We start from the raw sequence: 56,849 nt of genomic DNA on the forward strand, positions 1-56,849 counted from the left end.
AACCAAGTGCTGCACCAATAAATTCAGCTAAATCTGTTGCAATAATGACAAGCTCACCTTGGACCCATAAGCCAATGGATACGGGCTTTGGAAATTCCTCACGTGCAACCTCTGGTAAATTCTTGCCTGTCGCAATCCCAAGCTTTGCGGATAACGATTGAATGAGCAATGCCATTAAATTCGAGATGAGAATTACCCATAAAAGCAGGTAGCCATACTTAGAACCTGCGGCAATATTCGTTGCAAAATTCCCTGGATCAATATATGCAATCGCTGCAATAAAGGCTGGGCCTAAAAATGGTAGAAGCCTTCTAAACCCTTTCACCTTTCCTTCAAGTGCACGCTGAGCTGCGACTGACATCTGTGCTTGTTCATCAATATATTTATTTGTCATCATTCATCACCTGAATTCTAGAAAAAATTTACTTCGGCATAAAAAGTTTCCTTCGTGCAATTTTTTATTCATCATATGCCCATCTTTCTGAATTGTCAACTATCTGAACTAATAGGTTTGTTTAGCATATGTCAGTGAAAACAAACAATGTCATGTCAGTCGAAACAAAGAAAAAGCACCGCCTTTTATCAGACGGTGCAACCTGTATGATTCATCCTTCATGATACTCTTGAACCTACACTGCGGAAGATCAAGCTCAAGATGATCACAAAAATCGCGGCTCCTAAAATGGCTGGAATGATAGCGAATCCGGCAAGACTAGGACCCCACGTACCGAGTAAACCGTGCCCAATCCATGCGCCAACAAGTCCTGCAATCATTGATCCAATCATCCCACCAGGAACTCTACCTCCAGCGATAGCACTGCCAATCAATCCAATGACAATTGCCACTACTAATGAAATAAGAAATCCTAACATGATTTATCACTCCTTTGTTACTGATTTAATAACCGTTTTTGTGTAGGGTTAAACATCTTGAAACCCATTCAAGTATGCACACGTATATTGTGCATAGTATGTGTATAATAAAAAGAACTAATACATCAAAGAAGGAGGACAAGGCATGGAGGAGCAGAAATGGCTACAAGCACAATTGAAGGAAATAGAAAAATGGGAGAAAGAGCAGCAAAAGGCATGGTTTTGGGAAAAGCTCAGTAGACTTCCATTTCAAGTATTGGACAAGCTGACCCCTGCCTTTATTCAGAAGAAAATCGGTGTATTACTCGATGAGATGGGATACTTTATTCAGTCTGGTGGAGAATATTTAACCTCTGAAAAAGCGATTATAAAGAAATTTCAATCACGGTTAACGGACAAACAAGTGACAAGCATTCAAGATATCCAACAAGCGCCCATTTCTGTCATGGACGAAATTAGTGAAGGAATGGGAAAAAACAGAGCCAATTTAGCAACCGTTCAAGGTGCGACAACAGGTGTTGGTGGTATGTTTACATTGGCAGCTGATATCCCAGCCGTACTCGGGCTTTCATTAAAAACATTACAGGATATCGCTGTCACATATGGCTATGATCCAAAGAATAAAGAAGAGCGGGTCTTTATCATTAAATGCTTACAACTAAATTCAGCTGATGTGGTCGGGAAAAAATCAATTTTAAAAGAGCTAAAAAGCTATGAAACAAAGAGTAAAAAGCATGAAAATATGATGTCTCAACTTCAAGGGTGGAAAGAAGTTGCATACAACTATCGAGATTCATTCGGATGGAAAAAACTGTTTCAGCTTGTGCCGATTGCAGGTATCTTGTTTGGAGCGGTGTCAAATCGCACTCAATTAAAAGGTATTGCGGAGACAGGGATGATGCAATATCGCAAGCGGAGAATTTTGACAAGACTAGCTGAGTTAGAGGAAAAGGACATCAAAGCGCAAAATGCAAATTAAACCCTTTGAGCAAAGGGTTTTTTTATTTTGAAGTATAATGCGAGAAGAAATGACAGTTGAAGGGGAAATGAAAATGCTGATAAAAATGGTTCGTTGTGAAATAGAACAGGCATGTTTTTATAAAGCACAAATGAAATGGGCACCTTTAAAAACAGTAGTAGGTTTTTCTGAACAATTTGGAGGCTTTAGTACATCAACGGATGGTACGGAGATTGCGTATATTTTTGCTATTTGGGAGGGCACCTCTTCGTATGAGCTCTTTATGAAAGATGTGTACGATCAGATATTTGAACAAACAGGACAAGCAGGTACGTTTAAAGCAATCTCAATTCAATTTTCACAAAACATCGAGGACATTTGGCACATGATTGATGTCAATGAAGTGATGCTTGAGGATGAGTGGTACATCAGTTCAGCTACCACTTCTGCCGACGGTTGTCACATGCTTAGTTACGTTCTAATCCATCTGCAGGTGTTTCCTCGTAGCGCTTCCGCAAATCTCGAATCTGTTTCAGCAGTGATGTACCGATAATACGTTCAGCATCATCATAAATTGGATCAAGAGCCTTCATCCATTCTTTGCGCTCCACTTGTGTCAATTCGTGAATGGCGATTGGTGATTCGTGCTTGATTTCTTTGAGCTGATCCTTGTTCATTTGCTCTGCGTGCTGCTCGTTCCAAGCTGTCGTTTCTTGCATGGCTTCAAGTAAAATTCTCTGTGTTTCAGGTGTCTGTCGTTCAAAAAAAGATTGATCTGTTAAAACTACATATCCTAAGTAACCATGATTACTGATCGTCATATAGTCTTGTATATGATAGAATTTTTTTGAATAAATATTTGAAATTGTATTTTCTTCACCATCTACTTTTTTCGTTTCTAATAATTGAAACGTAGAATTGAATGACTCTTGGTACGGTTTAGCACCCAACAGCTTGAACTGCTTTTCGATCATATCACTTTGCATAATACGAAGTGACTGATTTTTGAGATCTCTCGGTTTGCGAATAGGGCCATTATTTGAAGTAATTTGTTTAAAGCCGTTTGTCCAATAGGCCATGCCTTTCAATCCGTCTTTTTGCAAAGTACCGAATAGTCTTTTGCCAATCTCACCGTTTAATCCCTCTTGGACCGCTGCATAGTTTGGAAAAGCGAAAGGAAGGTCAAGTGCAGACCATTCAGGAGAGAGCATACCGAGCTTTGAGGTAGAGGGTGCGATAAACTGTACTTGGTTTTCCTTTAATGCATTGATTTCCTCAATATCGGAATAAAGACTTCCGTTGGAAAAAATTTGAATCTTGATCTTGCCATCAGATTTCTCATGAACAAGTTTGGCAAATTTCTTCGCTGCCAGTCCCTTTGGCGTGTTGTCAGCAACAACATGACTGAATTTAAAGACAAGTTGATCCTTTAGGCCGCTCTGTTCATCATCAAATACTGTGTCAGATTTCGGCATCATATGATAAAAGCCAATGTATAAAGCGGTTACAAAACCGATGATTAGTAATAAAGCATAAGCAAGCAAGTTCTTCATGTGAGCGACCCTCCTTTTATTAAGCATACTTGAGAGAATAAGAATTCGTAAAGATATAGGTGAAAAAATGATGAGAAATAAACTGAAATTAAATCAATTATCCATCAGGTGGAAGCTGACCATTTTGACCTATTTTGTTGTCATTTTTGCGCTTTTGATAGGAGGTATTGTGCTTGTTGGTGGTATTCAACAAACGGAGGAGAGGGAGCTACGTAAACGATTAATGAATACCGCACGGACAGTTGCTGAGCTGAGTGAGGTGAAGCATGCATTGGCTGGACAGACAAAGGAACGCTTAGATTTGAACAATTCGATCGAAGAGATTCGTATTATACAAGATGCAGATTACATCGTTGTGATGGATATGAATCATGTGAGGCTTACCCATCCAGTGAAGGAAAGGATTGGTCAGCGATCGAAGGGAAGTGATGAAGAGCCTGCTTTTGCTGAGCACATTTATTTTTCAGAGGCTCAAGGAGAACTCGGTACAGCCATTCGAGCTTTTTATCCAGTGAAAGATGAAAAATTCAATCAAACGGGTGTCGTTCTTGTAGGTAGGACCTTGCCGAGCATCACAGATATTTTAGCGGAAATGAAACGTGATATTGTCATGGTTTTACTCTTAACGCTAAGCTTCGGCTTAGTTGGTTCTTTCTTACTCGCCCGTCATATTAAGCAGCAGATGTTTAAGCTAGAACCGCATGAGATTGTGAGAATGCTAGAGGAACGTACAGCCACTTTCCATTCCATTAATGAAGGTGTCATTGCGATTGACAATCAGCATATAATTACGATCTTTAATGAAAAGGCAAAGCAAATCTTTCACGTTACAGGGGATGTGGTTGGACAAAACATTTGGAGCGTACTATCAGATACGAGACTGCCAGAAATTATTGATCGGGCTGAACCTGTTTACAATGAAGAAATTCAGATGAGCGGTAAACGAATCATGAGCAGCCGAATTCCCATTGTGATGAAGAAGCAAATTATTGGCGCTGTTGCTATCTTTCAAGACCGAACAGAGGCAACGAAACTTGCAGAAGAATTAACCGGTGTGAAAAACTTCGTCGACGGGCTTAGGGTGCAAAATCATGAGCATATGAACAAGCTTCATACGATTGCAGGTCTCATTCAGCTTGGGAAATCAGAGCAAGCGCTAGATATTGCTTTTCAAACAACAGAGGAAGAGGAGACCGTCACAGACTTTTTGCATCGTGTGATTCAGCACGACGCAGTTGCAGGGCTTCTCATGAGCAAAATCAGAAGAGGCAAGGAACTCGGCATGACAGTTGAGGTGGATGAGCGAAGTAGTCTTCAATCCTTTCCGCAAACCTTGGATCAGCACGATATGACGAAGTTACTAGGCAATTTAATCGAAAATGCCTTTGCTGCTTTTGATTCAGTAGAGCGTGAAGAGAAGCTGATTTCGATTAGTATTGAACAGACAGAGGAACTCCTTGCAATACTCATTGAAGACAATGGTTCTGGAATGGAAGAGGAAATCATTCCTCATATCTTTGAAAAGGGCTTCACACATGATAAAGATGGTGGAACAGGCTATGGGCTTTATATTGTAAAAACGATTATAGACAAAGGGATGGGAAATGTAGAGGTCACATCAAGCAGAGGCTTTGGTACCTCCTTCTCAATTGAATTCCCGATGACAATAGAGGAGAGAGACAGATGACTCACATAAAGGTACTTTTAATCGAAGATGACCCAATGGTTCAAGAGGTAAATAAAGAGTTCATTATGAGTGTCCCTGGCTTTCATGTGGTAGCAGTTGCAGGGAATGGCGAACAAGGAATTCAACTCATTAAAGAAGTCTGCCCAGATCTCGTAGTCTTGGATGTTTATATGCCCAAAAAGGACGGGATTAAAACACTCCAAGAAATTAGAAAACAGAAAATCAAAGTCGATATTATTGTCATTTCAGCAGCAAAAGATAAAGAAACAATAGGGATCATGCTACAAAATGGCGCGCGAGACTATATCATTAAACCTTTTAAGTTTGGGCGAATGAAGCAATCACTTGAAAGCTATAAATTATTTAGAGCGAAGATAGGAAATACGGAGGAATTTTCTCAAGAAATGCTTGATGACATCATACGAAAACCGGCCATTAAGCAGGAGGAACCATTTTTGCCAAAAGGTTTAAATGTATACACGATGAATGAAATTAAAGCCTATATGAAAGCACAGAATGGTGCGCAATCAGCGGAGGAAGTTGCGAATTCACTTGGGATTGCGCGGGTGACAGCACGTCGTTACCTCGATTTTCTTGTGAAAGAAGGAGAGCTGAAATTAGATATGCAGTACGGTGGTGTTGGCAGACCTGTCAATACATATATCGTGCCTTTTGACTAAGAGACCAAAAAGACCAAAATGTACGATATGTCCATAAACTTCACAGTCATTGATGAAACCGCTATCATTTTAGCTACAGAAACGAGTTAAGCGTTGACATCAAAGGGTAAGGGAGAGGAAGTTTATGAAGCTGTCTAGGCTTTTTAAAAACTTAACGTTTCAGGTCATAACAGCCGTTATCATCGGGATTATTGTTGGGATGGTTTGGCCAAGTGTTGGGAAGGAAATGAAGCCGCTTGGTGATACATTTATTAATGCAGTAAAAATGGTCATCGCACCGATCATTTTCTTAACCATCGTGCTTGGTATCGCCAAAATGGGTGATATGAAAAAGGTAGGAAAAGTTGGTGGGAAGGCATTTATTTACTTTGAGGTCGTGACAACCCTCGCACTTGTCATTGGTCTTTTCGTTGTCAATATCATGAAGCCAGGGGATGGGCTTGATTACAGTAAGCTTGAAAAAGGGGACGTTTCTCAATACACCCAAGATGGGGGACAGGGCATCGACTGGATGGAATTTGTGACACACATTGTTCCATCTAATATGGTAGATGCGTTTGCTAAGGGAGATATTTTACAGGTATTATTCTTCTCGATTTTATTCGGAGTCGCTCTTGCTGCACTCGGGGAAAAAGGAAAAGGGATCATCGAATGGCTTGATAAACTATCACTTGTCTTTTTCAAAATCATTGGATATGTTATGCGTGCTGCACCATTAGGGGCCTTTGGTGCGATGGCATATACGATTGGTCACTTTGGTCTCGCTTCCATTAAACCACTTGCGAGCTTGATGCTATCGGTCTATATGACAATGTTCATATTCATTTTCGTCGTACTCAATATCATATGTAAAATGTATGGCTTTAGCTTATTTAGCTACCTTCGCTTTATCAAAGATGAAATCTTGATTGTACTTGGCACAAGCTCTTCAGAATCTGTGCTACCAAGAATGATGGATAAGATGGAGCGCTACGGTTGTTCAAAATCTGTTGTAGGTCTTGTCATCCCGACTGGTTATTCATTTAACCTCGATGGCACATCCATTTACTTATCCATGGCGGTTGTGTTCCTTGCACAAGTATTTGGTGTCGACCTGTCCATTGGACAACAGATTACCATCATCCTTGTTTTAATGCTGACATCTAAAGGGGCAGCAGGCGTCACAGGAAGCGGCTTTATTGTTCTTGCATCCACACTCGCTGCACTTCAGGTGATTCCGCTTGAGGGACTTGCACTTCTACTCGGTGTTGACCGCTTTATGAGTGAAGGCAGAGCCATCACGAACCTTATTGGGAATGGAATTGCAACAATCGTTGTAGCGAAAAGCGAAGGCGAATTTGATGAAAATAAAAGTAAGTCTGCTCTTCAGGAAATGCGTAGCATGAAGCAGGCAGTTTAGTATAAAATAGTCAAAAAACCGAAACCTTATGTGAAAGAGAGGTTTCGGTTTTTTGTTGTATTTAAAAAGAAAATTCTTGAAACAAAAATAAAAATAGGTCGAAACGTAAGACCTCTGCTTCCTTTTGTTATATAATTTACAGAAAGACCCGATATAATGAATATCGGATGCATGTGAAAATAGACTTTAGTCCTGGTAGGTGTGTAACATAATGGCGGCATTTTTCAAATTGTTCGAAAGACCGAGTGTCAAACGCTTCTCTGTATTTGTTGTTTTAGCCACTGTATTGTATTTATTAAGAGGGATGATGAATCTTATCTTACTGACATTCATCTTTACTTTTTTAATGAATCGTTTAGAAGGATTATTAAGGCGCTTTTTGAATCATTTCCTTAAGATTGGACAAAAAGCAGTCATAACCATTCTGTATATTCTCTTAGCAGGTGGTTTGACCATTGGTGGCTTCGTCTTTGTACCTGTTATTGCCAAGCAGGTTGAACAGCTATTCAAGTTAGGAAAGAAGATTGCAGATCATCCACAAGATTTACCTTTCTTCAATGTGATCACCAATGTGTTCGGAGATTTCAAAATTTCCACCTACTTCGAAAAAGGTTTTAATTTCCTATATACATACATAACTGATTTTAGTACGTTCAGCATCCAGGTGATTATGTCCTTAATATTAAGTATGTTCTTCTTATTCGAGAAGGATCGCCTCATCCAGTTTATGAACAAGTTTAGAACGAGCAAAATCTCCGTATTTTATCATGAAATTGCCTTTTTCGGTCGTAAATTTTCAAGAACGTTTGGAAAAGTTCTAGAAGCACAATTCATTATCGCAACAGTCAACTGTGTGTTAACAACTATTGCTCTTTGGTTTATGGGATTCCCGCAATTATTCGGACTGGCTGTGATGGTCTTCCTGTTAGGGTTAATACCTGTGGCGGGTGTCGTCATATCTCTCATCCCTCTTAGCATTATTGCCTATACACTTGGTGGCGGTATGTACGTTCTCTACATTCTCCTTGTCATTGTCATCATTCATGCGATTGAGGCGTATTTCTTAAATCCAAAGTTAATGTCTGCAAAGACAGAGCTACCGATATTCTTCACGTTCGTCGTGTTAATATTCTCAGAGCATTACATTGGAATCTGGGGCTTAATTATCGGAATTCCAATCTTTGTGTTTATTTTAGATATATTAGAGGTAACAAATAAGGAAGAAAGTAATTAAAAGTTCACATGAACTGTTTACAAATTATGTGAAATAAGGTATAAATGTAATGAAAATAGTATATGACCACACGCTTAATCCTTCTAAAGGAATGGGGGACCCATTACTTTGGGGTGAATTTTTCTGTCATACAGAAAAAGGGACATCTCTTCGTCCTAACCCGTCAGCTAACCTCATCAGCGTGAAGAGAGCCCCAATTGTGGTAAATGCTTATATTACATGAAGCAAAGCCCACGAGAGAACTCTCTCGTGGGCTTTTTTATGAGGGAAAGGGGAGATTTTATTGAAGCTAGCCACTAAAATCATCATCGCACTTATTTTAGGTGCAATTACGGGACTCCTGCTCAACATTTATGCTCCAAACGTATTCAAAATTCTAGACCCTTACTTGTTTACACCTCTAGGTCAAATCTTCTTAAACTTAATTAAAATGCTCGTTGTACCGATTGTCTTTTTCTCCATCACACTTGGAGTTGCTGGGCTTGGTGATCCAAAGAAGCTAGGCAGAATCGGTGCGAAAAGTATCACTTATTTTTTATCAACCACGACTTTAGCAATCATCATCGCAATGACTTTAGCCCTACTAATCAAACCAGGATCATTTGGAACTTTTGATACTCAAGGTGCTGAATATAAAGCAGAAGAAGCCCCATCTATAGCTGAAACCCTACTAAATATTATTCCAATAAATCCAGTACAATCACTCGTTGAAGGGAATATGCTGCAAATCATTGTCTTTTGTTTATTCTTAGGACTTGGAATTGCCATTCTCGGTAAGAAAACAGAAGGACTACTCAAAATGTTAGAGCAAGGTAATGTACTAATGATGTACTTAGTCGGTGTTGTGATGAAATTTGCACCGTACGGAACATTTGGTTTAATTGCGACAGCGATTGGAAGTCAAGGGCTTGATGCAATGAAAGCAATGAGCCTATACTTCGCAGTCGTTCTACTTGCACTTGTTGTTCATTTCTTCTTAATATATGGTTCAACACTTGCGTTCTTGGCAAAACGAAATCCTTTTACGTTCTTTAAAGACTTCTCACCAGCGATGGTGGTTGCTTTCAGTACTTCTAGCAGTAATGCAGTGTTACCTGTTTCTATGGAAACAGCACAAAAAAGACTGAAAGTACCTGAGCCGATTTCAAGCTTTGTACAGCCGCTCGGTGCGACGATTAATATGGACGGGACTGCCATCATGCAAGGGGTTGCCACGATTTTTATTGCACAAGTGTTTGGTGTTGAACTGACACTCATGCAGATGCTCACAGTTGTCTTAACGGCTGTGCTTGCAAGTATTGGTACTGCAGGTGTACCTGGGGTTGGCCTCATCATGCTTGCAATGGTGCTTAATTCTGTTGGGCTTCCAGTTGAAGGAATCGCATTAATTCTCGGAATTGACCGTCTTCTTGATATGGCAAGAACGGTTGTGAATATTACTGGGGATGCTGCATGCGCAGTTATCGTAGCGGAAACTGAGAAAAAACATGAGGGATCTGCACAAACACAAAATATCTCTATGTAATAAAAAGCATGGCTGCATCAGCAGCCCTTTTTTTGTTGGAGAAAGTACATTTAGTAAAAGTGTGCATATGTCCATCGTGATATACTTTTAAACAGTGCGATGAAACGCACGGCTATTTTACTTGCAAAGGAGGAGCCAATTTGGATCCTGTCATATTAAAGATAGAAGGAACAGATAAAAAAATCGGCAACAAAGCGATTTTGACAAATATCTCAATGGACATTAGGCAAGGAGAAATCGTTGGACTGCTTGGGCCGAATGGTTCTGGTAAAACAACCTTAATTAAATTGATTGTTGGGTTAATGAAAAAGTCAAAAGGGAGCATCATAATCAATGGTTTTTCCCAAGATAAGCATTTTAAAAAAGCCATGTCGTCTGTTGGTGCGATTGTTGAGAATCCAGAATTCTATTTACATTTAACCGGATATGAAAACCTTGAGCTGTATGCAGCCATGTATAACCACATATCAGAAGAAAGAATTCAAGAGGTCATCACAAGAGTGAAGCTCGAACATGCCATTCATCAAAAAGTTAAAACGTACTCTTTAGGAATGAAACAAAGACTTGGAATCGCACAGGCGATCTTGCACAAGCCGAATTTATTGATTTTAGACGAGCCCACGAACGGACTGGACCCAGCAGGGATGAAAGATTTCCGTGAGCATCTATTGTCACTTGTTAAAGATGAGGGAACGTCTGTCTTATTCGCAACACATCTTCTTCATGAAGTGGAGGAGCTCTGTGATCGGATGGTCATCATCCAAAAAGGAACCATTAAAGCGACAGTCAATTTGCAAGAGGCCAATTCAGCTAACACACATGTACGGATGGAGATTCATCCTAGCGATCAAGCAGCCGATTGGTTAAAAACAAATGGGTATACATACGAAATGTCAGAAGGCGACTTTATCCTTCAGGTCAAAAAAGAAGAGGTTCCTATACTTAACAAACAACTCGCTCTTGCAGATCTTCAAGTATACGCCATCCAGCCACAAAAAGAATCCATTGAGGCTGCGTTTATGAAGCTAACAGAAGGAGGTACCTCTCATGTTAAATCTCATCATGAATGAGCATAAGAAATGGCTTAAACAAAAAAGCCCCTTTGTTGCGATTGGTTTAATTGCGATTTTTCAAATTGTGATGGCACTGATTGTAAAGCAACTAGTAGATGGATTTGGCGGAAATGATTCAGTGGTGAACTACTTTGCTTATTCCACGAATATGGTATTCATTCTCCAAGTGTTTGCGGTTGTCATTGGGGCAACCATCATTTCATCTGAATTTCAAAAACGAACGATCAAATTTTTATTGATTCGTCCGAAAAGCCGGTTCGAGATTTTTCTATCTAAGTACATTACACTGGTGCTGACTGTCTTATATTTGTTTCTTATTTACTATGTGCTTGCTTTTTTATTTGGGCTCATTTTATTCGGTCCACACTTCGAAGAAGACACTGGTCAATTGTTTAACCATACGCTTCAAGTAATTGGTTCGCAATGGATTGAGGTTGTGATGATGGCAAGCTTTGCTTTTCTATGCTCGTCCTTATTTAGAAACAGTTTGCTTGCACTCGTTACCTCATTTTTTGTCTTATATACAGCGAAATCACTGGTGCCCCTCATGTCGATTTTTGAAAATCAGTGGGGTAAAATTCTATTGTTTGCGAATACAGACTTCACGAAATATAGTTTCTCAGGTCCACCGCCATTTGATGGGATGACACCACTATTTTCAATCTTTATCGTTTGTGCACACTTTGTCTTTTTTGTGGGGGCTGCCTGGTTTCTATTTTGGAAACGGGATATAAATGTGTAAAAACTGTGTCAAATAATAGAGAAAATTCGTGACATTTTTGTGAAAACCAATAGGTGCATTAAATGCACCGCTTATTTTGACTTATAATAAGTAGGAGTTCATGGAGGTGACACTATCGTGAGAAATTTCATTACAGCTTTACCGATGTTACTGCTTTTGTCGTTTTCGTTTGTGTCCTTTGCCTTCCAATTTGATCATCTTGTTTATTTTAGACTTGCGCTAGGGGTATTTTCATTAGCGGGTCTTTTGATTTTGTATACATTCAAACGAAATATGAAATGGTTTATGATCTATTTATATGCAAGTTGGATGACCCTTGCTGCTGTCACAACTTTTGAGGAGCCTGTATTTTCTCAATTTTTCTTTGGTGGCTTGACGATGACAATGGGCTATTTAACATATATGCTCATTTATCTTGGCATGAAGCAGGAACGTGCAGCAAAGTCACATTAACTAAAAGCTGGTAAAATCAAGTAGTTGATTTTATCAGCTTTTTTGATGTAGCCAAATAAAAAAGAGCAGGCATCAAGCCTACTCTTTAAAATGATTCACGCCCGACAGCTGCAAGCTGTTTTTGGTGTTTATTGTCGATGTTCTTATAAATGCTTTCCATCATCTTTGGATCACGCATGATCGCTTTTTTGTTTTCTTCGATTAATTGCTGATATGTTTTGATTTTTTTCTTAGACATGATCACAGCACTCCCTGATTAAGATATCTATTTGGTTTCACTTAGATGAAATTGATAATCATTTTCAATTAGATAATTTCATTATACAAACCAAATATACGGAAGTAAAGGATCAATTCTGAAAATTCATCCAAACGACATATTTGATCTGGCTTCGACAGCAAATACTTTCCCAGGAAATAATCTGCTGTCTATTTCTGTCGCCATGTCCAACATGGTGAACCCTATTTGAAACGTTTTATTGGAATGCTACGTCTTAATCTAAGTAACTCGATTAGAGGTGAAGGATACATAAAAGGGGGATGAAAACAAAAAGGACATCAGCAATTTTGCTCATGCCCTTCATTCATAAACACCAAAAGTGAACTTGTCAAACGAATTACCGAATATAACCTTGAAGGAATTCAGTTACTTCCTCAGGTGTTTTAGCATTTGCACTGTGCAGATGGCCTGTCTTTTCGCCATTTTTGAAAATTAATAGGCTAGGAATACCCATTACTTGGTATGTTTCGGCAAGTTCAGGGAAATCGTCTTTATTTATTTCAAACCATTCATTATTAGCGTAAGTTTCCAAAATGTCAGGAATGAACATGTCCATTCTTGTGCAGTCGGGACACCATGTCGCAAAAAACTTAATAATCACTTCTTTGTCAGATTGAATGATTTCATTGAATTGTTCAGTACTTGTTATTTTTTCCAATGGTCACAACTCCTTTTCATTGTCATTTTAATATAAAATAGAGACGAATGACATTCAAATGCTCGAAACGTACTGACTGATTTTATAAATCATTTCAATTAGATGACAACAAAAATTAATTAGAGCATTTTCTGATGAAAGTGATAAGATAGTAAAGATGAATTTTAGTGGGGGGAGTATCCATTGAAAATAAGTTTAGGATTAGTTTACGGCGGAAAATCAGCCGAACATAATGTATCACTGCAAACAGCCCTTGCAGTTACAAAGGCGCTTAACACGGAGAAGTTCGATATACATCCAATTTATATTACCGAAGAGGGCGAATGGCTAAGAGGAGAAAAACTCACTGAACCAGTATCAAATGTAAAGATGCTGCAATTCGAGCAAAATGCGCAGACATTTTTGCCAACTACATTAAATAACAAGATGTTTCCACAGGTGACAACAACAGAAGAAGAGAAAATTGATGTTGTGTTCCCATTGCTTCATGGACCAAATGGAGAAGATGGAACACTACAAGGTTTACTCGAACTTTTGAATGTCCCTTATGTTGGTAACGGTGTCCTTGCATCCGCAGCGGGTATGGATAAAGTCGTGATGAAAGATGTTTTTGCTCAAGCAGGACTTGCACAGGCGAAGCACCTTTCCTTTAATAAAAAAGATTACGAAAAAGCAAAAGCCAAATGTTTAGCGCATATTGAGCAAGAGCTTGGTTACCCTTGCTTTGTCAAACCAGCAAATATGGGTTCAAGTGTTGGTATTAGTAAATGCAGAAGCCAAGAAGAACTATCAGAAGCCTTCGATTTAGCCTTCCAATATGACAGACGTGCTGTCGTTGAAGAAGGAGTTGTTGGAAGAGAAATCGAAATTGGTGTATTAGGAAATGATGAACCGGCTTGTTCAGTTGTAGGTGAAATTGCACCGAAAAAAGATTTTTATGATTACAAAGCTAAATATGAAGATGGCGATACTGACTTAATTATTCCAGCTAGTGTTTCGGAAGAGGCGTATAAAACGATTCAAGACATGGCAATTAAAGCCTTTAAAGCAATCGATGGATCGGGTTTAGTGCGTGCTGATTTCTTCCTAACAGAAGATGGACGTGTATTGATCAATGAAGTGAATACGATGCCAGGATTTACACCGTTTAGCATGTTCCCGCTTCTATGGAAACATACGGGTGTAGAATACCCTGAACTCATTGAGAAACTAGTGTCACTTGCGCTTGAACGTCATCAAGAAAAACAAACCATTAAAACAACTTTTTAATGTGAACAACAAGCATAAGACACTATCCTAACAGGTAGTGTCTCTTTTCCTTAGAGGGGAAAATGGAAAGAGAGGCGAATGAAATGATTAAACGCACAGTCGGGCAAGTTGCAAAAATGGCAGGTGGAGAGCTAACAAATCCAGCATTTGGTGAAAAAGACATTCATGGGGTGACAACAGATACTCGCAAGGTCTCAGAAGGAGCACTATTTATCCCGTTAATCGGAGAGCATTTCAATGGTCACGTTTTTGTTGAGAAAGCTCTTGAATCAGGAGCGACAGCTGTTCTTTGGAATAAACAAGAAGCGAATCCACCTGAACATGTAGCTGTGATTCTTGTTGATGATACGTTAGCTGCACTTCAACAATTGGCTAAATCCTATTTGCAAGAAGAAAACCCACGTGTTGTTGGAATTACTGGAAGCAATGGAAAAACAACGACAAAGGATATGATCCATTCTGTCTTACAAACTACGTACCGGGTACATAAAACAGATGGGAACTTTAACAACCACATTGGACTTCCCCTTACCATTTTAGCAATGCCGAAAGGGACTGAAATTGCTGTTCTTGAAATGGGAATGAGTGCAAAAGGAGAAATTGAATTTCTTTCCGAATTAGCAGAGCCTGAGGTAGCGGTTATTACAAATGTCGGTGAGTCGCACATGCAAGACCTTGGTTCAAGAGAAGCCATTGCCGATGCCAAATGCGAAATTGTAAAAGGGCTAAAAGAGGAAGGCGTCCTTTATTATCTAGGAGACGAACCACTTCTTTGTGAAAGGGCTGAGGAACTCTCGCGTACTACAAAAACTTTCGGTGAATCAGAGAGCAGTGATGTCCATTTGACCCATATGAACCAACTTGCAGAAGGTACTGAATTTCATGTGGAAGGATACAGCCAGGCGTTTTTAATTCCTGTTTTAGGGAAACACAATGTCAAGAATGCACTTGCTGCCATAGCAATCGGTCAGCATTTTCAATTAACAGAAAAACAAATAGCCCAAGGCCTTATGCAAACGAAATTGACAGGTATGCGCTTAGAGCTGTTCCAAACGGATAACGGCATTACTGTCATTAATGATGCCTACAACGCAAGTCCGACCTCGATGAAAGCCGCGATCGACCTTGTTGGTGACATGGATGGATTCGCAAACCGAATTCTCGTCTTAGGGGATATGCTAGAGATGGGTGAAGAGGAACAGTCGTATCATCGTGATCTTGGTCGCTACATTCAACCAAAGTATATTGATTTTGTGCTAACATATGGTGACCTGGGCGCATTTATTGCAGAAGGGGCAAAAGAAACTTTCGAAGAAGACCGTGTCTTCCATTATCTTGAGAAAGCCGAGCTGAAGAAGAAGCTAGTACAATTAGCTGGTGCTAAGGATGTTATTCTTGTAAAGGCTTCACGCGGCATGCGTCTTGAAGAGGTTATTACAGATCTATAAAAGATAAAGTAGTAAAAAGAAGGTGGCAATATGATTGGCTGTTTGTGTATCCATGGTTTTACAGGGACACCATATGAAGTGGAGCCACTCGTCCAATATTTAAAAAAGACAACAGATTGGACAATTCAGCCTGTGACACTGCCAGGCCATGGGGAAACTCACAATTTCAAAGGTGCCTTATATCAGGAGTGGATTGCCTCTGCTGAACTTGAGCTCTTCTCACTACTAAAGACATGTGACACGATATTTATCATTGATTTTTCAATGGGGGAATGATTGCATCATACCTAGCAGCCAAATACCCTGTTGCCCGTCTTGTGCTTTTAAGCGCTGCGGAAAAATATGTGAACCCTAAACAAATGGTTCAGGATATGAGACAAATGTTAAAGGAGTCTCGTTCAGGACTTCTTGCTGAAAATCCCTTGTATCACAGATATCGTCATAAGTTCTCAAGGACCCCAGTAGCAGCAACAATCGAGTTTATGAAGCTGGTAAAATGAACCAAAGCCTCTCTTGAAAAATTACACTTACCAGTTTTAATTGTACAAGGTGAAAGTGATGGGATTGTCCCTGTGACAAGCGCTGATTATATCTATCACAAAATCCCTTCTCACAATAAGAAACTGTATTACCTGCCAAATTGTAAGCATCTTGTCTGTCATGAACCTTGTGCGGGAAAATTATTCGAAAGTGTCGATTAATTTTTAAAGAAAGATTTTTAGTATATAAAAAAGCGAAAATGTGGCTAAACTAATATAAAAAGATGCATGCTAGTTAAAATTTCCAAACTTTTTTGTCGAACGAGCCTTAAGCCTATGTTACAATAGAAAGAGGCGGTTGAATCGTTTGTTCCAATATGATGGCAAAACCTTCATTCCTCAGTCTAATTCTGAGAATGGCGAGGTTTCAAGTGCCACAATGTTTCATTATCGACAGGAAAGTCACATTTTAACTGGTGCATATAAAGGCGGAAGTATTTTATCTGGTGTACTGGTAGGAACAGTAAATGATGATGGAACACTTCAATTTAGGTACCATCACGTCAACGAAGACGATAGCATGAGAAGTAGATCTTGTTATTCGGTTCCAAAGCAGTTAGATCATGGTAAAATTCAGCTGCATGAAAAGTGGAAATGGATGGACGGAGATCTAAGCGAAGGCGAATCTGTCATTGAAGAACTGTAGATTGCATTGATTTCTGCCTTGTTGAAAAACACATAGTGTAATGGTAAGATAAAACGTAAAGTAATTCGGGCTTTGTATATAATGACCTGTCCTTTCAGTAAATGGGCAGTTTTTAATGATCATTCACGAGATTACTGAAACAGCAAGTAGAAGGAGTTTGAATAAATTGACAATAACGTTTCAAGATTTTAATTTAAGCGAAGGTCTCATGGCGTCTATTAACCGCATGGGATTTGAAGAAGCAACACCAATTCAGGCAGAAACGATTCCACTCGGTCTTCAAAATAAAGATGTCATCGGACAAGCACAAACAGGAACTGGAAAAACAGCAGCATTTGGTATTCCTCTAGTTGAGAAAATTGACCCCGCGTCTCCAAATATTCAAGCGATTATTATTGCGCCAACAAGAGAACTTGCGATTCAAGTTTCTGAAGAACTTTATAAAATTGGCCAAGACAAGCGTGCGCGTGTACTTCCGATTTACGGTGGACAGGATATCGGTCGCCAAATCCGTTCACTCAAGAAAAATCCTCACATTATCGTAGGGACTCCAGGACGTTTATTAGACCACATTAACCGTCGTACGATGCGTCTCCAAAATGTTGAAACAGTTGTACTTGATGAAGCAGATGAAATGCTAAACATGGGTTTCATTGAAGATATCGAATCGATCTTGTCAAATGTGCCAAGTGAGCATCAAACACTGTTATTCTCTGCAACGATGCCTGCACCAATTAAACGCATTGCAGAGCGTTTCATGACGAACCCAGAGCATGTCAAAGTAAAAGCGAAAGAGATGACTGTCTCAAACATTCAACAATTCTATTTGGATGTCCAAGAGCGTAAGAAATTCGATACATTAACACGTCTTCTTGACATTCAATCTCCAGAATTGTCAATCGTATTCGGTCGTACAAAACGTCGTGTTGACGAACTAACTGAAGCATTGAACCTGAGAGGTTACGCAGCTGAAGGTATTCATGGTGACTTGACTCAAGCAAAACGTATGGTAGCACTTCGTAAGTTTAAAGAAGGCGCAATTGATGTGCTTGTTGCAACAGACGTTGCGGCACGTGGACTTGATATCTCAGGTGTCACACATGTTTATAACTTTGACGTACCTCAGGATCCTGAAAGCTATGTTCACCGTATTGGACGTACAGGACGTGCTGGCCGTACCGGAATGGCAGTAACATTTATCACTCCGCGTGAAAAAGATATGCTTCGTGCGATTGAACAAACAACAAAACGTAAAATGGATCGTATGAAAGAGCCGACATTGGATGAGGCAATTGAAGGTCAACAACAAGTAACCGTCGACCGTCTTCGCACAATCATTGGCGAAAACAACCTGAACTTCTACATGACAGCAGCTGCTGAACTATTAGAAGAACATGATTCTGTCACAGTGGTTGCAGCTGCAATCAAAATGATGACAAAAGAGCCAGATGCAACACCTGTCCGTTTGACAGATGAAGCACCAATGATCGGGAAACGCCATCGTAGCAACCGTAGCTCTAGCTCATCTTCTAAACGCAGAGAGGGTGGTAGCGGAGGCTATCGCGGTAAAGCTAAAAATACTCGTTCTTCTTACGGTGATAAAAAACGTTCATCATCCACTGATCGTAATCGTTCTTCTAGCGATCGCCGTCAAAAGAAATCATTTAACTAAACAAACAATTCAAAGCGAATCCCTAACAGGATTCGCTTTTTCTAAATGGAAAATTGGAACTTTTCACGCCGCATTTCGTAATATACTGATAGAAAAGTAAAAGAATGGGGGAAGAGTGTGAGAAAACAGCCGCAACGTCAAATTAGTTTAAATGGACTAAAGGTATGGCGTATTCAAAATGGAATCATTTCATTTATTTTCTTGCTCGTCACCATTGGGGTGTTTGTCGCAAGTTATTATCTCGATTGGCCTTATTGGATTGGCGCAATTGTCGCAGGAGTCTGGCTTGTTCAAGCTGTATTAGCCATTTGGCTTATTCCGAAAATCCGCCATCGTATATGGCGTTATGAAGTGTTCGAAAATGAAATAGAAATTCAGTATGGATTCATTCGAGTCACACGAGTCATCGTGCCAATGGTTCGTGTTCAGCACGTTGATACATCACAAGGACCGCTTTTAAGACGGTACAACCTAGCTTCTGTACAAATTTCAACGGCTGCTACTGTTCATCATATTCCAGCACTAGAATTAGAGGAAGCAGATCAACTTCGTGACTACATCTCTCGTATGGCAAGGGTGACTGAAGATGATGTCTGAACCAAGACGTGTTCATCCATTATCCATGTTGATTGACTTTGTGTCGGGAGCCATTTCTTTGATCAAGAATATTATCGTTCCATTCTTTTTCATTATTTTTGTCAATTCCAACTTGCAAATTCGCTTTTATGCCTTTATAATTCTCGGTTTACTCATTCTATGGACAGCGATTTCAAGCATTTTAGAATGGAGAAAATTCACATATCGCATTGAAGCCGATGAATTTCGTGTCGAAGCTGGACTTTTTATGAAAAAAAAGAAATATATAGCAATAGAGAGAATTCAATCTATCAACACAAGCGAAGGAATCTTTCAAAGAATTTTTGGATTGGTCAGATTGCAAATTGAAACTGCTGGTGGTACAGGTGATGCGGAGGTTACGCTTACTGCCATTACAAAAGCCAATGCGGACCAATTGCAAAAAACTGTTTTTAATAGCAAGAAAGCTTTACAGCAAAACAACACGAACACGCTTGAAACAGGAGAACATACTATGGCTGCGGAGCCGATTGAAGAACCTGTAGAAGCGCCAGTGAAAGTATCGTATCGTATGGGCATTCCAGAATTGCTTCTTGTTGCTTCTACATCAAGTGGAATAGGTGTCATTATCTCAGGGTGTCTGGCATTATATACACAGGTCGATGAGTTCCTACCAATGGACGGATTATTGAATCGTTTCAGCTTTTTGAGTCATGCTGGAATTGAAATTTATGCCTTGCTTATCTTCATCGCACTCTTTTTTGCTTGGTTACTGAGTGTGGGAGTGACTGCTCTTCAATATGCTAACTTTACAGCAAAGCGGAAAGGAGAAGAGATTGTCATTTCGAGAGGTTTAATCGAACGGCATCAAATGACGATTCCTCTTGCAAGAATACAAGCGATCAAAATCAAAGAAAACATCATTCGAGAACCATTTGGTTTTGCAACGGTGATGATCGTGAGCGCAGGCGGTTCAATCTCTGAAAAAGAAACATCGTCTGTTTTATTCCCGCTGATTCAAAAGAAAAAAATCAATGACTTGCTCCCAGCATTTACTGAGCATTACAAATATGAAAGTCATCTAAAAAAAGTACCGAAGCGATCACTCAAACGCTATTTATTCTCCTATGGTTTATTACCACTTTTGGTGGGAATTGCGCTTTCGTTTAAATTTCAGCCTTGGGGCTATTTAGGATTGATCCCATTGCCTTTCTTTCTCATGATCGGTTTTTTATCCTTTAAGCAGTCAGGATGGACGATACATGACCAGTCCATTCAAATGACGTCAAGAGGTATTGGAAAAACAACAGGGATTGTCCTAAGGAAGCGTATGCAGAATTACACCATGACACAATCTCTTTTCCAAAAGAGAGGGCGCGTTGCGAGTATACGAACGGTTGTGAAGTCTTCTGCTCTTCTTGATTCCTTTGGGGTACATCATGTAGATGAGGAAGATGCGAAGCGAGTGTTTGATTGGTATTCATATGAAAAAAACAAATCATCATGAATGTGAAAAAATGTCGACCGTCTCCAAGAAAAAGAGGCGATCGACATTTTTTAGTCAGGTTAAAAACGGCGTTTTCTTGAAGTGAACAAAAGTGTGAGCGGTGCGAGGAGCATTCCACCAATCAATCCAAACAGATGCCCCATGATGTTGATATTCGAGTTTACAAATGTCATGATGACCGATACGGCAAGAATTGTTAAAATGACTTGGGAATTTCCGCGATCCATCATACTTGGCTGGAACAGCACAAGATAGAGATATACGCCAAATAGTCCAAAGATCGCACCTGAAGCACCGACATGCACATAATTTAATGGTTCAACCCAGTATGTTCCGAGATTGCCGATAATACCTGATCCGAGGTAAATAAGAAGGAAACGGATCTTTCCGAGCATCTGCTCAAGTGCTGGAGCAAATAAGAAAAGAGACATCGAATTAAACAGAACGTGTGTTAAACCTGCATGAAGAAAAACAGGTGTCAAGAGGCGCCACCATTCACCCTCTGCGATGCCATAATTAAACCCGACAAGACTATCTTGGCCAAGCTGTATAATAGGGATGGGAATTGAAAATACGAGCCATAAGCCGATTTGGAGAGCGAGTATAGTGGTGACAATTGGATACGACCGGATAAATTGCTGAAAACTTTCTGTTCGAATAAACATAGAAAACCCCTTTTGACATCATAATGGTAAGTTTATAGTAACACGTTTATGAAACGAAGATAAAAAATAGTACGTGTCTTATAGGAGGAAGTCGATGATTAAAGGCATTGGTATAGATGTTGTAGAGATTGACAGATTGTCTCGTGTGCTGAGTAGACAGCCGCGTTTTCCAGAACGAATTCTCACACAATCGGAGCTCGATGTGTACGAATCATTGTCTTCAAAAAGAAGGCTTGAATTCCTGGCTGGCCGATTTGCAGCAAAGGAAGCTTTTTCTAAAGCGTACGGTACTGGGATTGGCAAAGATCTAAGCTTTCAAGATATACATATCGAAAAAGATGACCACGGCAAACCGTATGCTGTCTGTAAGAAGACGGAGTGGGACAGCGTTCATCTTTCCATCACCCATACGAGAGAATATGCCGCTGCCCAAGTATTAATCGAAAGGTTGTCAAGCTAGTCTGCATATTGTTTGTCCCCCCTTCATATATTGAGTAGTGCGATAAGGAAGGGCGAGTTGCTAATAGGCTTTGATGGTTCGCGGTACGCGGTTTATAAGGAGGCGTACTGTTAAAGTCAAACAAGCGGTTTCTTCCTTTTAACACAATTGACAAAGGGGTTGAAAAGGGTGAGAAAAAGCTTTGTTTTGCTTGTAGCGGGGATCCTTTTTGTGCTAATTCTTTCAGCGTGCGGTCAAAAATCGCAGCAGGACATCGTTGGAGATTTAAACAAAAAGGCGGAGGAAATGACATCATACAAAGCCAAAGCAAAAATGACAATCGAAACAGGGAACGAACCACAAGAATATCACGTGGAAATTTGGTACAAGAAACCTGAGCTTTACCGAGTCTATTTAGAAAATCCGAAAAAAGACCAGAATCAAGTCATTTTAAGAAATGGCAATGGTGTATTTGTACTAACACCTTCACTGAACAAGAGCTTCCGTTTCCATAGCGATTGGCCAAATAACAGCAGTCAAGTCTACTTGTTTGAATCTCTTGTCAAAGATATCAAAAACGACAGTGCAGCTCATTTCAAAGCAAAAGATTCAACATACATGTTTGAAACAAAAACAAACTATCAGCACAATCAAATGTTGCCGACACAAGAGATTACATTCCATAAAAAGAATATGGCACCAGCAAGTGTGAAGGTACTTGATAGTGACAAAAAGCCAATGGTCAAAGTGGAATTTTCTCACTTTGAATTTAATAAATCCTTCGATAAAGATGCGTTTGATGAAAAGAAAAACATGACGCTTTCTCAAATGGATGTGGCGACAAGTGCCAACCCATCTGATAGCTTCGCGGTCAAAACGCCAGTTGACCTGCCAGAAGGTGTGAAGAAAATGGAAGAGAAAGAGATGGCTTCTGATACAGGTAAACGCTATGTAATTACTTATGGCGGGGAAAAATCATTTACACTCATTCAAGAAAAAGCAAGGGTCGCTGAAGCATCAACACCAGTGACAATGAATGGAGAGCCAGTTGACCTTGGCATGACAGTCGGTATTCTAACAGACAAGTCATTATCATGGACATCCGACGGTGTCGATTACTTAATTTCTTCTGGCGATTTATCGAAAGAAGAGCTGTTGATGGTTGCCAAAAGTGTTGAAGGGCAATCAGCGAAATAGCTGAAAAGAAAAAGCATGTACCATTAAATGTTTGAGGCACACCATCCTTCAAAGAACACTTCATGTATGTTCAGCCCTGTTTAGGGGCTGTTTTTTTGGTTTGTTTCACATTAGGCTGTATTTTTAGTATCATAAATGAAGGTATCGAATCATCAAAACAGGGAAGTGTCAATGATGAACACAAAAGCTTTTTATAGAGACACATGGGCAGAAGTAAATTTAACATCTATTCAACATAATGTTTCACATATGAAAGACCATATAGGTAAAAAGGTACGCCTCATGGCAGTGGTAAAAGCCAATGCATATGGGCATGGAGATGTAGAAGTAGCAAGAGCGGCTTTACATGCTGGAGCAGATTTGTTAGCCGTTTCCTTTTTAGATGAAGCCATTTCATTGAGAAATAAAGGTATCACAGCACCAATTCTCGTATTAGGTGCTGTGCCACCTGAGCATGTCAAAGTAGCAGTTCGCTATCAGCTTGTCATGACCGCTTTTTCAGTTGAGTGGCTCAAAGCCGTTGTACAAGAAGTGAAAGGTTCATTACAAAGTGTTCGCTTTCACTTGAAAATTGACAGCGGTATGAACAGAATAGGTGTCAAAACATTAGAGCAGGTCAAAGAAGTGAAAGCCATCGTCGAAGACAATCCCTTCTTGCGCCTAGAAGGCGTATTTACCCATTTTGCGACAGCGGATGAGAAGGGGGGAGATTATTTTGACATGCAGATAGAGGTTTTTCAAAAGCTACTCAAACCCCTACGTACAGAAGACTTACTCGTGCACTGTGCAAATAGTGCAGCAGGTCTTCGCTTTAGAGAAGTGTTATTTAATATCGTTCGTTTTGGGATAAGTATGTACGGGCTGTCACCCTCTGAAGAAATCAAAGATGAACTGCCATTTGAGCTTAAAGAAGCTATGTCATTTTATACAAAACTGGCAAATGTCAAACGGATTAAAAAGGGAGAGAGTGTTAGCTACGGTGCAACGTATACGGCTAAGGAAGATACGTGGATTGGTACTGTACCAGTCGGTTATGCAGATGGATGGATAAGGAAACTGACAGGGACAGAGGTGCTTATCGGTGGAAAACGCCAGAAGATTGCGGGCAGGATATGTATGGATCAGTTTATGATTGAACTGAAAGAAGCGTATCCTGTTGGAACGAAAGTCGTACTCATCGGAGCTGAGCAGGGAGAAAATATCCCTGTTGACGAAATAGCAAGACGGCTCGAAACAATTAATTATGAAATAACATGTATGATTGGCTATCGCGTGCCGAGAGTCTACATGGAGAATGAGGAAATTGTTGATGTACGCAATCCGTTGCTTCATGGAGGGCAAAGCTTTCTATAGGCTTTCAGATGTAGAAGATTGTTGTGAGCTATGACACCATTCTTTTTTTCTCGATAATACTGGACAAAAGATATCCCTTTTTAAGAGTTTTTGGAAATACCGTATGATTTTCGGAAAAAAGCGTATAATGGGAAGAGGAACTCCATTATCATCTTGATTTACGGTTTGCCAGACCCTTCAGTGTGATAAAAACAAATCATGAAAACAGCTTTGCTTAAGCCTTAAATAATGATATGATTAGACTTGGAATGGATCGAAACGGTATCCGTAAGTTTTGTGGAGGTGTATGTTTTTTGTCTGAATCCAGCGCAACAAATGAAATGAAAATTCGACTGCCAGAAGCATTAATGTCTGAAATCGAACGAGTAGCAGAGCAGGATAAGGTAACAAGAAATGAATTGATTTACCGAGCGACAAAAACGTATATTCGTGAACGTAATATTCGACAAAATCGTGAATCGATGAGACGCGGCTATATGGAGATGGCGAAAATTAATCTGAATATCTCTTCAGAAGCACAATATGCAGAATTTGAGGCTGAGAATACAGTTGAGCGATTAGTCAGCGGGGGTTAAACATTTGATTGTTAAACGCGGTGATGTTTATTTTGCTGATTTATCTCCTGTTGTTGGCTCCGAGCAGGGCGGGGTTCGCCCAGTATTGGTGATCCAAAATGACATTGGAAATCGCTTTAGCCCGACTGCTATCGTTGCAGCCATAACAGCCCAAATACAGAAAGCGAAATTACCAACTCACGTCGAAATTGATGCAAAGCGCTACGGCTTTGAACGAGATTCTGTCATTCTTTTAGAACAGATTCGCACCATTGATAAACAAAGATTAACAGATAAGATTACTCATCTTGATGATGAGATGATGGAAAAGGTTGATGAAGCCTTACAAGTTAGTTTGGCTCTTATTGATTTTTAATATGGTAACAATCATAGGTTGCTCCCGAAAGAGCAACTTTTTTTGTGTTCAAATTTTTTTAACGCTATAATGGAATCAGAATGAAAGTGATGTTTTTTTATGTATGTAGGGGGTAAATCATGCCGAACAATATCGTGCTGGCGTTCACGAAAGAGCATCAAAAGGAACTAGAACAGGAATGGACCAACATTTTTAAAAAGCTCGGAAAAGAAGAAACGGAGATGATGCTGAATGAAAAAATGTATGAAACCATTTGCACAGAGTACGTCCAGCTCATCATTACATCCATTTCAGAGGGGATATCTGAAGATTTTGAAGAAAAAGTTCAATCTTTTGCTTTAAAAATCGTTCAAATGGGTATATCACTTAAGCTGCTTGCAAGCGGATTGACGGAAATCCGAACGCACTTATACAACAAAATGAACAGTGACAATGAGATCGTTGAAAAAAGCAATGTCTTAGTTTGGCAAATTGATCAATATATCACACCTGTTCATAACGAAATATTAAATCAGTACTCTATCTCTTGGGAGAGAACAGTCAATCTCCAGAAGATTGCCTTACAAGAACTATCTGCCCCTCTTATTCCAGTATTTGAACAAATTACAGTCATGCCGCTTGTCGGCACAATTGATACAGATCGTGCGAAAAAAATCATGGAAAATTTGCTGAATGGTGTCGTCAAGCACCGTTCAGAGGTTGTGCTTATTGACATCACAGGTGTACCAGTTGTTGACACAATGGTCGCTCATCATATCATTCAAGCTTCCGAGGCTGTCAGATTAGTAGGTGCAAAATGCTTATTGGTCGGCATTCGTCCTGAAATTGCCCAGACTATCGTGAACCTTGGAATAGATTTATCTCAGGTTACAACTAAGAATACCCTTCAAAAAGGAATTCAAACTGCTTTAGAAATGACAAACAGAAAAATTGTTTCATTGGAGGGATAACCATTGAGAAACCACCCGAAGATTCCAATCTTAAAATTATACAACTGCCTCCTCGTTTCAATACAGTGGGAGCTTGACGATCAGACAGCTCTCCATTTTCAAGAAGACTTACTCAATAAAATTCATGAAACAGGAGCAAATGGTGTTGTCATTGACCTTACATCAGTAGATATGATTGACTCTTTCATTGCCAAAGTGTTAGGTGATGTCATCACAATGTCCAAGCTAATGGGTGCTAAAGTTGTATTAACAGGAATACAACCGGCAGTGGCTGTTACGCTCATTGAACTTGGCATATCTCTAGAAGAAATCGAGACGGCACTAGATCTTGAACAAGGGCTTGAGACATTGAAGCGGGAATTGGGGGAATAGATATGAAAGACCAATCCTGTGTGAAAATTTTGACGGAATGGGATATAGTTGCAGCCAGACAACTGGGGCGAAATGTTGCAAAAGAACTAGGATTTGGAACAGTTGACCAGGCAAGGATTACGACGGCCATTTCAGAATTAGCCCGGAATATCTATTTATACGCTGGTAAAGGTCAGATTTGTATAGAAGAAGTGATGGAACGGGGAAAGCGCGGACTGAAAATCATTGCAGCTGATGAAGGGCCAGGTATTATGGATATCCGCAAGGTCATGGAGGACGGATTTTCCACATCAGGCGGACTTGGTGCCGGTTTGCCAGGTGTCAGAAGACTGATGGATGATTTTAAACTGGATTCCACACCCGAACAAGGAACGGAGATACAAGCTGTTAAGTGGCTTCGCTAGGAGGTAAACCATGGATTTTAAGGAGGTAATGGAGCAGCGGTATCATCAGCTGCTCAGCCGTTATATAAGTGATTTAACTGAAACATCGCTTTATCAAGCTCAAAAGTTCAGCAGAAAGACAATTGAGCATCAAGTACCTCCTGAAGAAATAGTGAGCGTTCATCGAAAAGTGATTCAGGAGCTTTACCCTGATTTACCAAAGGATGTCTTTCATTCGCTCGACTTTTTGATCGAAGTGATGATAGGTTATGGACTTGCGTATCAGGAGCATTTAACACTTAGAGGCATTCAGAAAGAGATTAAATCAGAAATCGAGATTGCTGCCAATGTACAGCAAACCCTTTTGGAAACAAAAATTCCAGAAGGAGATACATTTGATGTCGGTGCCATCAGTGTTCCTGCAAAACAAATGAGCGGAGATTATTACCACTTTGTCACTGATCACGATACGATCAATATCGCCATTGCCGATGTCATCGGAAAGGGGATCCCCGCTGCACTTTGTATGTCGATGATTAAATATGCCATGGACTCGCTTCCAGAGTCAGGGAGTGGGCCAACAAAAGTGCTCAAAAGCCTCAATCGTGTGGTTGAACAAAATGTGGACCCAAGCATGTTTATTACAATGTTTTATGGTAGCTACAACACAGTCAATCACGAATTCAAGTACGCATCGGCTGGTCATGAGCCGGGCTTTTTCTATTCTAAAAAAGAAAATAAGTTCTATGATCTCGAAGCAAAAGGGCTTGTACTTGGCATTACGCCAGATTTTGAATACAGTCAGTATGAAAAACACCTAGACGAAGGTGATATGATTATCCTCTTTTCAGATGGTGTCACTGAATCGAAGACAGAGGACGGTTTCTTAGAGCGCGAAGATATTCAGGAACTCATTGCAAAGCACATGTCTGGTTCAGCTCAGGAAATGGTTGATGCCATCTATGCAAGCTTGCTGAAGATTCAAGATTTTCAGCTTCATGATGACTTTACATTGCTTGTTTTAAAAAGAAGGGTTTAGAAAGTGAAGAGGCGGGTATATAGAATTTTAGGATATAAGAATATTGAGGTGAATGCATGATGAATATGTCTGTGAAAGAGCATCAAATAGATCATTTAACGAAAGTCAGCGTCAGCGGAGAAATCGATGTCTACTCTGCCCCGGAATTAAGAGAGACGCTCATGCCTAAAGCGGAGCAAGGAGAGCATCTTGAGATTTGCTTAAAGGATGTTTCATATATGGATAGTACAGGTTTAGGTGTGTTTGTTGGATTGTTCAAAGCAGTTCAAAAAGCGGGCGGAACACTAAAGCTAGAAAATTTATCAGATCGACTTGTAAGGTTGTTCGAAATTACAGGACTAAAGGACATCATTGACATTTCTGCAAAGTCAGAGGGTGGGGTACAATGAACGAATCAGTAGACCTAATTGAGATGAAAATACCAGCAAAACCAGAGTATGTGGGGATTATTCGTTTAACTCTTTCTGGTGTGGCAAGTAGAATGGGTTACGCTTATGAAGAGATTGAGGATTTGAAGATTGCTGTCAGCGAAGCGTGTACAAACGCTGTACAGCATGCCTACAAAAGTGAAGAAAGTGAAGGAGGAGAAGTAACGGTTCGCTTTAGTGTCTTTGAAGATCGACTTGAAATCATTGTTGCTGATAAAGGTGACAGCTTTGACTTTAAACAAAAGCAGGAAGACCTTGGGCCGTATACATCTGCACATACGGTTGAACAACTGTCAGAAGGAGGGCTCGGTCTGTATTTAATGCAAACGTTGATGGATGAAGTCGAGGTGCAAGCGAACTCCGGAGTTACTGTGGCGATGACAAAGTTTTTGAACAGGGAGCGAGTTGACCATGACACAACCATCCAAAACTACGAAACTAACTAAAGATGAAGTAGATCGGCTGATCCAAAACTATCAAACAAATCAAGACGAACAGGCTCAGTTGACACTTGTTGAATGCTATACGAACCTAGTAGAAATGCTAGCGAAAAAGTATTCCAGAGGGAAAAGCTTTCACGAGGATCTCAGACAGGTTGGTATGATTGGATTACTTGGTGCAATAAAACGTTATGATCCCCTTGTTGGGAAATCTTTTGAGGCCTTTGCCATACCGACGATTATCGGCGAAATCAAACGATTTCTACGTGATAAAACATGGAGTGTCCATGTCCCAAGACGTATCAAAGAACTTGGGCCGCGAATTAAAATGGCAGTCGACCACCTCACAACAGAAACGCAAAAGTCCCCTCAGGTGCAGGAAATTGCTGAATATCTTGATGTGACAGAAGAAGAAGTACTAGAAACAATGGAGATGGGCAAAAGCTATCAGGCACTCTCTGTTGATCATGGCGTTGAGGCGGATTCTGAAGGAAGTACTGTCACTATTTTAGATGTTGTTGGATCACAAGAAGAAGGCTATGAACGAGTGAATCAAAAAATGATGCTTGAGAGTGTCTTTCATGTTCTCTCTGATCGTGAAAAAGACATTATCAATTTAACTTATCTTCATAATAAAAGTCAGAAAGAAGCTGGTGATTTGCTAGGTATCTCGCAAATGCACGTATCAAGATTGCAGCGGAAGGCAGTTAAAAAATTAAGAGACGCATTAGCGCAAGATTCCACAATGGAGTTAGGGTAATCATGCGGCAAGTTGAGCAAAACGAACATGTGCATGCCGTTATCTACCAATCTAGCAAAGAGGGAAGATCCTGCTGCGGGGACAGTTTTTTTATTAAAGCAGATGAAGAAGAACTAATTTGTGCTGTAGCAGACGGATTAGGCAGCGGCCAGTTCGCCAACGAATCATCTTCTTTAGTCAGCGAAATTGTCGAGGAACATGGACAGGAAGATGTGATTTCCCTCATTGATAGATGCAACCATGCAATGAAAAACAAACGAGGAGCGACTGCAGCCATTTTAAAGGTAGATTTTACCCGGCAGCAATTTACCTACTGTTCAGTCGGCAACATCCGTTTTATTTTACATGCACCATCAGGTGAGTATATCTATCCACTTCCGACACTGGGCTATTTATCAGGAAAGCCGAGAAAATATAAAACATATACCTACACGTATGAAAAGGGATCAAAATTCATTATGTATTCCGACGGACTCGATGTTCCAAACATGAGAATGTATTTAAAGCAAGGACAGACAGTCGTAGACATTGCACACACCCTAGAGACTTATACACACAACAAAATGGACGATCTCACCTATGTACTTGGTCAGCTAACGTAAAAAAGCTGACCATTTTTCTGTTTTGCCTGTTTTTTTGATACACTAAAGAAGAATGAAACAGTGAGAGGATGCAAAATATGAAGACATCTGACTTATTAATGAAACAAATTTCAACGGAATTAAAACTTTCTCAAAAACAAATCGAAAGCGTTATTCAATTACTTGAAGACGGCAACACAGTCCCATTTATTGCACGATACCGAAAAGAGCAGACAGGCTCACTAGACGAAGTGCAAATCCAAACCATTTCTGAGCGCTATACATATATTCAACATTTAACGCAACGTAAAGAAGAAGTCATTCGCTTAATTGCTGAACAAGAAAAACTAACGGACGAACTCAAACAAAAAATTGAACGTGCTGTTAAACTTCAAGAGATTGAAGACCTGTATAGACCGTTCAAACAAAAACGAAAAACAAAAGCAAATGTCGCAAAAGCAAAAGGCTTAGAGCCACTTGCTGAGTACTTGCTCACCTTACCGCATCAAGATGATATTACGGATAAAGCGAAAGCATTTGTAAATGAAGAAAAGGAAGTAAATAGTGTAGAAGAGGCAATTGAAGGTGCACAGCATATCATGGCTGAACAAATTGCAGATGATCCTGACATGCGGAAATGGATACGCGCAGAAACCTATCAAAAAGGGAGCCTTGTTACATCTGGAAAAGAAATAGAAAACGATGAGAAAAATGTGTATGAAATGTATTATGACTATCAAGAGCCGATCAAAAAGATCGTGCCCCATCGTGTACTGGCAGTCAATCGCGGCGAAAAAGAAGGCATTTTGAAAGCAACGATTGAGCCTCCCGCTGAAAATATTAAATTCTATCTTGAAAAACAAGTCATCAAAGGAAAACAGACAACCGCAAGATTTTACATTGAAACAGCGATTGATGATGCTTATAAGCGTCTCATTCAACCATCCATTGAACGTGAGATTCGCAAAGAATTGACAGAAAAAGCAGAAGAACAAGCCATTCACATTTTTGCTGAAAACCTGCGAAAACTACTTCTTCAGCCACCGATGAAAGGGAAGCGAGTGTTAGGAGTCGATCCAGCTTTTAGAACGGGCTGTAAGCTGGCTGTTGTCGATGACACAGGGAAGGTTCACAAAATTGATGTGATCTATCCACATCCACCGGTGCAGAAAAAGGCAGAAGCCAAACAAAAGGTCAAAGACATCATCAAGTCTCTTGATATTGAAGTGATTGCAATCGGGAACGGCACAGCTTCACGAGAAACAGAACAGTTCATAGTTGAGGTCATTCAAGAAACAAAGCAACCGGTCTCGTATTTAATTGTGAACGAAGCGGGCGCTAGTGTGTACTCTGCATCCGCTTTAGCAAGAGAAGAATTCCCAGACTTGCAAGTTGAAGAAAGAAGTGCCATCTCCATTGCAAGAAGGTTGCAAGATCCATTAGCTGAGCTTGTCAAAATTGACCCGAAATCAGTAGGTGTTGGCCAGTATCAGCATGATGTGAGCCAAAAGCAATTAAATAGCTCACTCACCTTTGTCGTTGAAACAGTCGTCAACCAAGTAGGTGTAAACGTCAATACAGCCTCACAAGCACTCCTGCAATATGTATCAGGTCTATCCAAAGCAGTTGCAGGCAACATCGTCAAACGACGAGAAGAATTGGGTAAATTTACAAGTCGTAAAGACTTAAAGGATATCCCGAGACTCGGTGCCAAAACATATGAACAATGCATCGGCTTCTTGCGTATTTTAGATGGGCAAGATCCCCTTGATCGTACAGGCATTCACCCAGAAAGCTATAAGGAAACAAAGCAATTTCTCAGCAAAATGAACATGACACCATCAGACCTTGGAACAGATCAGTTAAAACAGAAGATTGTGGAAGTTCAGCTGGATGAAGCGGCAGAACAGCTTCAAATTGGTGCGATTACCTTAAAGGATATCGCAGAACAACTCACAAGACCTGAGCGAGATCCACGTGACGAGGTGCCAAAGCCACTCTTGAAAACAGATGTACTGAAGCTAGAGGACTTAAAGCAAGGCATGGAACTACAAGGAACGGTACGAAACGTTGTGGATTTCGGTGCCTTTGTGGATATCGGTGTGAAACAGGACGGACTTGTCCATATTTCCAAACTGAGCAACCGTTTTGTCAAACATCCGCTTGATGTTGTCTCAGTAGGTGATATTGTCACAGTTTGGGTCGATTCAGTCGATCAGGCGAAGGGCCGCGTTGCGCTCTCTATGTTAAAACCAGAATAAACAAAAAAACGAGGCGCACCTTTAGGATGGGGTGTGCCTTGATGAAAGTGACTGCTTTTTTCTATAAAAGTACCAGCATTGATTCAGCAATTTAATCTGATAATGATTTTTTTCGTAAAAAGCCTTCTGCATCTGGTTTTTCAGCCAATTTGGCATCGCCCATTCCTCCCTCAGTAGAAACAGTGGGTGTAACTCCAATGTATGCAGAGGTGATATTGTCCCGTTCAAGGTTTTTTAGGAAAGGAACGATCATGTGTGAACCAGTCTGAACTCCAGCAGCTTACTGAGCACTTATCAGCAACCTTATTTCATAAAAAATTCCGCCATCAGGCAAAATTCAACGATAGGCTCAAAACAACAGGTGGTAGGTACATGCTATCGACACATGATATTGAGCTAAATCGAAAATACTTAGAAGAACATGGCATAGATGAATTAATAGGAATCATTAAACATGAACTATGCCATTATCATCTACACCTTGAAGGGAAAGGCTATCAGCACCGTGATCGCGCGTTTAAAGAGTTATTGAAACAAGTAGGAGCCCCACGCTTTTGTACACCGTTAAGGACTGTGCAAAACAAGAGACGTGTTCAAAAACGTCATAACTACATTTGCACAGGATGCGGTCAGCAGTTTACAAGAAAAAGACGGTTTGATACCTCTCGTTATGTTTGTGGCATCTGCCAGGGAAAATTGAAATGGGATCGTACGATAGAGTAAGTGATATAAGCATTCCTTAGGGGGATGCTTTTTTCTTTGAATTGACACGGGAGTTAGCGCCATGAAATGAACAGAAAAAGTAAAAATTATGGAGACAAAGAGAGGAATGATGGCAGAAATCTACGGAAAAGCCACAGGCCTCTGTAAAGGAAACGGAGGGTCCATGTACATTGCAGATTTTGATAAAGGAGTGCTTGGTACCAGTGGAATTGTCGGAGGTGGATATCCGCTGGTGTGTCGATCAGCTCTTAGGTGTTACATTTGTTACACTGGACAAGCAAATCATTCAGTCGGAACAAAACGGAATGTTTTCTTCACTCATGGAATGGCATTTTTTCAGAAATTACAGGAGTATGTGAGTATGGATCAGTCCGTCACAATATGATGCTGTACTAAGAACACTTGATTGAAAAAGGAAGAGCGGTAAATGAATGGATGTCTCGGTCTCCCGCTGAGAGAACGGGACCTTTCCATCATGTGTCAACAGAAATCAAAAAGGAAAGAGAAAAGGCTTGACTGCTATTTCAGTATATGATAAATTATAAAAGCCGTCGCAAATGGATCAGGAATGGAAACCGTAAAATTCTTGACACATTTTTCTGGCATAGATATAATGAAACATGTCTTATTATTCCGCAGTAGCTCAGTGGTAGAGCTATCGGCTGTTAACCGATCGGTCGTAGGTTCGAGTCCTACCTGCGGAGCCAAATGGAGAAGTACTCAAGTGGCTGAAGAGGCGCCCCTGCTAAGGGTGTAGGTCGCGTAAGCGGCGCGAGGGTTCAAATCCCTCCTTCTCCGCCATTTATATGATGGCCCGTTGGTCAAGCGGTTAAGACACCGCCCTTTCACGGCGGTAACACGGGTTCGAATCCCGTACGGGTCATTTTTCTATATTCGTTGGGCTATAGCCAAGCGGTAAGGCAACGGACTTTGACTCCGTCATGCGTTGGTTCGAATCCAGCTAGCCCAGCCATTTTTTTATCTTTTTTCTGCATAGCAGATGAGCCATTAGCTCAGTTGGTAGAGCATCTGACTTTTAATCAGAGGGTCGAAGGTTCGAGTCCTTCATGGCTCACCATTGTCACGCGGGTGTGGCGGAATTGGCAGACGCGCTAGACTTAGGATCTAGTGTCTTTACGACGTGGGGGTTCAAGTCCCTTCACCCGCATTGTTTTTTCAAAAAAACAGTGCTTCACAAACAGCACATCATATGACGCGGTCGTGGCGGAATGGCAGACGCGCTAGGTTGAGGGCCTAGTGGGTGAATAACCCGTGGAGGTTCAAGTCCTCTCGGCCGCATCCAGTAAAACCAAAGGTTTATAATCTTTGGTTTTTTTGTTATCTTTTATTTTTAAGGTGTATTTTTTACTCCACACGTGAGGATCATTCATCCAGCTTATCAGCAGTTGCTCTTTTTATAATGATAACTTTACTCCTAATCTGTAATTACCAAGACATATATATAAAGCAATTTACTTTAATTACTTGTTCTCACATAAACTGTGTAGACTGCACTTGTAGCTGGTGTAGAAGTTATAAATAGTGAAAGTGAGTCATTTCTAGTTAGAGGTGCTGTTGGTACTTTAAATGTCCATGTTACTTATGGTATACGGCCCGTTATTTGAGACCAATATAACGCTCTAAAAGGAATGGATAATATTTTTAATCAACATCATAAAAAAGGTGCCTATCCAAAAGGAGAGGCACTTTAAAATTGATCATTATCCATAATTGTGGGTCAGTAAATAAGTGACGATGAATATTAATATATAGGTACAAATGAGAGAAATAAATAGTTGCTTTATAAACTTCAACTTGTTTACTGGTTTTTTATTTTTATAAGTTCGAAAAAAAGTAACCCCCAATATGATGAGAACAAAACGGGAAATGAAAACCTTGTGATGGATTCCCACATAATATCACTCCTAGTAAATTTAGTGGAATTACTGTGGTGAGAATTTATATACAAATGTCCACCAAAATTTAATATTTATCCCTTTACCTTTATTGTTAGCACTAGCGCGAGAGCCCATTAAATGAAAATAGCCGCTACCTAAACCTGCGGGTAAGGCTGGTGAAAATCCGAAATATGTAAGAAGAAGAGCGCCGCCACCAGCAATAGTACCTGCACTGCTAAGATCAGCCGCAAATTCATTTGTGTCACAGCTATTTAACTTTTGTGTAAAAACCCACCAATAATCCTTGGATTTAGACGTTTTTCCTTTACAAGCAAGTGTCTTCATATCAGCCGATGATTGTTCTTTTTCCTGTAAACGAATGATACTCAAATCATCCTTAGCTTCTAATCTTCCTGCTTCGATTTCTGAGTTCAGTTGATTTAAATAAGTTGTTTGGCTTTTAATTAAATAAGGTTCGATCCCATCAGACTGAGCTTTTCCTTTGGCGAAAATAAAAAGTCCATTGAATACCCTGATATATTTTTTAAAATTCATTACATCTTCAATATCATAAATTGTATCACTAGATTTAGTAAACGAACTGGTTTTAATGCTCTGGAATGAATCAGAGGCATTAGCTAACGGGCTAGGCTAAAGACAGGATAAGAGTTAATAGAACAAAATTTCTTTTGAATATAATTACTTTATTTTCAATTTGAACACAAATTTTAATATGTGTAATGAGTCACTATGTCTATTTTAATTAACTAAAGTGAAATTGGAGAAATTTTTTGCTTATTATTAAATTTACATGTGCTTATCATTTATGTTTAAATTAAGGTGATTTTTTTAACTCCGTTTTATACTAGGAGAGATATTGAGCTACTCTGAAAATTTGACTGTTCATAATTATACTCACTGCTCCGTATAATAATTGCTAAATATGTTCTCTTCGAGTGAATCAATGAAAAAATTTAATCATCTTTATTACTTTCTTCTTGGGAAATAAGGAAGCGAAATTTCTAATTTATCCAAAAATTCTTTTTTTATTCTGTAAGATAAATTTATTTATTTTTTGTTTATGTGATTCATTAATTATTGTTTAGGGCCTGTATAAGTAATAATATAATATTGATTTGTAATTATTCCGAATCCATGTTATGATAAAGAGAATTATTTTTGTTCGGTGTAAAGGATAGTATGAATATAGACTTTTCGTCTTGAGGATACTTTGGGCAAGGATAGTAATACATTGTGTGATAACGCACTAGGAGGCAACAAAAATGGAACAAGGTACAGTGAAATGGTTTAATGCAGAAAAAGGTTTTGGCTTTATCGAACGTGAAAGTGGAGACGATGTATTCGTACATTTCTCAGCAATCCAAAGTGACGGATTCAAATCTTTAGACGAAGGTCAAAAAGTAACGTTTGACGTTGAGCAAGGTTCTCGTGGAGCTCAAGCTGCTAACGTTCAAAAAGCTTAATTTTTTTATAAAAACAGGCTCTTTATATAGGGCCTGTTTTTTTATGTTCTTTGTACCATATTCAATAAAAAAACCCCACTCAATGTTCGAGTAGGGAGATGGTAAAAGGTAATAGAAAAAGATTTAACACTTCAAAGGTTTGTTTACAGTATAGCATATTGAATTGAAACTATGCGAAATATATATATTTTTTTACTAACCTGCTGTCTATTTAAGTGTAAGAGACCCAAGTATAAAAGAAGAAGTAACCCCTTTTCGTTTCTTTGGTGGTTACTTAATTAATTTTTGTGTAATCATGTGAGTCATCGTTGACCATCTATTCAGATGTTATCAACTCGTGTATTCCTTTTATGAAAAGAAGATATAAACACATTACGATGCACTGTCGTTGTGGAAAAGAGAAATTCTTGAAGATAGAGGGGAAATTGCTGTCTTTTCTTTCTAGAAATAATCACTTAGATTTTACCTGAAACAATGAAAGGCCTACCTCACTTCCATCCTTACGGCTCCTTGTCCGTGCCAGTGTGAATCAGGATGACAAAAATCAAGTGACTATTTTATTTGAAGAATAAAAATGGAATAGATTGTAGAAATAACAAAAGAGGTTAATGTTCTAAAAGTAATTAGAACGTCTTTGAGATGATTTGCTTTAATCATAATATTCCTGAAACATCAGGATATCTTAGGAATGACATACATGATCTATAAAGAACCTTAAGAGAAACTTTTTATGTGATTTTCAGTGATTCCTTCAATGACTTCCAGTTCACTGATTAAAAACTCATATGCATTATCCAACATTTTTTTTTCGCTTGCATTAAGTGCTTTTTCTTTCTTCATCCGCATTAGATCACGTACAACTTCAACGCCTTCTTGAATTTCACCCGTTTTTATTTTGTCCGTGTTTACTTTAAACCTTTGCTTCCACGGAAGTAAACTATCTGATCTTCCATGCTGAAAAATGTGTATAATTTGTTTTAATGCAAGTATATCAGTAACTGGTCTAATACTTGAACCTGACATTTTCTGCGTTGGAATCATCACTTTCATATTACTGATTGACATTTTTATGACATAATACTGTTGTTTTTCCTCTGAGAATTCTTTTTCTTCTATGGCTTCAATTATACCTGCTCCGTGCATTGGATAAATAATGTTATCACCAATTTGAAACATATAATCCACCTCCATATATAGTATCCTTCTTAAGGTTACCATACATACATGTAAAATGCCAAATATTTTATAATATCATGATGTTTTTTCGATGTCAACACTTTTTTGAAAAAATCAAATCGAGCAAAAACAACATCAAAATCACCAATGTTGGGGCTTAGTGAGGTTAAACTCTTGCAGGTTCGCCTTCTCTCAACCGCATATAAAAGAAGTATAAGAGGATTGATGCGCTTGGAGAGGTATTATTATGAATGTGTGTGTAGACAAACCCTTGCAATCGTTGTCAGGTCTGCGCGGTGGTGCTCGTGAATCTAGCAGTTTATACTTCAAGGGTTTTCAGGTCATGCTAAAAAGAAAACAAGGGGCTAAAATAAACATCATTATCGCCCTTAGTCAACAATCTGTCGTCCTCAGTTAAAAAATACACTAACAGTGTGATGTAATAGGAAATTTGAAATCCCCTTCTAATACGGGGCCCTTCGATAGATAAAACAGTGCATCATCATCAGTCTGAACTTTTTCCACATGCAAGCCTTTAAGGTTGTTTGGTTCAAAGTGAAACACTATTTTTTCAGTCTTCTCATCTATTAATTTACTTAGCACTGTATCAATGACTTGTTCTTTGGGTGAGATAATATCGAAAATATGCAGTGAACGACCCTCGTGTTCCATTAAGATTATTGTTTCTAATTCTGAAATGTAGTAAATAGATTCAGGAAATACAACTAAAAAATAAAACATTAATAGCTCTTCATTATTCTTTACAATTATTTTGCTCTTATTTAAGTAGCGGTTCTTGGCGATTGTTTCAAGTAAACTAAGGTCTGAATCAACGCTTAGTTTTTTTAAATCATTTTTGATTGATACTTTTAAATGACTGTTATTAACCATTAAACTATATTCACTTTCATCAACTCTGGAAAATCCGAATCTGGGATAAAATTCAATAACAGATGCATTAGCAAATAGATAGATAAAATCACAATTGTTCTTTTGAGAATTCAATATTTCAGACATTAGAATGTTAGCTAGACCTTTATTACGGTAACGAACATCAGTCATAACAGTTCCTATTTGAATGGCGATATACGGTACATTCTCAATCACAATTGACATTTTGAAGATTGAAGCATTTGCAATGACATCACCATCATTGTTAGTAAATGAAAAAGGAACATATTTATCGGTCCAGTACCCTTTGTTAAACCACTTACTAAAATCAATTTGAAACGTTTTTTTTGCTAAATGATTAAAGCTTTCTCTAAGTTGTTCATTCTCTCGATAACCGCTTACTAGTTTTAAATTCTCCATCACTTATTCCCCCTATTAATTTTATTATGATATTGTTTTAGAACCTTTTCTTCATAACAAAAAAAGACTTTATGAGAATCAACTCATAAAGTCTTTTGGCGTATGAAAAAACCATACTACTACCTCAAAAGGTTTAATAGTATCATTTTACACACTAACAGTTAGACAATATTTGCTTCTCTTATATCGCAAAAGGGTAACATGAATAATCTATAAATTCCTTTGAGAAAATTTATAGATGGATTCCCTTATTAAATTCGTAGAATTTAGTGTGCGATAATAAGTTTTAGCATAGTTGTCTAATCTCCTTGTCATTTGATTAAAAACATCATAGCATAGATCATCGCTTTTACGGTTAATTTATTATAAGTAGATAGAGTCATCTTCAGAAAAAAAGAGGTGGACTGTATTTTACAACTAAAGATGTAGTAACGATCGAACTTTAAGTAGTGTTTATATATACACTACTTTGTTAATCTCATAAGGGTAGAATGACGAAGAAAAGGGTTTATTCTTTGGAGGAATTAAAAATGATTTGATAGAGAGGTTGAGATAAATTGAGTAAAAATTATATCATTTTTGGGGCTAGTAAAGGTTTGGGAGATGCATTTGTAAAAGGATTGCCTGCTTATGGAGACACAGTATGGATTATTTCAAGAAGCAAACCAAATACATTAAATTTAAATGATGGTGTTCAACGAATATGGTTGGAAGTAGATTTGTCACAACAGAATCAATTAGGTTTGCTTAAGGACATATTGAATAATAAAACAATAGATGTACTCATCTATAATGTAGGTGTATGGGAGAAGGAAGGATTCGAAGATCATTATGACTTTGAGAACGATGATCCAAAAGACATTGCTACTATATTAAATATTAACTTGATCTCAACAATAACCTTTATCCAAGCTTTATTGCCGAATCTAAGAAGGTCAAAAAGTGGTAAAGTTATCTTAATTGGGTCAACGGCTGGATTAGATCATACAAGTAATTCCCAAGTTTCTTTTGTCACTTCTAAGTATGGATTACGTGGGATAGTAAGTGCATTAAGGGAACATGTAAGAAAAGATAAGATTGCGGTCACATGCATTAATCCAGGTGAATTGGCAGCGGAAATTCCTTATGAAGATGGAGCTGAAAAGGCTATATCTGAATACAAAGGCACAAGGATTCCCGTACAAGACATTGTATCCTTAGTTAAATGTATAGTGAGTTTGTCTCCTGTTTCATGTGTTAAAGAAATAAATATACCTGCTATTACGGATGAAAACTGTTAACTTGCGATCTTTCGGTTGGATTATTTTCTAGGATGCTGAAAATAAAAGTGCCTAGCGGTGTTTTTTGACTTTATCGTTGATGTCATTGCAATGAGTACATACGTGCAAAACAGACTGATCAGGAGATTTTTTATGAATTTGCGTTTGTTAAATGTGGCTGGATTCTTTCTGTATCTTATTAAAGAGATGATACTTATAAAAATAAGGACAAAAATGGGAAACATATTTTTGATGAGTTCGGTTGACATGATTGAACACTCCTATTGTAGATAGTTATTGAGATGAAACTTACCATCCATATAAATTGGCTATGATTTTTTTCTTTGTTATGAGTATCTGCAAAGTTGCTATTAAGTCGTGACAACCACTTCCTAATCCAGCTTTGCCATCTTCATTGAGTTTAAAGAGAAAACATTTGACTATATTACGACCATTTTAAACATGTCAGCCTTGTTGTGTATTGAGCCATTATGGATATTCTGATTGACTAAAGGAAACTTTAAATGATTTTTGAACTGTTATGTGCTGAAATATGAATATTTTCACGTTCCATGAAAAAGTATAAATAAACAATTGCTTATATAATAGATTGCTTATATAATAACGTTACTTTGCATATTGATTCTGTCCTCACAATGTGATCTTCTCTGAGATACAAACATTATGAATCTAAAATGTATATAAACATATCGTTATATAATGGATGATTGCTATGAAGATCATGCATAATCTCTAATTCCAAAGGAGATGAGAAAGTGAACAGCACGCGATTAAAAACAGTTTCTATGGTCGACTGTTTAAAAATCTTAAGTGATCAAACAAGACTCATAATGCTCAAGTTACTTGATTCTAAAGCGTATTGTGTTTGTCAGCTTGTGGATATGTTTGAGATGAGCCAGCCGTCGATTAGTCAGCATTTAAGGAAGTTGAAAAAGGCTGGGTTTGTAAAAGAAGAGCGAAGAGGACAATGGCGTTTTTATTCAATTAATACATCGTGTTCTGAGTATGAAACGATTCAATACATCATTCATCAAATTGATGATCAGGATGTAAGGTTTAGAGAAATTAAAGAGAAAGAACCTCAAGGCTCATGTTCTTAGGAGGAGATATCATTTGACTGCAGTCATTCTTGCAATTGTGATTTTTGTCATCACATTGATATTGGTTATTTGGCAGCCTAAAAATTTATCTATCGGCTGGTCAGCGTGCGGTGGTGCTTTTTTGTCATTCGTTTTAGGGGTTGTGAACGTTCAAGATGTGATAGAAGTGACGGGCATTGTCTGGAATGCGACGTTGGCGTTTATTGCCATTATTATCATTTCGCTCATTCTAGATCACATTGGTTTTTTTGAATGGGCTGCATTGCATATGGCGAAGGCAGCAAAAGGAAACGGAATCCGCATGTTTGTGTATGTTTCAATACTCGGAGCGGTTGTGGCTGCGCTATTTGCAAATGATGGTGCGGCACTTATCTTGACACCGATTGTTTTAGCAATGGTTCGGGCATTGAATTTTGAGGAAAAATTAGTGTTTCCCTTTATCATCGCAAGCGGTTTTATCGCTGATACAACGTCGCTACCATTGGTCGTGAGTAACTTAGTGAACATTGTTTCCGCAGATTTTTTTAATATTACCTTTTTAGAATATGCTTCAAGGATGATTATTCCGAACTTTTTCTCTCTTTTAGCCAGTATTTTAGTACTTTATTTGTTCTTTAGAAAGAGTATTCCACGTCATTTTGACATGTCTCATGTAAAAAAACCAAAAGAAGCGATAAAGGATCTGAAAATGTTTAAGGCTTCATGGTATATTCTGGGCTTGCTTTTAGTTGGATATTTTGCAAGTGAATTCTTATCTATTCCAGTATCAGCTGTAGTAGGTGTGATTGCCATCATCTTTTTAATTGCTGCGCGAAAAAGTCCTATTGTTCAAACAAGAGCAGTATTAAAAGGAGCACCTTGGTCGATCGTGTTCTTTTCAATTGGTATGTACGTTGTGGTGTATGGGTTGAAGAATGCAGGATTGACGGATGTTTTATCTGACATCATTCAATTAGTAGCCGATCAGGGGCTTTTTGTTGGAACGATTGGAATGGGATTTATTGCAGCTATTCTTTCTTCAATCATGAATAATATGCCTACAGTGATGATTGATGCGCTAGCTATAGCGAATACGGATACTTCCGGCATCATGAGAGAAGCGTTAATATATGCAAATGTGATTGGCTCCGATCTTGGTCCGAAAATCACGCCAATTGGTTCACTGGCAACGCTACTGTGGCTTCACGTTCTGTCGCAAAAAGGGGTCAAGATTTCATGGGGGACATACTGTAAAACAGGTCTGATCCTTACCATACCAACACTGTTTATTACACTAATTGGTTTATATATGTGGTTATTATTTATTCATTAAAACGTTTTGCAGAGTCAGGAAAGTAAGTTGAAATCTACTACAAGTATATCATCTACATGATGAACATCTTCGCAGTTGTAGTAATCCCAAGGGTAAGATAAACCTTGGGTTTTTTGTGTTTCATAAAAATAAACTAAATGTGATCTAAGTAAAAATACAAAAATGGAGATGATTTTGGTGAATCGTATTCTGAAAAAAAGAACGTTAGAACGAATGATTTGATCATGCTAGTCAACCAATTTATAATGAATGAAACGATAGAGGAAATTTTTTGACGCTATAAAGGAATTTGCAGACAAAAGTGACCCTGCTTCTCGGGAATATCAAGCGGGGGAAGTGCTTTTTGAGTTACTTTATTTAACGAATGAAAAAAAACATGGAGAACCGAGCAAGAGATTTTGGAATATCCTATGGTCAATATGGATTCTTTCCATTCTAACTGGCGAATCTGAATTTCGATTTTCTCCATCTGAATTAGCAGATTTGATAAATGTCAGTAGCATGATTGATGCCATTGTTTACGCGCTTAACTATAAACCTTACAGGTAGTTTGGATAAGGAAAAGCTCGCTCATCTTTTGGATTCAGTTGTTGAAATGAAAGATGTGTTTAACAAACAAAAAAATATAACGATGGGAGTTTGGGACAATGAATTTAGAAGAACAAATAAAAATAGCTAATTCATTCCGTCATCAATCTGAACGTACGATAACAACTGGTGCGGAGCTAAGACCAGTCAATCCACCGCAAGTGAATAAGATGGAATATTTCATTCCGACATCTGCTGGTGAAACAAGGGTTTTGGTGTTCAAACCGATCGGGAAATCAGCACAGGCGTTGCCGGTATTTGTTAATTTACATGGTGGTGGGTTTATACTGGGTAGTGCAGAAATGGATAACCATTGGTGTCCAGTCATTGCAGATCGTGCGGAATGTATTGTCGTCAATGTTGATTATCAGCTTGCGCCAGAAAATCCTTTCCCAGTAGCTCTTTATGAATGCTACGATGTGTTGAAATGGCTTTATGAGAATCCTAACGAATTCCAAGTTGACCCAGAAAGACTGGCAATAGGGGGTCATAGTGCAGGAGGAAATTTGGCTACAGCTGTTTGTCTATTAAATATACAAAAAGGGAATCAACTTCCAATTTCTTATCAAGTACTCGACTACCCACCTCTAGATCTGGCAACTGATCCGGAACAAAAGCCAACATTTGAAGAAGCCATTCCACCAGATCTGGCAAGGCTTTTTAATGCTTTATATTTGCAGAACGAAGATCCGTACAATCCATTGGCTTCACCTATTTTTGCAGATCTGTCGTCTTTAGCAAGCATGCCACCAGCTCTCGTGATCACAGCTGAGAAGGATTCGTTAGCTGATGAAGCCGAACGCTACGCTGTGAAATTAAAAGAGGCTGGGGTGGATGTCACTTATAAGCAATATCTAGGGGTACCTCATGGCTTCACTCATTCAGGCGATTTAGAAATAGCTGAACAGGCTTGGCATTTAATGAGTGACAAATTAAAAGAGGCTTTTTATTCGTAAATAAAAAGATCATGGAGTCATTTCAAAAGGTCCATTATATATGCAAGAAAGCTTGGGAGATCCCCAAGCTTTCTCTGTGTTTTCTTCTACAAGTGTTTCGAGATTAGTTGAAACGGATGATTTAAAACAGCTTACCTAAACCGCTCTTAGGCATCAATTTTTGTATATGTATTTAGTGTTGGCATCAATATCCCCATTCCTACTTCAATCAGGATTCGAGCCATCCTTTACACACATTCATCCATTGTTTAAAGCCTGAGAATTTCTCCAGCTCGTCTATCGTTAATTCGATGGCGCTGTTGCTACTTCCACATGCAGGGAAAACGGTTGTAAAGCGCTTCAATGATTCGTCCAAATAAACCTCTACACCATCATTTATGGCAAATGGACATACACCGCCAACTGCATGGCCGATGAGCGTTTCGACCTCATCTGGACGGATCATTTTTGCTTTTATGCCAAATTGCTCTTTGTATTTCTTATTATCAATTTTGGCGTCCCCTGCTACTACGATGAGTATCACTCTGTCGTCTACTTGAAAGGAAAGTGATTTTGCGATCCTTTCTGGCTCACACTGTAATGCTTCTGCCGCTTGTTCGACTGTTGCACTGCTCCCAGAAACTTCGATAATTCTTTCTTCCATCTCCCATTGTCTAAAATACGTTTTTACGTTTTCTATCGACATGATCCTTCTCTCTCCCTCATCATGAATGCTTTTCAGTTTTTTTCATTATATAGAAAATGTCCATGAGATACAACGAGCCCAAAGAGAATAGAAAGGCGGTTTTCACAGGAGAAAGATTCTCGCTCTATGACGGGGGTTACGCCATTCTGTGTTTGACACATTTTGTAAAGAGGGTTCTGACAAGTGGTCCCATGACCAGTAATTGCAATGGATAGGCGAAAATAAAATTTTTCAAGGCGATCAGCAAATAAGCACTGATCAAATGATGGCGATCAAAGCCATTCGTTACACCTGAAAGGATGAATCCAAAAGCAGACATACAAAGAACCATACCGATGACCATACAAGTCGTCATGGCAAGAATGACATTGATTTTCTTTGACTTGTCAAAAGGGATTTTAAATGCAATCTTTTTCGCAACAGGACCTACGATGAAGACATCTAATAAAAAGGCCACAATCAACGCAAGTGTAAATTCCAAAATAATGGTACTGATGGATATGTCATGTGTCGCATGGTTGCTGAGCAAATTGTAAGTAGACATGATACAAACCATTCCAAAGCACATCATGATGCCGAAGATCAAACTTTCTTTTTTATTTGTTGGCACGTCATTTCATTCCTTCTTTTCGTATTGGTGTTTAGTATAGCAATCGAAAAATCGAGTTCGTAAGTGACAATTTTGTGAACAATTTTATCTTTCTTTTTAGATTGGAGGTATCTCACAGAACGAATGACATGTTTTGGTGAAAAATCAGATATTCATTATCATTTTCGATATAATATAAAGAAAGAACAGTGTCTTAAAAAAGGAGCTACTTCAATGGAAAAAGAAACATTACAGGCATTTTGTCTTTCGCTAAGGGGAGCAACCCATGATTATCAGCCTGATTGGGAAGCTGATCGCTATCATATAGGTGGAAAGATGTTTGCGATGATGGGTGGAGATGCCAATCGGAAGCCAGTTATCACTTTGAAATGTGATCCCAGTCGTGCTGAAGAATTAAGAGACATGCATGAGGGTATTATTCCTGGATATTATATGAATAAAACCCATTGGAATTCAATTTACCTTGATGCGGACATTCCGCTTTCATTCGTAGAAGAGTTAATTGAACATTCCTACCAATTGGTTTTTCACAAATTAACAAAAAAAGTCCAACATGATATCCTCCATAAATATTCAAAAGAAATCGACTGAAGAGTAGTCGGCTTCTAACGATAACGTATGGAGAGAGGTCATTACGCATTTAATGAATCATAGGATCATAAGTAGGACATTAAAAAAATGGAAAGCTTCTTATTAGAGGCTTTCCATTTTACCGTAACAGGACATGTATTTGAGCATACCGATGATGCGATATAAAAATGAAAAAAACAACTTCATGAAATATTGACTTTCATTTATTTTGTCCTAATACTTTTGATAAAAGCCGTTCTGTCACGCTTGACCTGTAATGTTTTTTTAGCGTTTTGATTCAATCTTTCTACCAATGCATCAAGTGATTTACCTTCAAATGATGAAAATAGTGTTAAATACGCTTGAGCAATTGTTTTCGTTGCTGATGTGAGTTTGGTAGAATTGGCAATGTCTGATTTTAAATGTCCAATGTCAATTTTTGCTCGAGATTTTAACTGTCTTTTTAAATCGTTACTTTGCTGGACTCGTTTAATCATTTCTATTTCAGCATTCATATCTGGCATTTGTCGTTCCTCCTATAATCGCAGCCAACGTGCCAATTCTTGATCTTTGTCTTTAAAATTGTCTGCCATTTTTACAATGAATTCAGCTATTTCCTCGAGATCCTGTATCATATAATGAAGTGAAGCTTCAAAATTGTAGTGTTCTTCTTCATGATAAAAGAGTGGCGTGTTTTTATAAGAGTGTGGGGCAATCTCTAGCATGGCTTGATCCACATCACCCGGTCCAAGCTGATCAAATTGATCGAGTTTTGTTTTAAACTTGCTTGAGAGCTGATATGTTATTAGACTATGCTCTCTTGGAAACTCTTCCAATTCTCTTTTCATACTCTTTAAATCTTCTAAGGCTGAAGTGAGCTGTTCAGCCAATCTTTTCGCAACGGCTGGATCTACTTTAATCGTTTGACCATCCATATCTGTGTAAGAGGTCATTGTTTCTAAGTCGCGATTGTATACATCTTTGCTTCCATCGACATTGATAATATTTCCTTTTTGATCAAATTTAAAATTAGATTCACTGATGGCATGTGTATCATCCATACCAAGTGCTTGCATAATAAAGTCCGATGCAATAGGAATAAGGCTGCCCGACAAAGCAGCAACCTTTAAACGGCTTTTTCTCTTTTGCCTGGCGCTAGAAGGATCTTTTGTATAAATGGTCGTTCCGTTATGACGATCATATTCAAGCCCCCATCCAGCCCCAACCATGTCATCAGGATTAATGATTGATTTGTTCATGGCTTTAAAATCACCATTTTTGATTTTCTGTTGTGTTTCTTTGTCATGAAGTTTCACAATAGAAGGATTATTGAATCCGACTGAATAGATACCGTTAATCACACCAGCATAATCAGCCTCCGCCCCACCTAGAGAGTGACCCGTCGCAGAAATGACTGTATTGTGCCCAGTGTACTTCTTTTTAACTTCTTTGATGAGTTGATCAGATTGGTCGAACTGAGAGGTTTTTGTGATGAGTTTATAGTCACCGCTTGCTAGTTTAACTCTTTGTACATCATCATCGACAAAGCGCTCACCTTTACTATAAATACTCGACTCTTTTTTGATCATATATTTGATTTGTTCTTTAGGATTCTTTCCAGCAACGACGTTTCCACCATCTGCCTTAATGACATCTTGAATGAGCTGTTCATTTGGATTGGTACCAGCAAAACCAACAATCACATTGTCAGGCTCTTTCGGTTTCACCCATTTTCCTTTTTCCTTTTTTGCTTGAACGAATACATATGCATCAAGACCAGTGTCAGGGTCTTTTCGGATTTCATCAACAAACCAACTTGTAGTTTTACTTGTGACTACTGGCTTTTTCTTTTTGAATGCATAGTTTGCTGCTTCTGTCTTATAAGTAAAACCACTCATTGAAAAGTAATCTTTATCAGTTAAATTAGGAATTTGTTTTTTCCTATTCATGTATATAACTCTGCTCCTCTTGTAACATATTGTAAGAAAAAATACATAATTATCCTTGGATCTTTGGTTATTATAGCATCTAGAGGAATATATATGAAATGTGGAGAATGATAAAAAAGTAGAAGTGAAAACTAGTATTATTTGAGAAAGTAAAAGAGAGAGTAGAGAATTTTATTCAAACGAACGATAAGTATTTGGGGAATATTCACTTTAAATCGAGAATGGAGCCATTGAGCGGAATTTCAATATCAGGTTACTTGAATAATCATCAAGATAAAAATATATTGTGGAGATACGAGCAGACGAATAAGGTGATCTGCAATTAAGCGGAAAGAAAATCCAGGTGCGAACTTAGAATAAGTGGTTATTGAATCAGAATGTATTAAACAAGGTGAGAATAAATTCTGTAATTTTATTAAACAAAGACATACGTATAAACTTGTCTACTTCTTTTTTTCTTAAACGAATACTTCACTATTGATTTTGTCTACAAATCAATGAGAAGTTTCACTTGTGACTACTGGTTCTTTCTTTTTGGATACATAATTTGCTACATCTGACTAATAAGTAAAACCAATAATTGGAAAGCTATCTTTGTCCGTCATATTTAGAATTCTCTCTTTTTTCATCATATACTATCCCTTGGATTTATTGTAAGATTATGAATAAGAAAGGATGAGCGACCTTTGAAAAAGTTCATTTTGATCCTTATACTGGTTATTTTGGCAATGGGAGGCGTCGTTTTGAAACATAATCTTGAAGAAAAGAGTAAAGAAGAAGAATTAGTTCAAGAAGCTAAAGTTGAAATGAGTAGAATAATAAAAGAGAATTACATGAAAATTGAAAGTATAAACTTTAATGAGAACTATTCAATTAATCCCATAGGAACGATTGATATAGAAGGTTATTTGAATGGGGATAAAAGCCAGAAGTTTTTTGGATCGTTTAAAACAGATTCGAAGGAAATAATTTCTTTTGTAGTAGATGCTGAGGAAAAAAAGTAAGAGGCTCTTTGTAAAGGACATTAAAAAAGCTTAGGTAGCTTGTGAAAGATGATCTCTGTATTATATAGGGGTCATCTTTTTTCGATTTCATTGATATCTATAATAGTCATAGTAGATCACGCATTGCTTCATTTCCTTTTGAACATCTTCTAATGTTAATGTTAGACAAGTCTTAATTGAGGTTCCGTCTTTCAGATGGCAAAAGAACGATTCGATTAGGGCATTGTACCAACAAATTCCTCTCTTAGACATTGATTGACTTAGCCTTTCTATACGTTACGAGGTATACTGCGGTGTTCTTTTTTATACGATCCTTTAGAATGGTAATTTTCAATTGACAAATCAGACAATTGTCCTTACTATGTTCAAGTGCGGACAATTGTCCGATGAATAGAATCGTTGCTTATAACAGTAGAGATACTGAATCAACAGAAAACGGAAATGCATGTAGGTGAGATATCTTGGTAAAGGACATTGGAAAAGAGATCGAAGAGGTCGCCCTATCGTTGTTTAACGAATACGGTGTCGAAAATGTGAGCATGCATAAAATTGCGAAAAGGGCTCAGATCGGTCAAGGGACACTCTATCGTCGATATTCAAACAAGAGTGATTTGTGCTTGTCTTTATTAGAGAAAAAATGGGAACAGCTCGTCCCTGACTTGCATACTTACTTGTCGCAAATCAGTGATCAGCCTGTTCGTGATCGACTGCGATATGTCCTCGTTGAGCTCAACCTGATTGTTGGAAAACATTTAGATTGGTTCCGAATGCTTACGATTTCTGGAAACCTTGAGCAAACGAGTCGAGTGTATGATTGTGACTACAGTCAATCCATTAGGCAAACGATAAAGGACTTATTAAAAGAAGCGCAGGAAAAAGGAGAAGCGACAATTCAGGATGTGAATTTAACTACTTTGTTCATGTCTTCCCCAATCACACCTGAGTTTATGTTTTATGTCAATGAATCGGGTTATTCTATTAAACAAATTGCTGAATATGCAGTAGACATGCAGCTTCAGTCGGTCTTTCATTAGGCAACAAGAAATTTGTCCTGAAGTGGCTTGTTTCTTTTACACAGCTAAGCTTATTGATCCACATTAAAAAAATAAATGTAAGAGAAAAGGAGCCATTTTATATGAGTAAACATCAGACGACACCGTCTCACATCAAAACGTTGCCCATCATTATCTCGTTTATTACGGCTGGTTTTATTGGCTTATTTAGTGAAACAGCCTTAAACATGGCAATTAGAAATTTAACGTTAGACTTTGGCATTGAGCCAACGACAGCACAATGGCTGACAACAGGTTATTTATTAACATTAGGGATTCTTGTTCCAATTTCAGGATTAATTCTTCAATGGTTTACAACAAGACAGCTTTTTATCACCTCACTGATTTTTTCAATCGTAGGTACATTCATTGCTGCGGTTGCTCCGACATTTGGCATACTGATGGTAGCACGTGTTGTGCAAGCAGTCGGAACGGCACTCCTTTTACCCTTAATGTTTAACACCATTCTTGTGATCATACCACCACATAAACGTGGAAAATCTATGGGAATCATCGGGCTCGTGATTATGTTTGCACCAGCTGTTGGTCCAACTGTATCTGGTCTTATCCTAAAATCATTGACGTGGCATTGGATTTTTTGGATTTCACTGCCGCTATTAATCATTGCATTATTGTTTGGGATTGTCTTTATGCAAAACATTACTGAACCAACAAGACCAAAAATCGATTTTCTGTCAATTGCTTTGTCAACGATTGGCTTCGGTGGTATCGTTTATGGATTTAGTAGTGCAGGAGAAGGTGGAGGCTGGGGAAGTGTCCACGTTATTTTAGCTATTGTCATTGGTGTCATAGGAATTATTGCGTTTTCGCTTAGACAAACAAAGATGAAGGAGCCGGTACTCAACCTGAGCACATTTAAGTATCCAATGTTTGTCGTTGGTCTTCTTCTTATTTTTGTTTGTATGATGGTAATGCTTTCTGCAATGATGATTTTACCATTGTATTTGCAAACATCATTGGCACTATCAACATTTGCTGCTGGATTGATGCTTTTGCCAGGTGGCATCATCAACGGGTTGCTATCTCCGATTATGGGCGGGCTATTTGATAAATTCGGGCCCAAATGGCTTGTCATTCCAGGTCTTGTGATTGTAGTGGGTACAATGTATGGGTTTACGAACTTAACCATTGATACATCAGTTGGTTTAATTATCACATTGCATATTGCTTTAATGGTCGGTATTGCAATGATTATGATGCCGGCTCAAACAAATGGATTAAACCAGCTTCCACCTGAGCTGTATCCACATGGAACAGCCATTATGAACACCTTACAGCAGGTGGCAGGAGCAATCGGAACGGCAGTTGGGATTTCCATTCTTTCCTCTGGCTCACGTAGCTTTTTGCAGACGGTAGCAGATAAAACGAATCCAGAGAACGAGCTTCTCGCTTTTACAAATGGTGTTCAACATGCCTTTGTTTTTGCAGTCATCATGTCCATTGTAGGATTAGTGATCGGATTCTTTATTAAACGAGTGAAAGTGGAGCAGCCAGGTAGCTGAAGAAACGAGCACCAAGGGCCAACATATGACCCTTGGTGCTTTTTTTAACGCCATATGATTGGCAATGTGAATGAAACCAAGTATACTATTCTTTTACCAAATGATTAAAATATTGGACAGTTGACCCATTTTTGAAAAGAGGCGTAATCAGTTGTTCAATTCTACGAGTGAATATGTGTGTGCTCCCACTATTTCTATTTTACCTAGCTTTGGAATGGCAGGATCTTTGTTAATGATTTCCTCCTATATTCTCGTTAGCCTTTCCTTTCTTTTTGTCTGAAGAAAATAACTAACAAAAGGAGATTCAAATGAGTGAATATCGTCATACAACAAAAACTCATTCTAAAATATTACTAGAGATCTTCGCAGGTTTATCAGTCTTTTTCTATATTGGATTGTTCTTCATTTACATATTTAAGAGAAATGAGACGATCCCATTCCTCACCTCGTTATATATAACGGATGATTATGTCACACATTTACTAGTTGGATTGATCATTGGAGGTTTAGGAGCTGTACTTGCTTCAGGAATATGTTTGATTACAAAAACAACTGTTCCTGAAACAGAAGGAAGCGACTTACTTAAGCGAATGATGAAGACGCCTAGCGGTATCGCGACGATTTCGCTTGGTGCTGGTTTTTTTGAAGAGTTTTTCTTCCGTGGTGTGCTAATCGGTCTTTTTGTGGCTGATGTCCCTGCTTGGATTTTGATTATCATCAGTTCATTCCTATTTTGGTTGGTCCATGTACCGCAATATAAGGGACGTATCATATTACATGCAATCATTTTTCTTTTGGGTCTTGTTTTTGGCCTGTTGTTTTACTGGACTGGTTCACTAATCGCGCCAATGGTCGCGCATGCAGCTTACAATGTATGTGCGAGTATCTTTTTTATGAAAAAGGGAGATGGGACATCACAAAACAAATGAAGTTTCATTCAGAGAAAATATGCAACGAAAAGAAGCAAATGACTCATCCATTTGCTTCTTTTTTTTAGAAAGATTGACTATGTGGTAACTACACAGTTTAAAATAAAACCAATAAGGAGGGAGCAGATGCAGTATTTAACGAGTGGAGAAATGGCCAAGCTATTAAACATTACGAAATATACCCTTCGTCACTATGTTGATCAGGGCTTGATAAAACCAAGTCGAATTGATCAAAATGGCTATCAGCTTTATGGAGAAAAAGAAGTGTACATGCTATATCATATTCTCTTTTTAAGAAAAGTGGGGTTTTCCATACAAAGTATCAAATCTAGCTTTTCTAAAAAACATGATTTTCGTGACTCTTTCCAAGAATTACTTTCAACAACAGAACAGAAAATTCAAGAACTGAAACAAATGAAAGAAAAGCTCGAAGAAATCGTTCATTTTCAAAACAGTTTAGAGATAAATCATATTAGCTTTCAAGAGCGACAAATACGTTATTTAAAGAAAGTTCCACAACAGTTATTGAAAGGTGAGACGGAATTAAATCTTAAGCAAATCATTCATCAAGAAGAATATGATCTATCGGCCTTTGATGAAAGATACTTTCTTTTAAAAAGAGGAAGTCACAGGCCGATTTCTTATTATAAAAGCAATGAATACAATTTTGATGTCATATTGCCAGCAGGGAAATATGCAGTGAACAGTTTTTTTGTAGATGAAGAATCTCAAATCACAAAAGAAATGAATGCATTTCTAAATGATGCAGGCGTAGAGGGAAGACTTATGCATGCTGAATATATCATCTTGTATGAGAATATTCCTTTATCCGTAGCGCATCGAGATGCAATGGTATATTCGGTAGAAATATGTGCGGAAATATAACTACAATGACAGTTAATTGAATAGAGATAGCGAGGGACATGTGATGAAAAAAAGGAGATGGCTCATTTTCCTCATTGCATTGATTGCAATGGCTTCGTGTGTGATCATCTATGAGAACAGCTTTGATATGACAGAGAAACAAGTAACGATACACACAAAAAAAGGGAAGCTTTCTGCTGTTTTAACAACACCTGCGAAAGAAAGGGTGAAGGGAATTGTCCTTTTTGTTCATGGGGACGGGGCTCAAAATGCTTTATATGATGGGGGTTACCGCCCTTTGATGGAGCGGTTTGCAAAGCAGGGATATGCCTCCATTTCGTGGGATAAACCTGGAGTTGGCCAATCAGAAGGGAACTGGCTTTATCAATCAATGAATGATCGAGCCAAAGAGGTAGGGGAAGTCATTGATTGGGCAAAAAAACAAAAAAACATCCAATCAGATCAAATTGTCTTATGGGGAGCAAGTCAAGCCGGATGGGTTATTCCGAAGGTTGCTGCAGAGAGAACAGATATCGAAGCATCAATTCTAGTTGCACCAGCCGTGAATTGGTTGAGACAAGGAAGATATTATACGATTCAAAGATTGAAAAGTGAGGAAGCAACAGACCAAAAGATTCAACAGGAATTAAAGCGGGAGGATCAACAGGTCAAGTTTCTATTGAAAGGCGTAGCTTATAAGGAATATGTGAAGAAAACTGGGGAGAACGAGTTAACAAAAGATCGATATATGTTTATTCAGAAGAATGTATTAGCTGATTCGACAGAAGATTTAAAGAAGGTCACCTCTCCGATTCATTTGGTCTTAGCGCGTCAGGACCGAAATGTAGACTCACAAGAAACAAAGAAACGATATCAACAGTACGTACCTAAGACATTACTTACCGTAAAAACAATTGAAAATGTGGAACACTCTATGCTGAACCCAGTAATACAGCATTCAAAAACACTTACCTTTCTAGCGGCAGCTCTAGCACCGAAAGACTTGTTAATCAGTAAGGATTATCTTAATTATTGTGAAGAACTCATTAAGTATTTGAGGTGAGAAAGCTATAGTGTAAAAAGAATTGACTATATAAAGTGAGAAAAACACCTTTAGGCAAAAGGTGTTTTTCAGTTTCTCGTTTGATAAAAAAGTGAATCACACGCCCAGAAGATGAGACTACTCATGAGAACAGTGGAAACAGAAACATAACTGCGGGGCGCATTGAGCACTAGAAAGATGACCAATGCTGAAACAATTAGATAGGTAGTGAGATAGAGAAAGCTAAATTTTTTAGGTTTCCTATTAAGAAAAAACTGTATAGGAACAGCGAATATGAAATAAAAAACAAAAAAAACAGGAGTGTATAAAAGAATAAAACCAAGCGATAGATTTGCAAAGGATGATATGGATATACAAGCAAACAATCCAAGTAAAATAGAACTAATGGCTAAAGTAAGCATGATCTTAAGTATGTGTTTGTTCAAATTATATTTTGCAAACATTAGACAACGCCCCTATCATTTATCTAATATATTATAGCATATATTGGATATTTTGATGGTTCATATGTTTTTTAAGTCTTATGCCAGTCCACCGTTTGTAAAGATGTTTCAGCAATTTCACACCCTTATACATTTACACGATTCTTTTTGTCATCTGTGGCGAAGTCATTTACAAAAGAGGCAGAAGATTTATGAAAAGGGCGTATACGCTACTATTTGCCCTCTAAATAGCTGATTAGCTGTCAATTATGATTATTTAACCCTATATGTATTCAAGAACTTTCGCCTCATGATAAAGAATGAATGAATATTATAGAGTGAAATCTATAAGATAAAGATATTGGGTCAATCACATTCCTTATGAAAAGAGATGAAGATGGATGAACGTCAGTAAATGGTTAGGTGTCATGTTGCTTTCAGTATTGTTATTGTTCACAGCAAGCTGTGCAAACACAAGTGTACAGGAACGAGATAGTGATAACACAAAGAAGGTAACAAAAAATGAAACAAAAAACACAAGAGCTGTCGAGACAGGGAATAAAACACTTCCGAATGTCAAAGTGCTGGCTACTGGAGGTACAATTGCAGGTGCTTCTAGTGATGACACAGATACAACTGGGTACAAATCAGGTTCACTCGGAATAGATAAAATCATTGAGTCCGTTCCGCAGTTAAAAAATGTTGCCAATGTCAGCGGTGAGCAAGTCTCAAACGTGGGTAGCGAAAATGTAGATAATGCCCTTCTGCTAAAATTGGCTAAACGTGTAAATAGTCTATTGAAGGATGACGATGTGGATGGAGTGGTGATCACTCATGGAACCGATACATTAGAAGAGACCGCTTATTTTTTAAACCTGGTCGTACACAGTGAAAAACCAGTTGTTATTGTCGGATCTATGAGACCAGCTACAGCCATCAGTGCAGACGGACCACTCAATCTGTACCAAGCTGTCAAAATTGCCTCAACCAAGGAAGCAAAAGGCAAAGGAGTAATGGTGACACTTAATGACCGTATTGGCTCTGCTCGCTTTATTACGAAAACAAATACAACGACAACAGACTCTTTCAAATCACTTGAACAAGGGTATATGGGAGAGATTACTGGTGAAGTCGTATCTTTCTATAATGAGCCGACGAGAAAGCATACAACAGAAAGCGAATTTAATGTATCTCAGTTAAAGGAGCTACCTCAAGTTGATATTCTATATGCATATCAAAATGACCAAAAATACTTGTATGATGCGACAGTAAAAGCAGGCGTAAAAGGAATTGTCGTGGCTGGTGTCGGTAATGGTACCATGTCAACAGAAGCGATAAAAGGTGCCAAAGATGCTGTCAAAAAAGGTATTGCTGTCGTAAGATCAAGTCGTGTTGGTAATGGTATTGTGACACATGAACAAATGGATGACGAGAACCACTTTGTCTCGTCAGACTCATTAAATCCTCAAAAGGCTCGTATACTGCTTATGCTCGCTTTAACGAAAACGAAAGATCCTGAAAAAATTCAAACGTACTTTGAAAAATATTAGTTACAATAGAGAAAGACCTGATGATATGATAATCAGGTCTTTTTTGCATACTCGTTTTTATTTATTTCTGTTCAAGTGCTGAGGGATCTTCTCTATTTTCACTGCGTGTCTGGAGTGATGTTAATATGTCACGCCAAATTTGATCAACATCTGTTAAAAAATGAGCGGCTTTTGAAATATAATGCGTACGAACATCGGGAATGGTAGGAGCTAGTTTTTTCATCTCTTCA

General features: G+C 38.5%; 61 protein-coding genes, 7 tRNA genes, 3 pseudogenes and 1 riboswitch (2 of these 72 cut by a window edge). Of the genes and pseudogenes, 53 read left to right on the top strand and 18 right to left on the bottom strand.

What is annotated here, in order from left to right:
* Both ACQKEZ_RS17330 and ACQKEZ_RS17335 read right to left on the bottom strand, forming a co-directional pair.
* A protein-coding gene (locus ACQKEZ_RS17330; RefSeq protein ID WP_427303088.1) for an Nramp family divalent metal transporter crosses the window boundary here: on the bottom strand, positions 1-394 show its 5' end (the start). The gene continues 884 nt to the left of window position 1, outside the view; 394 of the gene's 1,278 nt are visible here — the first part of the coding sequence; its start codon is at positions 392-394; the stop codon falls past the left edge of the window.
* Positions 395-612: 218 nt separating this feature from the next.
* Complete coding sequence (locus tag ACQKEZ_RS17335) at positions 613-873, bottom strand: GlsB/YeaQ/YmgE family stress response membrane protein (protein ID WP_427302938.1); 261 nt, start codon at positions 871-873, stop codon at positions 613-615.
* Between the two features lie 145 nt (positions 874-1,018).
* Here ACQKEZ_RS17335 and ACQKEZ_RS17340 point away from each other — a divergent pair, with 145 nt between their 5' ends.
* Both ACQKEZ_RS17340 and ACQKEZ_RS17345 read left to right on the top strand, forming a co-directional pair.
* Complete coding sequence (locus ACQKEZ_RS17340; RefSeq protein ID WP_427302939.1) at positions 1,019-1,852, top strand: EcsC family protein; 834 nt, start codon at positions 1,019-1,021, stop codon at positions 1,850-1,852.
* Between the two features lie 73 nt (positions 1,853-1,925).
* Positions 1,926-2,384, top strand: coding sequence for a DUF4937 domain-containing protein (locus tag ACQKEZ_RS17345; RefSeq protein WP_427302940.1), 459 nt, complete (start codon positions 1,926-1,928; stop codon positions 2,382-2,384).
* Here the strand turns inward: ACQKEZ_RS17345 and ACQKEZ_RS17350 are convergent.
* Positions 2,299-3,384 (bottom strand): TRAP transporter substrate-binding protein, encoded by a 1,086-nt coding sequence (locus ACQKEZ_RS17350; RefSeq protein ID WP_427302942.1) that lies wholly within the window; start codon positions 3,382-3,384, stop codon positions 2,299-2,301. The two genes, ACQKEZ_RS17345 and ACQKEZ_RS17350, sit on opposite strands and share 86 nt — an antisense overlap.
* Before the next feature lie 67 nt (positions 3,385-3,451).
* On the opposite strand from ACQKEZ_RS17350, the gene ACQKEZ_RS17355 reads away from it, so the two are divergent.
* From ACQKEZ_RS17355 to ACQKEZ_RS17390, 8 genes are all read left to right on the top strand, one after another.
* Positions 3,452-5,071, top strand: a complete 1,620-nt coding sequence (locus ACQKEZ_RS17355; protein WP_427302943.1) for an ATP-binding protein — start codon at positions 3,452-3,454, stop codon at positions 5,069-5,071.
* A complete protein-coding gene (locus ACQKEZ_RS17360; protein ID WP_427302944.1) occupies positions 5,068-5,751 on the top strand; it encodes a response regulator in 684 nt (227 codons plus the stop codon). Before ACQKEZ_RS17355 ends, ACQKEZ_RS17360 begins: the two co-directional genes overlap by 4 nt.
* 124 nt (positions 5,752-5,875) lie before the next feature.
* Entirely contained in the window at positions 5,876-7,150 is a 1,275-nt protein-coding gene (gene dctP, locus ACQKEZ_RS17365) for a C4-dicarboxylate transporter DctP (RefSeq protein WP_427302946.1), read from the top strand.
* Between the two features lie 211 nt (positions 7,151-7,361).
* The gene (locus ACQKEZ_RS17370; protein WP_427302948.1) at positions 7,362-8,384 is read left to right on the top strand and encodes an AI-2E family transporter; all 1,023 of its coding nucleotides are present in this window, start codon (positions 7,362-7,364) and stop codon (positions 8,382-8,384) included.
* 61 nt (positions 8,385-8,445) lie between these two features.
* A riboswitch (cyclic di-AMP (ydaO/yuaA leader) is annotated at positions 8,446-8,580 on the top strand.
* Between the two features lie 87 nt (positions 8,581-8,667).
* Positions 8,668-9,909, top strand: coding sequence for a dicarboxylate/amino acid:cation symporter (locus tag ACQKEZ_RS17375; protein ID WP_427302950.1), 1,242 nt, complete (start codon positions 8,668-8,670; stop codon positions 9,907-9,909).
* A gap of 140 nt (positions 9,910-10,049) precedes the next feature.
* The gene (locus ACQKEZ_RS17380) at positions 10,050-10,979 is read left to right on the top strand and encodes an ABC transporter ATP-binding protein (RefSeq protein ID WP_427302952.1); all 930 of its coding nucleotides are present in this window, start codon (positions 10,050-10,052) and stop codon (positions 10,977-10,979) included.
* The gene (locus ACQKEZ_RS17385; protein WP_427302954.1) at positions 10,957-11,724 is read left to right on the top strand and encodes an ABC transporter permease; all 768 of its coding nucleotides are present in this window, start codon (positions 10,957-10,959) and stop codon (positions 11,722-11,724) included. Before ACQKEZ_RS17380 ends, ACQKEZ_RS17385 begins: the two co-directional genes overlap by 23 nt.
* Positions 11,725-11,841: 117 nt before the next feature.
* The gene (locus ACQKEZ_RS17390) at positions 11,842-12,177 is read left to right on the top strand and encodes a hypothetical protein (RefSeq protein WP_427302955.1); all 336 of its coding nucleotides are present in this window, start codon (positions 11,842-11,844) and stop codon (positions 12,175-12,177) included.
* An 85-nt stretch (positions 12,178-12,262) separates the two neighbouring features.
* Here the strand turns inward: ACQKEZ_RS17390 and fbpB are convergent, their stop codons facing one another.
* On the bottom strand, positions 12,263-12,415 hold the full coding sequence (gene fbpB / locus ACQKEZ_RS17395) for a Fur-regulated basic protein FbpB (RefSeq protein ID WP_427302957.1): 153 nt from the start codon (positions 12,413-12,415) through the stop codon (positions 12,263-12,265).
* A gap of 379 nt (positions 12,416-12,794) precedes the next feature.
* Positions 12,795-13,115, bottom strand: a complete 321-nt coding sequence (locus ACQKEZ_RS17400; RefSeq protein WP_427302959.1) for a thioredoxin family protein — start codon at positions 13,113-13,115, stop codon at positions 12,795-12,797.
* A gap of 183 nt (positions 13,116-13,298) precedes the next feature.
* Here ACQKEZ_RS17400 and ACQKEZ_RS17405 point away from each other — a divergent pair, with 183 nt between their 5' ends.
* From ACQKEZ_RS17405 to ACQKEZ_RS17435, 7 genes and pseudogenes are all read left to right on the top strand, one after another.
* Entirely contained in the window at positions 13,299-14,384 is a 1,086-nt protein-coding gene (locus tag ACQKEZ_RS17405) for a D-alanine--D-alanine ligase (RefSeq protein WP_427302961.1), read from the top strand.
* Positions 14,385-14,467: 83 nt separating this feature from the next.
* Positions 14,468-15,832 carry a UDP-N-acetylmuramoyl-tripeptide--D-alanyl-D-alanine ligase gene (locus ACQKEZ_RS17410; RefSeq protein WP_427302963.1) on the top strand — a complete coding sequence of 455 codons (1,365 nt, stop codon included), beginning with the start codon at positions 14,468-14,470 and terminating at the stop codon, positions 15,830-15,832.
* A gap of 30 nt (positions 15,833-15,862) precedes the next feature.
* Positions 15,863-16,533: pseudogene (locus tag ACQKEZ_RS17415) on the top strand (alpha/beta hydrolase).
* A 145-nt stretch (positions 16,534-16,678) separates the two neighbouring features.
* Positions 16,679-17,017 (top strand): n-acetylglutamate synthase, encoded by a 339-nt coding sequence (locus ACQKEZ_RS17420; RefSeq protein WP_427303090.1) that lies wholly within the window; start codon positions 16,679-16,681, stop codon positions 17,015-17,017.
* Positions 17,018-17,183: 166 nt separating this feature from the next.
* Entirely contained in the window at positions 17,184-18,689 is a 1,506-nt protein-coding gene (gene cshA, locus ACQKEZ_RS17425) for a degradosome RNA helicase CshA (RefSeq protein ID WP_427302965.1), read from the top strand.
* A gap of 117 nt (positions 18,690-18,806) precedes the next feature.
* Positions 18,807-19,286 carry a PH domain-containing protein gene (locus ACQKEZ_RS17430; protein WP_427302967.1) on the top strand — a complete coding sequence of 160 codons (480 nt, stop codon included), beginning with the start codon at positions 18,807-18,809 and terminating at the stop codon, positions 19,284-19,286.
* Positions 19,276-20,772, top strand: a complete 1,497-nt coding sequence (locus ACQKEZ_RS17435; protein ID WP_427302969.1) for a PH domain-containing protein — start codon at positions 19,276-19,278, stop codon at positions 20,770-20,772. The genes ACQKEZ_RS17430 and ACQKEZ_RS17435 overlap by 11 nt, the downstream gene beginning before the upstream one ends.
* Before the next feature lie 59 nt (positions 20,773-20,831).
* Here ACQKEZ_RS17435 and ACQKEZ_RS17440 read toward each other — a convergent pair whose 3' ends face one another.
* On the bottom strand, positions 20,832-21,437 hold the full coding sequence (locus ACQKEZ_RS17440; protein ID WP_427302971.1) for a rhomboid family intramembrane serine protease: 606 nt from the start codon (positions 21,435-21,437) through the stop codon (positions 20,832-20,834).
* A 94-nt stretch (positions 21,438-21,531) separates the two neighbouring features.
* On the opposite strand from ACQKEZ_RS17440, the gene acpS reads away from it, so the two are divergent.
* The 14 genes from acpS (at position 21,532) to ACQKEZ_RS17510 (ending at position 32,570) form a co-directional block, all read left to right on the top strand.
* Entirely contained in the window at positions 21,532-21,897 is a 366-nt protein-coding gene (gene acpS, locus ACQKEZ_RS17445) for a holo-ACP synthase (RefSeq protein ID WP_427302973.1), read from the top strand.
* Positions 21,898-22,056: 159 nt separating this feature from the next.
* Positions 22,057-23,073: a DUF4367 domain-containing protein gene (locus ACQKEZ_RS17450; protein ID WP_427302975.1), complete on the top strand. Its 1,017-nt coding sequence runs from the start codon at positions 22,057-22,059 to the stop codon at positions 23,071-23,073.
* A 174-nt stretch (positions 23,074-23,247) separates the two neighbouring features.
* Positions 23,248-24,426 carry an alanine racemase gene (alr, locus tag ACQKEZ_RS17455; RefSeq protein ID WP_427303092.1) on the top strand — a complete coding sequence of 393 codons (1,179 nt, stop codon included), beginning with the start codon at positions 23,248-23,250 and terminating at the stop codon, positions 24,424-24,426.
* 293 nt (positions 24,427-24,719) lie between these two features.
* On the top strand, positions 24,720-25,001 hold the full coding sequence (locus tag ACQKEZ_RS17460; RefSeq protein ID WP_003214273.1) for a hypothetical protein: 282 nt from the start codon (positions 24,720-24,722) through the stop codon (positions 24,999-25,001).
* Positions 25,002-25,005: 4 nt separating this feature from the next.
* The gene (ndoA, locus tag ACQKEZ_RS17465) at positions 25,006-25,356 is read left to right on the top strand and encodes a type II toxin-antitoxin system endoribonuclease NdoA (RefSeq protein ID WP_024425388.1); all 351 of its coding nucleotides are present in this window, start codon (positions 25,006-25,008) and stop codon (positions 25,354-25,356) included.
* Between the two features lie 119 nt (positions 25,357-25,475).
* Positions 25,476-26,306: an RsbT co-antagonist protein RsbRA gene (locus ACQKEZ_RS17470; protein WP_427302977.1), complete on the top strand. Its 831-nt coding sequence runs from the start codon at positions 25,476-25,478 to the stop codon at positions 26,304-26,306.
* 3 nt (positions 26,307-26,309) lie between these two features.
* Positions 26,310-26,678 (top strand): RsbT antagonist protein RsbS, encoded by a 369-nt coding sequence (rsbS, locus tag ACQKEZ_RS17475; protein ID WP_427302979.1) that lies wholly within the window; start codon positions 26,310-26,312, stop codon positions 26,676-26,678.
* A gap of 2 nt (positions 26,679-26,680) precedes the next feature.
* Positions 26,681-27,082: an anti-sigma regulatory factor gene (locus ACQKEZ_RS17480; RefSeq protein WP_427302981.1), complete on the top strand. Its 402-nt coding sequence runs from the start codon at positions 26,681-26,683 to the stop codon at positions 27,080-27,082.
* A gap of 10 nt (positions 27,083-27,092) precedes the next feature.
* On the top strand, positions 27,093-28,100 hold the full coding sequence (locus ACQKEZ_RS17485) for a PP2C family protein-serine/threonine phosphatase (RefSeq protein WP_427302983.1): 1,008 nt from the start codon (positions 27,093-27,095) through the stop codon (positions 28,098-28,100).
* Between the two features lie 59 nt (positions 28,101-28,159).
* A complete protein-coding gene (locus ACQKEZ_RS17490; protein ID WP_427303093.1) occupies positions 28,160-28,489 on the top strand; it encodes an anti-sigma factor antagonist in 330 nt (109 codons plus the stop codon).
* On the top strand, positions 28,486-28,974 hold the full coding sequence (rsbW, locus tag ACQKEZ_RS17495) for an anti-sigma B factor RsbW (protein ID WP_427302985.1): 489 nt from the start codon (positions 28,486-28,488) through the stop codon (positions 28,972-28,974). Before ACQKEZ_RS17490 ends, rsbW begins: the two co-directional genes overlap by 4 nt.
* Complete coding sequence (gene sigB / locus ACQKEZ_RS17500; protein ID WP_427302987.1) at positions 28,940-29,728, top strand: RNA polymerase sigma factor SigB; 789 nt, start codon at positions 28,940-28,942, stop codon at positions 29,726-29,728. The genes rsbW and sigB overlap by 35 nt, the downstream gene beginning before the upstream one ends.
* A 2-nt stretch (positions 29,729-29,730) precedes the next feature.
* Positions 29,731-30,330: a PP2C family serine/threonine-protein phosphatase gene (locus tag ACQKEZ_RS17505; protein WP_427302989.1), complete on the top strand. Its 600-nt coding sequence runs from the start codon at positions 29,731-29,733 to the stop codon at positions 30,328-30,330.
* Between the two features lie 77 nt (positions 30,331-30,407).
* Complete coding sequence (locus ACQKEZ_RS17510; protein ID WP_427302990.1) at positions 30,408-32,570, top strand: Tex family protein; 2,163 nt, start codon at positions 30,408-30,410, stop codon at positions 32,568-32,570.
* A gap of 21 nt (positions 32,571-32,591) precedes the next feature.
* On the opposite strand, the gene cmpA is transcribed toward ACQKEZ_RS17510, so the two are convergent.
* Positions 32,592-32,726, bottom strand: coding sequence for a cortex morphogenetic protein CmpA (gene cmpA / locus ACQKEZ_RS17515; RefSeq protein WP_427302992.1), 135 nt, complete (start codon positions 32,724-32,726; stop codon positions 32,592-32,594).
* Entirely contained in the window at positions 32,662-32,823 is a 162-nt protein-coding gene (locus tag ACQKEZ_RS17520) for a hypothetical protein (protein WP_427303102.1), read from the bottom strand. Before ACQKEZ_RS17520 ends, cmpA begins: the two co-directional genes overlap by 65 nt.
* A 2-nt stretch (positions 32,824-32,825) precedes the next feature.
* On the opposite strand from ACQKEZ_RS17520, the gene ACQKEZ_RS17525 reads away from it, so the two are divergent.
* From ACQKEZ_RS17525 to ACQKEZ_RS17565, 9 genes and pseudogenes are all read left to right on the top strand, one after another.
* Positions 32,826-33,293, top strand: a complete 468-nt coding sequence (locus ACQKEZ_RS17525; protein WP_427302994.1) for a SprT family protein — start codon at positions 32,826-32,828, stop codon at positions 33,291-33,293.
* Positions 33,294-33,396: 103 nt separating this feature from the next.
* A pseudogene (locus ACQKEZ_RS17530) lies at positions 33,397-33,543 on the top strand (pyruvate dehydrogenase (acetyl-transferring) E1 component subunit alpha); the annotation flags it as partial.
* 382 nt (positions 33,544-33,925) lie between these two features.
* Positions 33,926-34,000 (top strand) — tRNA-Asn (locus ACQKEZ_RS17535).
* Positions 34,001-34,003: 3 nt separating this feature from the next.
* Positions 34,004-34,094: transfer RNA gene (locus tag ACQKEZ_RS17540), tRNA-Ser, on the top strand.
* A gap of 10 nt (positions 34,095-34,104) precedes the next feature.
* A tRNA-Glu gene (locus tag ACQKEZ_RS17545) sits at positions 34,105-34,176 on the top strand.
* Between the two features lie 15 nt (positions 34,177-34,191).
* Positions 34,192-34,266: transfer RNA gene (locus ACQKEZ_RS17550), tRNA-Gln, on the top strand.
* A gap of 29 nt (positions 34,267-34,295) precedes the next feature.
* Positions 34,296-34,371 (top strand) — tRNA-Lys (locus ACQKEZ_RS17555).
* Positions 34,372-34,378: 7 nt separating this feature from the next.
* Positions 34,379-34,461, top strand: a tRNA-Leu gene (locus ACQKEZ_RS17560).
* A gap of 47 nt (positions 34,462-34,508) precedes the next feature.
* A tRNA-Leu gene (locus tag ACQKEZ_RS17565) sits at positions 34,509-34,592 on the top strand.
* 644 nt (positions 34,593-35,236) lie between these two features.
* Here ACQKEZ_RS17565 and ACQKEZ_RS17570 read toward each other — a convergent pair.
* On the bottom strand, positions 35,237-35,746 hold the full coding sequence (locus tag ACQKEZ_RS17570; protein WP_427302996.1) for a hypothetical protein: 510 nt from the start codon (positions 35,744-35,746) through the stop codon (positions 35,237-35,239).
* 728 nt (positions 35,747-36,474) lie between these two features.
* Between ACQKEZ_RS17570 and cspC the strand changes: the two genes are divergently transcribed.
* Complete coding sequence (cspC, locus tag ACQKEZ_RS17575; RefSeq protein WP_427302998.1) at positions 36,475-36,675, top strand: cold shock protein CspC; 201 nt, start codon at positions 36,475-36,477, stop codon at positions 36,673-36,675.
* Positions 36,676-37,389: 714 nt separating this feature from the next.
* On the opposite strand, the gene ACQKEZ_RS17580 is transcribed toward cspC, so the two are convergent.
* Entirely contained in the window at positions 37,390-37,851 is a 462-nt protein-coding gene (locus tag ACQKEZ_RS17580; protein ID WP_427303000.1) for a CarD family transcriptional regulator, read from the bottom strand.
* A gap of 426 nt (positions 37,852-38,277) precedes the next feature.
* Positions 38,278-39,162 (bottom strand): GNAT family N-acetyltransferase, encoded by an 885-nt coding sequence (locus ACQKEZ_RS17585; protein ID WP_427303002.1) that lies wholly within the window; start codon positions 39,160-39,162, stop codon positions 38,278-38,280.
* A gap of 557 nt (positions 39,163-39,719) precedes the next feature.
* Between ACQKEZ_RS17585 and ACQKEZ_RS17590 the strand changes: the two genes are divergently transcribed.
* From ACQKEZ_RS17590 to ACQKEZ_RS17605, 4 genes are all read left to right on the top strand, one after another.
* Entirely contained in the window at positions 39,720-40,442 is a 723-nt protein-coding gene (locus ACQKEZ_RS17590) for an SDR family NAD(P)-dependent oxidoreductase (RefSeq protein ID WP_427303004.1), read from the top strand.
* A 785-nt stretch (positions 40,443-41,227) separates the two neighbouring features.
* Positions 41,228-41,542: an ArsR/SmtB family transcription factor gene (locus tag ACQKEZ_RS17595; protein WP_427303094.1), complete on the top strand. Its 315-nt coding sequence runs from the start codon at positions 41,228-41,230 to the stop codon at positions 41,540-41,542.
* 13 nt (positions 41,543-41,555) lie between these two features.
* Complete coding sequence (locus ACQKEZ_RS17600) at positions 41,556-42,854, top strand: arsenic transporter (RefSeq protein WP_427303006.1); 1,299 nt, start codon at positions 41,556-41,558, stop codon at positions 42,852-42,854.
* Between the two features lie 647 nt (positions 42,855-43,501).
* Positions 43,502-44,398 (top strand): alpha/beta hydrolase, encoded by an 897-nt coding sequence (locus ACQKEZ_RS17605; RefSeq protein WP_427303008.1) that lies wholly within the window; start codon positions 43,502-43,504, stop codon positions 44,396-44,398.
* A 208-nt stretch (positions 44,399-44,606) separates the two neighbouring features.
* Here ACQKEZ_RS17605 and ACQKEZ_RS17610 read toward each other — a convergent pair whose 3' ends face one another.
* Both ACQKEZ_RS17610 and ACQKEZ_RS17615 read right to left on the bottom strand, forming a co-directional pair.
* Positions 44,607-45,083, bottom strand: coding sequence for a YbaK/EbsC family protein (locus tag ACQKEZ_RS17610; RefSeq protein WP_427303010.1), 477 nt, complete (start codon positions 45,081-45,083; stop codon positions 44,607-44,609).
* A gap of 136 nt (positions 45,084-45,219) precedes the next feature.
* Positions 45,220-45,693, bottom strand: a complete 474-nt coding sequence (locus tag ACQKEZ_RS17615; protein WP_427303012.1) for a DUF2798 domain-containing protein — start codon at positions 45,691-45,693, stop codon at positions 45,220-45,222.
* A 213-nt stretch (positions 45,694-45,906) separates the two neighbouring features.
* Between ACQKEZ_RS17615 and ACQKEZ_RS17620 the strand changes: the two genes are divergently transcribed.
* The gene (locus tag ACQKEZ_RS17620) at positions 45,907-46,284 is read left to right on the top strand and encodes an MmcQ/YjbR family DNA-binding protein (RefSeq protein ID WP_427303014.1); all 378 of its coding nucleotides are present in this window, start codon (positions 45,907-45,909) and stop codon (positions 46,282-46,284) included.
* A 203-nt stretch (positions 46,285-46,487) separates the two neighbouring features.
* On the opposite strand, the gene ACQKEZ_RS17625 is transcribed toward ACQKEZ_RS17620, so the two are convergent.
* Together ACQKEZ_RS17625 and ACQKEZ_RS17630 are read right to left on the bottom strand one after the other, a co-directional pair.
* Positions 46,488-46,787 (bottom strand): hypothetical protein, encoded by a 300-nt coding sequence (locus ACQKEZ_RS17625; protein ID WP_427303016.1) that lies wholly within the window; start codon positions 46,785-46,787, stop codon positions 46,488-46,490.
* Between the two features lie 12 nt (positions 46,788-46,799).
* On the bottom strand, positions 46,800-48,212 hold the full coding sequence (locus tag ACQKEZ_RS17630; protein WP_427303018.1) for a lipase: 1,413 nt from the start codon (positions 48,210-48,212) through the stop codon (positions 46,800-46,802).
* Positions 48,213-48,898: 686 nt separating this feature from the next.
* Between ACQKEZ_RS17630 and ACQKEZ_RS17635 the strand changes: the two genes are divergently transcribed.
* Complete coding sequence (locus tag ACQKEZ_RS17635) at positions 48,899-49,216, top strand: DUF1433 domain-containing protein (RefSeq protein WP_427303020.1); 318 nt, start codon at positions 48,899-48,901, stop codon at positions 49,214-49,216.
* A gap of 87 nt (positions 49,217-49,303) precedes the next feature.
* Here ACQKEZ_RS17635 and ACQKEZ_RS17640 read toward each other — a convergent pair.
* Positions 49,304-49,480: pseudogene (locus ACQKEZ_RS17640) on the bottom strand (IS3 family transposase); the annotation flags it as partial.
* Positions 49,481-49,677: 197 nt separating this feature from the next.
* On the opposite strand from ACQKEZ_RS17640, the gene ACQKEZ_RS17645 reads away from it, so the two are divergent.
* From ACQKEZ_RS17645 to ACQKEZ_RS17665, 5 genes are all read left to right on the top strand, one after another.
* Positions 49,678-50,250: a TetR/AcrR family transcriptional regulator gene (locus ACQKEZ_RS17645; protein ID WP_427303022.1), complete on the top strand. Its 573-nt coding sequence runs from the start codon at positions 49,678-49,680 to the stop codon at positions 50,248-50,250.
* A gap of 101 nt (positions 50,251-50,351) precedes the next feature.
* On the top strand, positions 50,352-51,791 hold the full coding sequence (locus ACQKEZ_RS17650) for a DHA2 family efflux MFS transporter permease subunit (protein ID WP_427303024.1): 1,440 nt from the start codon (positions 50,352-50,354) through the stop codon (positions 51,789-51,791).
* Positions 51,792-52,099: 308 nt separating this feature from the next.
* The gene (locus tag ACQKEZ_RS17655) at positions 52,100-52,720 is read left to right on the top strand and encodes a CPBP family glutamic-type intramembrane protease (RefSeq protein WP_427303026.1); all 621 of its coding nucleotides are present in this window, start codon (positions 52,100-52,102) and stop codon (positions 52,718-52,720) included.
* A 126-nt stretch (positions 52,721-52,846) separates the two neighbouring features.
* Positions 52,847-53,605: a MerR family transcriptional regulator gene (locus ACQKEZ_RS17660; RefSeq protein WP_427303028.1), complete on the top strand. Its 759-nt coding sequence runs from the start codon at positions 52,847-52,849 to the stop codon at positions 53,603-53,605.
* Between the two features lie 43 nt (positions 53,606-53,648).
* The gene (locus ACQKEZ_RS17665; protein ID WP_427303030.1) at positions 53,649-54,647 is read left to right on the top strand and encodes an alpha/beta hydrolase family protein; all 999 of its coding nucleotides are present in this window, start codon (positions 53,649-53,651) and stop codon (positions 54,645-54,647) included.
* Positions 54,648-54,715: 68 nt separating this feature from the next.
* Here ACQKEZ_RS17665 and ACQKEZ_RS17670 read toward each other — a convergent pair whose 3' ends face one another.
* Complete coding sequence (locus tag ACQKEZ_RS17670; RefSeq protein ID WP_427303032.1) at positions 54,716-55,090, bottom strand: UPF0715 family protein; 375 nt, start codon at positions 55,088-55,090, stop codon at positions 54,716-54,718.
* A gap of 380 nt (positions 55,091-55,470) precedes the next feature.
* Here ACQKEZ_RS17670 and ACQKEZ_RS17675 point away from each other — a divergent pair, with 380 nt between their 5' ends.
* Positions 55,471-56,619 carry a type II asparaginase gene (locus ACQKEZ_RS17675; protein WP_427303034.1) on the top strand — a complete coding sequence of 383 codons (1,149 nt, stop codon included), beginning with the start codon at positions 55,471-55,473 and terminating at the stop codon, positions 56,617-56,619.
* A gap of 61 nt (positions 56,620-56,680) precedes the next feature.
* Here ACQKEZ_RS17675 and ACQKEZ_RS17680 read toward each other — a convergent pair whose 3' ends face one another.
* Positions 56,681-56,849 carry the 3' portion of an alpha/beta fold hydrolase gene (locus ACQKEZ_RS17680; RefSeq protein ID WP_427303036.1) on the bottom strand. 743 nt of this gene lie beyond the right edge of the window, so the window shows 169 of its 912 coding nt (coding positions 744-912); its start codon lies off the right edge, out of view — the gene reads right to left on this strand; the stop codon is at positions 56,681-56,683.

Origin of the sequence: Bacillus sp. NPDC077027, from assembly GCF_050269555.1 — a bacterium.
Classification (GTDB): domain Bacteria; phylum Bacillota; class Bacilli; order Bacillales; family Bacillaceae; genus Bacillus.

What these genes read in the sequence shown, in the direction of transcription:
- ACQKEZ_RS17335 (WP_427302938.1), bottom strand. Translation starts at nt 873, where the DNA reads ATGTTAGGATTTCTTATTTCATTAGTAGTGGCAATTGTCATTGGATTG.
- ACQKEZ_RS17340 (WP_427302939.1), top strand. Translation starts at nt 1,019, where the DNA reads ATGGAGGAGCAGAAATGGCTACAAGCACAATTGAAGGAAATAGAAAAA.
- ACQKEZ_RS17345 (WP_427302940.1), top strand. Translation starts at nt 1,926, where the DNA reads ATGCTGATAAAAATGGTTCGTTGTGAAATAGAACAGGCATGTTTTTAT.
- ACQKEZ_RS17350 (WP_427302942.1), bottom strand. Translation starts at nt 3,384, where the DNA reads ATGAAGAACTTGCTTGCTTATGCTTTATTACTAATCATCGGTTTTGTA.
- ACQKEZ_RS17355 (WP_427302943.1), top strand. Translation starts at nt 3,452, where the DNA reads ATGATGAGAAATAAACTGAAATTAAATCAATTATCCATCAGGTGGAAG.
- ACQKEZ_RS17360 (WP_427302944.1), top strand. Translation starts at nt 5,068, where the DNA reads ATGACTCACATAAAGGTACTTTTAATCGAAGATGACCCAATGGTTCAA.
- dctP (WP_427302946.1), top strand. Translation starts at nt 5,876, where the DNA reads ATGAAGCTGTCTAGGCTTTTTAAAAACTTAACGTTTCAGGTCATAACA.
- ACQKEZ_RS17370 (WP_427302948.1), top strand. Translation starts at nt 7,362, where the DNA reads ATGGCGGCATTTTTCAAATTGTTCGAAAGACCGAGTGTCAAACGCTTC.
- ACQKEZ_RS17385 (WP_427302954.1), top strand. Translation starts at nt 10,957, where the DNA reads ATGTTAAATCTCATCATGAATGAGCATAAGAAATGGCTTAAACAAAAA.
- fbpB (WP_427302957.1), bottom strand. Translation starts at nt 12,415, where the DNA reads ATGTCTAAGAAAAAAATCAAAACATATCAGCAATTAATCGAAGAAAAC.
- ACQKEZ_RS17410 (WP_427302963.1), top strand. Translation starts at nt 14,468, where the DNA reads ATGATTAAACGCACAGTCGGGCAAGTTGCAAAAATGGCAGGTGGAGAG.
- ACQKEZ_RS17435 (WP_427302969.1), top strand. Translation starts at nt 19,276, where the DNA reads ATGATGTCTGAACCAAGACGTGTTCATCCATTATCCATGTTGATTGAC.
- ACQKEZ_RS17440 (WP_427302971.1), bottom strand. Translation starts at nt 21,437, where the DNA reads ATGTTTATTCGAACAGAAAGTTTTCAGCAATTTATCCGGTCGTATCCA.
- acpS (WP_427302973.1), top strand. Translation starts at nt 21,532, where the DNA reads ATGATTAAAGGCATTGGTATAGATGTTGTAGAGATTGACAGATTGTCT.
- alr (WP_427303092.1), top strand. Translation starts at nt 23,248, where the DNA reads ATGAACACAAAAGCTTTTTATAGAGACACATGGGCAGAAGTAAATTTA.
- ACQKEZ_RS17470 (WP_427302977.1), top strand. Translation starts at nt 25,476, where the DNA reads ATGCCGAACAATATCGTGCTGGCGTTCACGAAAGAGCATCAAAAGGAA.
- ACQKEZ_RS17480 (WP_427302981.1), top strand. Translation starts at nt 26,681, where the DNA reads ATGAAAGACCAATCCTGTGTGAAAATTTTGACGGAATGGGATATAGTT.
- ACQKEZ_RS17485 (WP_427302983.1), top strand. Translation starts at nt 27,093, where the DNA reads ATGGATTTTAAGGAGGTAATGGAGCAGCGGTATCATCAGCTGCTCAGC.
- ACQKEZ_RS17490 (WP_427303093.1), top strand. Translation starts at nt 28,160, where the DNA reads ATGAATATGTCTGTGAAAGAGCATCAAATAGATCATTTAACGAAAGTC.
- rsbW (WP_427302985.1), top strand. Translation starts at nt 28,486, where the DNA reads ATGAACGAATCAGTAGACCTAATTGAGATGAAAATACCAGCAAAACCA.
- sigB (WP_427302987.1), top strand. Translation starts at nt 28,940, where the DNA reads ATGACACAACCATCCAAAACTACGAAACTAACTAAAGATGAAGTAGAT.
- ACQKEZ_RS17505 (WP_427302989.1), top strand. Translation starts at nt 29,731, where the DNA reads ATGCGGCAAGTTGAGCAAAACGAACATGTGCATGCCGTTATCTACCAA.
- ACQKEZ_RS17510 (WP_427302990.1), top strand. Translation starts at nt 30,408, where the DNA reads ATGAAGACATCTGACTTATTAATGAAACAAATTTCAACGGAATTAAAA.
- cmpA (WP_427302992.1), bottom strand. Translation starts at nt 32,726, where the DNA reads ATGCCAAATTGGCTGAAAAACCAGATGCAGAAGGCTTTTTACGAAAAA.
- ACQKEZ_RS17520 (WP_427303102.1), bottom strand. Translation starts at nt 32,823, where the DNA reads ATGATCGTTCCTTTCCTAAAAAACCTTGAACGGGACAATATCACCTCT.
- ACQKEZ_RS17570 (WP_427302996.1), bottom strand. Translation starts at nt 35,746, where the DNA reads ATGAATTTTAAAAAATATATCAGGGTATTCAATGGACTTTTTATTTTC.
- cspC (WP_427302998.1), top strand. Translation starts at nt 36,475, where the DNA reads ATGGAACAAGGTACAGTGAAATGGTTTAATGCAGAAAAAGGTTTTGGC.
- ACQKEZ_RS17580 (WP_427303000.1), bottom strand. Translation starts at nt 37,851, where the DNA reads ATGTTTCAAATTGGTGATAACATTATTTATCCAATGCACGGAGCAGGT.
- ACQKEZ_RS17585 (WP_427303002.1), bottom strand. Translation starts at nt 39,162, where the DNA reads ATGGAGAATTTAAAACTAGTAAGCGGTTATCGAGAGAATGAACAACTT.
- ACQKEZ_RS17595 (WP_427303094.1), top strand. Translation starts at nt 41,228, where the DNA reads ATGGTCGACTGTTTAAAAATCTTAAGTGATCAAACAAGACTCATAATG.
- ACQKEZ_RS17605 (WP_427303008.1), top strand. Translation starts at nt 43,502, where the DNA reads ATGAATTTAGAAGAACAAATAAAAATAGCTAATTCATTCCGTCATCAA.
- ACQKEZ_RS17610 (WP_427303010.1), bottom strand. Translation starts at nt 45,083, where the DNA reads ATGTCGATAGAAAACGTAAAAACGTATTTTAGACAATGGGAGATGGAA.
- ACQKEZ_RS17620 (WP_427303014.1), top strand. Translation starts at nt 45,907, where the DNA reads ATGGAAAAAGAAACATTACAGGCATTTTGTCTTTCGCTAAGGGGAGCA.
- ACQKEZ_RS17625 (WP_427303016.1), bottom strand. Translation starts at nt 46,787, where the DNA reads ATGCCAGATATGAATGCTGAAATAGAAATGATTAAACGAGTCCAGCAA.
- ACQKEZ_RS17630 (WP_427303018.1), bottom strand. Translation starts at nt 48,212, where the DNA reads ATGAATAGGAAAAAACAAATTCCTAATTTAACTGATAAAGATTACTTT.
- ACQKEZ_RS17650 (WP_427303024.1), top strand. Translation starts at nt 50,352, where the DNA reads ATGAGTAAACATCAGACGACACCGTCTCACATCAAAACGTTGCCCATC.
- ACQKEZ_RS17655 (WP_427303026.1), top strand. Translation starts at nt 52,100, where the DNA reads ATGAGTGAATATCGTCATACAACAAAAACTCATTCTAAAATATTACTA.
- ACQKEZ_RS17660 (WP_427303028.1), top strand. Translation starts at nt 52,847, where the DNA reads ATGCAGTATTTAACGAGTGGAGAAATGGCCAAGCTATTAAACATTACG.
- ACQKEZ_RS17665 (WP_427303030.1), top strand. Translation starts at nt 53,649, where the DNA reads ATGAAAAAAAGGAGATGGCTCATTTTCCTCATTGCATTGATTGCAATG.
- ACQKEZ_RS17670 (WP_427303032.1), bottom strand. Translation starts at nt 55,090, where the DNA reads ATGTTTGCAAAATATAATTTGAACAAACACATACTTAAGATCATGCTT.
- ACQKEZ_RS17675 (WP_427303034.1), top strand. Translation starts at nt 55,471, where the DNA reads ATGAACGTCAGTAAATGGTTAGGTGTCATGTTGCTTTCAGTATTGTTA.